Here is a 56466-nt window from a genome sequence, read left to right on the forward strand (position 1 = left end):
GCAGCACCGCCTCGGCCGCCGGTTCCAGCTGTCCCGCGGCCAGCAGGCGCGCGATTTCCGCATGCTCCTCCCGCGCCGTCTCCACGTCGCGCGCGCTGCGTTCCCAGCTCCCGGCATAGGGCCGCAGGCGGCTGCGCACGCGCTCCAGCATCTGGCCGAGCTCGCGGTTCGGGTTCCGGCTGACGAGGGTCTCGTGCCAGCGCCGGTCCAGGTCGGCACGCTGCATCGGGGTGAGATGGGCTGAGCCGAGGCGCTCGTTGAGGCTGCCGAGCTGGCCGGCCAGGTGCGCCGCCTGGGCGCCGCTCAGGCGTAGCGCCAGCCCTTCCAGCGCTCCCACGACCGGGTGGAGATTGCGCACCCGCTCGGCCGACAGCTTGGGCACCCGGAAGCCGCGCCGCGGCACGGCTTCCACCAGGCCGTCGCTGGCGAGGCTGGTGAGCGCTTCGCGCAGGGGCGTGCGGCTGACCCCCATGGCCCGGCTGATGCGCTCCTCTTCCAGCCGCTGGCCCGGTGGGAGGCGGCCGTCGGACAGCCAGTTGAGCAGCTCCTCGCGCACCTGGTCACGCAGGTTGGCGTGCTGGATCGCCATATCCGGACACCTCGCAGGCAGGAAATACTGTGGATTGTATACGGTATTTCAGGACCTGTCCTGGGTCAGGCTGGCGGCGACGCCGGCGGCAAGCGAGTCGTAACGCGGGATGAAGCCCAGCTCCGTGCGCATGCGCGTGGTGTCGACGCGCCGGCTTTCGACCAGGAACCCGCGCATGGCAGGCGAGACCCGGGCCAGCAAGTCCTGCAGCGGCAACTCGGGTGGGGGCGCCAGGCCGGCCGCGTCAGCCACGGCGCGGAAGTATTCGGTCGTGCTGGCATGATCGCCGTCGCCGACGTTGAATATGCGCTGCGCACCCGGGTAATCGACGGCGGCAAGGCAGGCCGCCGCGAGGTCGTCGACGTGGATCCGGTTCCCCGGGCCCGCGTCCTCGGCCCGCACCACGGGCGCCCCCTGCCGGATGCGGTCGGTGGGCAGGCGCCCGGGGCCGTAGATCCCGGGCACACGCAGGATGCGCACCGGCACTCCCGTGGCCTCGCCCCACTGCAGCGCGGCGCGCTCCGCGTCCAGGCGCCGTGCGCCGCGTTCCGAGGCGGGCGCCGCAGGCGTCTCCTCGGTCACCAGCGCGCCGCCGGTATCGCCGTAGACCGCGGTGGTGCTGAGGTAGACTAGGCTCGCGGGTAAAGCCGGCAGGGCCGAGAGGAAGTTGCGCAGGCGCGGGTCGTCAGCCCCCGCCTGCGGCGGCGGCGTCATGTACACCAGGGCACGCCCGGCGCAACAGTCGCGCGGCAGCCGCGCGGCAGGCAGGTCGAGGTCAAGCCGCAGCGCGCGGCCGCCGAGGGCGCGGATTTGCGCCAGGCTGTCGTCGCCACGGGCTGTGCCGACGACGTCGCGGCCGGGTTCGCGGCAAAGTTTCAGCAGGCGGCGGCCGGTATAGCCGCAGCCCACCACGGTCAGGCCGGCTTGAACGGCCGCGGGATGTTCCGGATGAGTCATTGCGTCAGATTACATCCAGGCGGCGAGACCTTCGAGGTCGTCGACGACGAGCCGGTGCTGGCGGCCGGCCTGCGCGCCGGACTGCACCTGCCCCACAGTTGCCGCGGCGGGAGTTGCGGCGCCTGCGAGGCACGCATCGTCCGCGGCGAGGTCACCTACCCGAACGGCCTGCCGCCCGGCATCACCGCGGCGGAAGCCGCCGGCGGGCGTGCCCTGCTGTGCCAGGCGCGCGCTGTCACCGATCTCGAGCTGGAGGCGCGGGCGCTCGCCGTGCCCGAAGAGGTGCGCATCCGCCGCCTGCCCTGCCGGGTCGAGACCCACGAGCTCCTGTGTCACGACGTGGTGCGCCTGGTGGTGAAACTGCCGGCGCTGGAGCCGTTCGTGTTCCTGGCCGGGCAGTACGTCGACTTCCTGCTCCCGGGCGGGCAGCGGCGCAGCTATTCCATCGCCAGCCCGCCGCACCAGCCCGATCGCCTCGAGCTGCACGTGCGCAAGGTGGCCGGCGGGGTGTTCACGACGCAGGTGTTCGAGCAGCTCGGCGAGCGGGCCCTGTTGCGCATCGAGGGGCCGCTGGGCGGCTTCTGGTTGCGCGAGGAGGCCACGCGTCCGGTCGTCATGGTGGCCGGGGGCACCGGCTTTGCCCCGATCAAGTCCATGCTGCAGCACTTGCTGCACACCGGGGCGAGCCGGCCGGTGCATTTCTACTGGGGCGTGCGCCGTCCCCGCGACCTGTACGAAGGGGAACTGGTAACGCACTGGGCGGCCGCACATGACTGGCTCACCTTCACGCCCGTCATGTCGGCGCCCCAGCCCGAGGACGCGTGGAGCGGGCGGCGCGGCTGGGTGCACGAGGCGGTGCTGGCCGACCACCCGTCGCTGGCGGCAGTGGATGTGTACGCGGCCGGGCCGCCCCCCATGATCGGCGTCATCCAGGAACTGTTCCCGGCACACGGCTTGCCGCAGGGTCGCCTGTACTTCGATTCCTTCGAGTTTTCTGCGCCGTCGGCCTGAACGGCCTGGACGACGCGCGGGCCGCTCAGCTCCGGCCGGGCTGGGCCGGTGGGGCCAGCGCCGGCGTGCCGTCCGCCGCCGCGGTCAGGCCCTGCCGGAATGCTTCGGACGCGGCGCCGGACTCGCCCAGCTTCACCAGCAGCTCGCCGTAGATGCGCCAGGTCTCGGGGCGCGGGCGTATCGCCAGGCTGGTCTCGAGATAGCTGCGCGCCTTGCCCCAGAGCTCGCTGCGCAAACACAGGCGGCCGCAGGCGAGCAGCAGTTCGGCGTCTTCCGGACGTTCGTTGAGCCATTTTTCCAGCGTCGCGAGCTGCGTCGAGGGGTCCGGGGTCTCCAGCCGCCCGTACAGCGCGACCAGCGAGGCGGACCAGGACGACTTGAGCGCCTTGCGCAGCACGGATTCCACTTGCTCCGACGCGCCGAGACGCACGCCGTTGCGGGCATAGCTCTCCACCACCTCCACACGCTGGCGCAACTTGCGCGCCAGGGCCTTCCAGGCTTGCTCCAGCGCAGCCGTGTCGGGCGTGCGGTCCAGCGAGGCCTGCGCAACACGCACTTCGAGCGTCGCCAGCGCGTCGCCATCCAGGACCTTGGCGCTGCGCAAGCGCGGCAGCAGCGCCTCCAGCGCCGGCCAGTCGCCGAGCCGCTCCAGCACGCGGGCCTGCAACACCAGCCCCCTGGGATGCGTGGCGTTGCGCTGCTCGAGCTGGCGCAGGGTCGCCAATGCTTCCTCGAGCTGGCCGTAGTCGAGCTGGAGTTCCGCCTGCGTCAGCAGCACCGCCGGGGTGGCGGCGGGGTCGGCCTCGTAGGCGAGGCGCAGCCACTCGTCGCGCCGGTCCACCGCCTGTTGTTCCTGCGCCGCGCGCGCCGCGGAGAGGTACCCCGCCAGCGAGGCCGGGCCGCGCGCGGCGCGCCCCAGCAGTTTCTCGCCGCGTCCCCATTGCCCCTCGGCAATGGCGGCAAAGGCATGGTCGAGGTGGCGCTGCGAGCGACGGGCGCGATACTCACCGACAGCCTGCCCCATGCGGCGCGGCGCGCGGAACAGCCAGCCCAGCAGCCGGACGAGGAGGTAGAGCAGCACCATTGCGATCACCAGTCCGGGCACCGAGGTCTCGAGCGTCCAGCCGCGGATGTCGACGAGCACGTAGCCCTGGTCGCCGAGCAGCCAGTGGGCCCCGACGGCGCCGAGCGCCAGGGCGAGCAGCAGGAGGAGTCCCCAGCGCATCGCTATTCGCCGTTCCCGAGGTCGCGCAGCAGCCCCACGGAACGGGATATGGCGGGCCAGCGCGGCGAGATGTCGCGCTGCTGCAGTTCGTCGATGGCGTCGATCACGGCCTCGACGGCGGGGTCGTCGTCCTGGAAATACTCTGCCAGCGCCGCACGCGCGGCACCCAGCCCGGCGGCATAGTTGGCGGCGTCGCCGGCCAGCGCCGCGAGGCGCGCGCTCTTCAGGTCGAGCTCGACGTTGCGATAAAGGAAGAAGGCCTCGTCCGGGGCCAGCAGCGGCGCGGCAGGCGCATCGCTGCGGCGCAGGCGGAACAGGCCGGTGGCGGCGTCCCGCACGCGGGAGAGGAAGCGATCCCAGCCGCTGGCCGGTTCTGCGCCGCCGCCGCCGGTTGCCGTAGGCACGGGGGTCAGGGCGCCGCGCAGGGGCAGGCCCTCGATGCGCCCGGCCAGGCTGTCCAGGCGCAGCGCGATCCCCGCGACGTCCACCTGCGTCACCGCCTCCACGGCCGCGATCTCGTCGTTCACCGCCGCCCGCACGCCGGCCAGCGCCGGGTCGTCGAGGCGCGCGATGCGGTCGTCGGCTTCCCGCAGGGCGGCCAGGGCCACGCGCGGATTGCCCGCCAGGCGCAGCTCGCGGTCGGCCAGCAGCAGCAGGAACTCGATTTCCGCCAGCGTGGGTGCGCGCTCCGCGGAAGCCTCTTCCTGCGCTGCCGCGGCGAGCCGGTTGCGCACCTGCCGCAGCTCGTCCTCGAGGGCGGACAGGGCCTGCCGCCGTTCACCCTGGGTGGCCTCGACCTCCCGGATGCGCTCCCGGGCGGCCTGCAGGTCCGCGCGCAGCTCGTCCAGGTTGCGCACCGCGGCCGCTTGCCGCAGGACTAGGTTTTCCTGTGCCGCACGATCCTGCTGCAGCAGCCAGTAGAGATAGCCCGTGCCGCCGGCAGCGGCCAGCGCCAGCAGCAGCGCCAGCAGGGCCACGGCGCCGCCGCGTTTCGGCGCGGGTGGCGGTGGCGACGGTTGCGACGATGGCCGTGTTGGTGGAGGCGGCGGTGGCGGCGGGGGAGTGTCTGCCGCAGCCGTTTCGGGCGGCATTTCGGCAGCTTCCGCCCTGGCGTCCACCTCGGTGCCTGCCGTCGCGGTGTCCGGCGTCGTTTCCGGCGTCGTTTCCGGCGTCGTTTCCGGCGTCGTTTCCGTCGTGGATTCCGTCGCGGCGTCTGCGGGGGGCGCGCCGTCGGTGGCGCCGTCCCTGGTCCGGTCAGTCCGGGAATCGTTCATTCCGTCGCTCCCGTCCGGGCTTACGCCCCGGTTGCGTGCCAGCGGGCGATCGCCTCAGCAAGGCTCTGGTCGTCGGGCCCGTCTGCCAGTATACGCTCCGCGGCATGGCCCCAGTCCTCGGCAATTTGTAACACACGCTCGCTGACCGTCACCAGCGGCGTGCGGCGGAGGAGTATCTCGCCTTCGGCGCCGAGCATGCCGCACAGGTTGCGGAAGATGTCGCCGCTGGTGGCCGTGAAGATGTGAATCTCGCCCGCCGCCCACCGTTCCAGGATGAACTGGCGCCGGTCGGGGTCGAGAGGCGCCTGCACGCGCCGGTAAACGTCGAGGTAGCGGACCCGTGCGCCGCGCTCCTTCAAGCCCGCCGCCAACGCCGCGCGCCCGCCTTCGCCCCTGATGATGAACACGCGCACGCCCGACAGGTTCTCGAACTCGGGCTGCGCCAGCATGTCTTCCGTGGTGAAGCCCGCGGGCCGCACGTCCGGCGTCAGGCCGAGCTCGGCCAGGGCCTTGGCAGTGGAGGGGCCGATGGCTGCCACGCGCGGGCGCGGCTGCGGCAGGTAGCGGGCGCCCCAGGCGACGGCGTTGCGGCTGGCGAAGATCACCAGGCCGCCGGCGGGCAGGGTGGCCAGCTCGGCGAGTTCCGAGGTGTCCGGCTGCACCGGCTCGATGCTGATGCTGGGCATGAGGATGGCTTCGCCGCCGCGGGACTCGATCGCCTGCACCAGGTCTTCCCCCAGCCCCTGGGGCCGGGTGACGAGCACGGTGACGCCACGCAGGCTGGTCTCAGCCATGTGCTCAGCCTTCCTGCAGCAGCGCTGCCGCTCCGCGCTCGAACAGGTCGCGCGCCAGCGCGGCGCCGATGGCCGCGGCGTCCGCTGCAGGTCCGCGTCGCTCGCCGTGGAGCACTGAGGCGCCGTCGCGCGTGGCCACCAGGCCGCGCAGGTAGAGTTCATCGCCGTCGATGACGGCGAAGCCGGCCACGGGCGATTCGCAGCTCGCGCCCAGCCCGCCGGCGAAGGCGCGCTCGGCGTCGACGCAGCGGCGGGTGTCCGCGTGCTCAAGCGGGGCCACCAGCTCGGCCACTGCGGCGTCGTCCTGCAGCGCCTCGATGCCGACCGCGCCCTGGCCCACGGCCGGGAGCGAAACTTCGTAGGGCAGGAAACCGGCAATGCGCTCGGCCAGGCCGAGCCGCTTGAGGCCGGCAGCTGCCAGCAGGATGGCGCTGAAATGACCGTGGTCGAGCTTGCGCAGGCGGGTCTCCACGTTGCCGCGTATGGGCTCGACTTCCAGGTCGGGCCGGGCATGCTGCAGCTGGGCCTGGCGGCGCAGGCTGGAAGTGCCGACCACGCTGCCGGCCGGGATGTCCTCGATGCGCATGTAGTCGGCGGAGACCAGCGCATCGCGCGGGTCCTCGCGCTCCAGCACGGCCACGATGCCGAAGCCTTCCGGCATCTCGGCAGGGACGTCTTTCATGGAATGCACGGCGATGTCCGCGCGGCCTTCCAGCATGGCGGTTTCCAGTTCCTTGATGAACAGGCCCTTGCCGCCGATCTTCGCCAGCGTGGTGTCGAGGATCTGGTCGCCCTTGGTGGTCATCGGCACCAGTTCCACCGTGAGGTCCGGGTGGTGGCGGCACAGCTCGGCGGCCACGTGCTCGGCCTGCCACATGGCGAGGCGACTCTCCCGGGTGGCGATCCTGATGGTCTTTTTCATGCTTCGTCGGTCCTCTGGCGCGCCCGTGAGTTCACTCGTCGGCGGAAGAAAACATATCTGATTTGAGCCGGAAAAGCGCAGAGATGTCTTCCTCGGCGCTGGTGTCCGCGATGCGCGCGTAGTGCACCAGCGTCATCTCCACCACCGGCAGCTTGACGCCGAGTTCCTCCGCCATGCGGCGGCAGATCTCGAGGTCCTTGGCGTGCAGGCCGACCTTGAAGCCGAGCGGGTACTCGCCGCGCACCATGGTCGGGCCCCGTCGCGACAGGAACCAGTTGCCCGCGGCGCCCTTCTCCAGGGCCGCGATCAGCCTGTCCATCGGCAGCCCCTGGGCGCGGCCGAAGGCCAGCGCCTCGGTCACCGCCTGGTTGATGCCCGCGACCATGATCTGGTTGGTCGCCTTCGCCGCCTGCCCGGCGCCGACCGGGCCCATGTGCACGATGGTGCTGCCCATGGCCTCCAGCGCCGGGCGCGCCCGTTCCAGGTGCGCCTCCTCGCCGCCGACCATGATCGACAGCGTGCCCGCCGCAGCACCCTCGGTCCCGCCGCTGACGGGGCAGTCAAGGAAGCCGGCGCCGCCCGCGGCCAGCCGTGCCGCCGCCTCACGCGCCGTGGCCGCGGCCACGGTGGAGCAGTCCACCACCACGGCATCCGGGCGCAGCGCCGGCGCCATGGCGTCGATGACATGGAGCAGGTCCGCGTCGGCCGAGACGCAGGTGACGACGACGTCGCATTGCGCCGCCAGGGCCGCCGGCGTCTCCGCCGCTACCGTGCCTGTCTCCGCGGCCAGCGCCTCGGCCTTGGCCGGCGTGCGGTTCCAGGCGCCGTGCAGCAGCCCGGCCCGATGCAGGTTGCGCGCCATGGGCAGGCCCATGGCGCCGAGGCCGATGAATCCAACCCGCAGCATCTCAGTCCTCCAGGTAGGTGTAGCCGGAGAGGCCGTCGCTGAGCGCGCGCAGGAAGTAGCTCTGGTCTTCCTCGTCCAGGCCGGCGGCCGCGATCTTGCGCGCGTAGGAGGCGCGCAGTTCGTCGGCCGCGAAGTGCACGTAGCCCAGCAGTTGCTCGGCGGTGTCGCCGCTGCGCGGCATGCCGAGCACCGGGTCGCCCGCCGGGGACAGGTAGACGTCGACGCTGTCGGTGTCGCCGAACAGGTTGTGCAGGTCGCCGAGGATCTCCTGGTACGCGCCCACCATGAGAATGGCCAGCAGGTATTCCTCGTCGGCGCTCACCGCGTGCACCGGCAGGCTGTGCTCGATGCCTTCACCGTCCACGTACAGGTCGACGCGCCCGTCGGAGTCGCAGGTCAGGTCGCGCAGTACGCCGCGGCGTGTCGGTGCCTCGTCGAGGCGCTGCGCCGGGATGATGGGGAACACCTGGTCGATGGCCCAGATGTCGGGCAGCGACTGGAACACCGACATGTTGATGAACAGCTTGTCGGCGGTGATCTGCTTGAGCTCGTCGAGGACGGCGCGCGGCGGGTTGCTCTGGCCCAGCAGGCGGTCGCGCACGGCGTGCATCAGGGCGCGCGCCAGGGCTTCGCCGCGGGCCCGCTCATGCAGGTCGATCTCGCCGCCGATGTAGCGCTGGTGCAGCTCCGCCATGAGGTGCTGCGTCTCGCGGTAGACCTCTTCCGGCGAGCTGTCCTCGAGACGCTGGAACTGGTCCCACAGGCCCTGCACCTCGGCGCCGCTGTCTTCGGGCGGCTCGACCGGGCGCGTGTTGGTCGGCACGTCGGTGTCGATGACGTTGGTGACCAGCACGGCATGCTGCGCGGCCATGGCGCGGCCCGACTCGGAGACGATTTCCGGTCGCTCCATGTCCGCGGCGTCGCACACTTCAGCGATGGTGTCGACCACCGTGCGGGCATAATCCTCGATGCTGTAGTTGACCGAGTTGGCGCTGCGCGAGCGCGTGCCCTCGTAGTCGACGCCGAGCCCGCCGCCGACGTCCATCAGCCCCAGGTCGAGCCCGGCGCGGCGCAGGTCGACATACACGCGTGCGGCTTCCGTGAGACCGCGGCGGATGTCACGCAGGTTGGGCACCTGCGAACCGACGTGGACGTGCAGCATACGGATGCAGTGGCCCATGCCGGCGCGGTTGGCGCGCTCGGCGGCGTCCAGCAGCTGGCCCGCGGTGAGTCCGAACTTGGACTTCTCGCCGCCGGTGTCCTGCCAGTTGCCGGCCCCCACGCTGGACAGCCGCAAACGCACGCCCAGCCGCGGCTCGAGCTCGAACTCCTGTGCCAGCTGGATGATGCGGTCCAGCTCGGAGAGCTTCTCCACCACGATGTAGACCTCGTGGCCGAGGCGCTGCGCGATCATCGCCAGCTCGAGGTACTCATGGTCCTTGTAGCCGTTGCACACGATCATGCCGCCGGGCGGTGAAACGCCCAGCACGGCCATGAGCTCCGGCTTGCTGCCCGTCTCGAGCCCGACGCGCGCGCCGCCGTGGCCGACCAGGGTGTCCACCACGCTGCGCTGCTGGTTGACCTTGATCGGGTAAACCACGCGGTAGCGCGCCTCGTAACCGCGCGCCGACATGGCGTTGCGGAAGGCGTTGTGCAGGCGGTCGAGCCGGTCGCGCAGGATGTCCGTGAAGCGGAACAGGATCGGCGGCGCCAGCCCGGCGAGGCGGGCGCGGCGCACCAGTTCCACCAGGTCGACCTGCGCGCCGTTGCGGAACGGCCGCACCACCAGGCGACCCTGGGTACCGATGTCGAAGTAGCCGTCGCTCCAGCGGGAAATTCCGTAGAGGCGGCGATTGGCTTCGATCTGTTCCTGGCTCATGCGCGGCGGCCTCCGGCGTTGTCAGGGAGGACTGGAAAAAAGGGCGCGCAGTATAGCGCATCGCCGTGAACGGAAAGCGCTGCGCCACCGGCGGCGCGCGGCGGATTACGGTCGGCTGGAGTGCGGCAGGCTAGTTGGGGCCGTCGGGCTCGCAGTAGTCCGCGACGGCCTGGCGCGCCGCCTGGCGCGCCTGCACAGTTTCCTCGTCGGTGAGGAAGCGGCGTCCGCCGTCGGGCAGCTGCTCGTAGAGTCGCGGCGAGTTCTCGTAGGTTGCCAGCGTCCTGCGCGCCTCTTCGCAAGCGGCGGCCCTGAGCCGGGCCTGTTCCTCGCGCGCCGCGGCGAGCGCCTCGTCGCCCCCGGCCGCACCGGGGCGGGCCCCGGAGGGGTTCGCGCCGCCGGCTTCCGCCGCCGTGCGCGCCTCGCTGGTGGGCCGCGACTGCACCTGCACCCGCACGGAGTCGGCCGAAATCGGCCGGTCGCTGTAGACCACCGTGCCGTCCGGCTTCACGGTGCGATAGACCTCCTCGGCGTCGGCATACGCCACAGAAGTCGCGAGGGCGAGCAGCAGCAATGCGGACAGCAGCGTTTTCATCGTCCGGGCCTCCTCAGAGCGCCTTGTCGTCAGTTTCGCCGGTGCGAATGCGGATGGCCTGTTCCAGGTCGTAGACGAAAATCTTGCCGTCCCCGATCTTGCCGGTGCGAGCCGTGTTGACGATGGCCTCGATCACGCGCTCCAGCGCATCGTCTGCCACTGCCAGTTCGAGTTTCACCTTGGGCAGGAAATCCACCACGTACTCAGCGCCACGGTAAAGCTCAGTGTGTCCCTTCTGGCGCCCGAAACCCTTGACCTCCGTCACAGTAATGCCCTGCACGCCGAGATCGGCGAGGGCTTCACGGACGTCGTCCAGCTTGAAGGGCTTGATGATGGCGCAGACCATTTTCATCGTCGTTCTCCGAATGCATACCGGGCCCGGGGAAGTCTAGCACCGCCCCTGCGCCGGTGTGGAGCGGGCAAAAAAAAGGCCGGGGGCGAGAACGCCCCCGGCCGGGAAGCGGCGCATCCTGCGCCTGCCATGCGAAAGACGATCAGTCGCCGGACTTGGTGAACTCCGGGTAGGCCTCGAGGCCGCACTCGTGCAGGTCGACACCCTCGTACTCTTCCTGCTCGGAGACGCGGATGCCCGCCACCTTCTTGATGACGAACCACACCAGGAGGCTGGCGAAGAACACCCAGGAGAAGATCACCGCCAGGCCGATGAGCTGGCCGGAGAGCGTGGCGTCACCGTTGGAGAGCAGCACGGCGAGCACGCCCCAGATGCCGGCGGTGCCGTGCACGGAGATGGCGCCGACCGGGTCGTCGATGCGCAGCTTGCGATCCAGGAACACGATCGAGCCCACCACCAGCAGGCCGCCGATGGCGCCGATGACCATGGCCAGCAGCGGCGACGGCGAGAGCGGGTCGGCGGTGATGGACACCAGGCCGGCGAGGGCGCCGTTCAGAGCCATGGTGAGATCGGCCTTGCCGAACCAGGCCTTGGCCAGCAGCAGCGCCGCCACCAGGCCGGCCGCGGCCGCCAGGTTGGTGTTGGTGAACACCAGCGCCACGTTGTTGGCCGACCCCACGTCCGACACTTTCAGCTCGGAGCCGCCGTTGAAGCCGAACCAGCCCATCCACAGGATGAACATGCCCAGCGTGGCCAGTGGCAGGTTGGAGCCGGGAATGGCATTGACCTGGCCCTTGGCGCCGTACTTCCCTTTGCGCGCACCGAGCAGGATGACGCCCGCCAGGGCCGCCGCAGCGCCGGCCAGGTGCACGATGCCCGAGCCCGCGTAGTCGGAGTAACCGAAGGTCTCGCCGAGGAAGCCACCGCCCCAGGTCCAGTAGCCCTGCACCGGGTAGATGACGGCCGTCATGACCACCGCGAAGGCGAAGAACGACCACAGCTTCATGCGCTCGGCCACCGCGCCCGAGACGATCGACATGGCGGTGGCGACGAACACCACCTGGAAGAAGAAGTCCGCCAGGTTCGAGTAGTAGGGCGCGTCGTCCCCGCCGGCCACCACGTCCGCCACGGCGTTGTCAGCCGTGCCGAGCATGCTGATGCCGGGGATGATGCCGTTGCCGTCGCCGTACATGATCCCGTAGCCGACCAGCATGTACATCAGGCAGGCGATGGAATACAGGCCGACGTTCTTGGTCAGGATCTCGGCGGTGTTCTTCGCCCGCACCAGGCCGGCTTCCAGCATGGTGAAGCCTGCGGCCATCCACATGACCAGGGCCCCGGACATGAGGAAGTAGAAGGTGTCGAGCGCGTAGCTCAGTTCAAGTATCTGTTCCACTGTCTTCCTCCCCTCAGACCGCTTCCGGACCGGTCTCGCCGGTACGGATGCGGATGACCTGTTCCAGTGGCATGACGAAGATCTTGCCGTCGCCGATCTTGCCGGTGCGCGCGGTGTTGCTGATGACCTCGATGACCTGCTCCAGCAGCTCGTCGTCGATGGCCACCTCCACCTTCATTTTCGGCAGGAAATCGACCACGTACTCGGCACCGCGATAGAGTTCGGTGTGGCCGCGCTGGCGACCGAAGCCCTTCACCTCGGTCACCGTGACGCCTTTCACGCCGACGTCCGCCAGGGCCTGGCGCACGTCGTCGAGCTTGAACGGCTTGATGATTGCTGTGACCAGTTTCATGCCGCTTACCTCAGGTCGAAGGTCTTGCCGATGGTGAACACCAGCGAGGTCTCGCTCGAGCCCGTAAACGACAGGTCGCTGTCACTCATCACCGCGGCGACGCCGATATCGAACCCGGACACCTCGGCGCCGTAGCCGACCTCGCCGTAGCTGCCGTCGAAGTCCTGCGTGAAGGTGCCGTATGTGGCGTAGAACCCTTCGTACTCGACGGTGCCGGCGACGAAGCCGTAGTCGAGCTCGGGACCGTCGAAGTTGTCGTAGGTGCCGAAGGAGTATTCGACGCTGAACAGCCCGTAGCCGGCCGTGAGGTTGATTTCCTGGTAGGTGTCGTCGAAGTCGTCGGTGTAGAAGTAACCGGTATAGCCGATGCCGTAGCTGAAGTCGCCGATGGCGCCGCCGAAGCCGGCATAGAGGTCGTACTCCATGCCCTGGCCGACGTCTGCGCCCCAGGTGCCGGCGTAGAAGCCGCTCTCGTGCTCGTAGTCGAGCCCGGCGTAGGCCGAGGCGTCGCTCTGCTTGATGCCGCGGAAGATGTAGTCGGACATCATGCCGACGTTCGCGCTAAAATCTCCGGCGACTGCCGCCTGGCTGGCCGCCAGCCCCAGGACCGCGAGCAGGTACTTGGATCGAGTCATGTTGTTTTCCTCCCAGTGGAAAGCATGGTCCGGGTCGTTGTGCCCCGGCTGATTGCTGCAAAGCACGATGCGTGCCAGCTCTGACGGTTCAATGACTTAGCCGCGATCCGCCGCAGGGACGGCAGCAGGGCGCACCGTCATGGTGCAGGGCAGCATCCCCCCATGCCCCATTGCGGGGCGCGAGGACCGAGCATGGAACCCAAGAGGCCGAACATCGACGAACTGGCCCGGCGCCTGGCCGACAGCCTGCCCGGGGGGCTCAAGGCCCTGCGCGAGGATGCGGAACAGAACTTCCGCGCCGTGCTGCAGGCGGGCTTGTCCCGTCTCGATCTCGTCACCCGCGAAGAGTTCGACGTGCAGGCCGCGGTACTGAAGCGCACGCGCGAGAAACTCGAGGCGCTCGAAGCGCGCCTGGCGAAGCTCGAGCAGCCACCGGAATAGCGCCCGCCGGACTGCCGCCCGGCAGCCGTTCCCCGCTGTCTGCGCACCTGCGTGGAAGTTTCCCGGCTTTCAGTCCATAGTTGGTGGATGGCTGCACGGCTTTGCAGCCGTGCCAGGAGGGCGGCATGCCACCGGATGGAGCGAGATTCCGCGGGACCGGCACGGACGGGGACCGAGCCCGTGCCGAGAGGGTGGTGGCGTCGCAGACCATGCGTTCACGTGCGCCGCCGGTGGTGCTGGCGTGGATCACGCCGATGGTCGTCGTCATCGCGGTGGCGATCACTTTCTGCACCGCGTTCTACGTCCTCGACTCGCTCCTGTTCGGCGCCGACCTGCATAGCGCCAGCAGCATCTTCCAGCACTACCTCTCTTTCGATCCCGTGCTCATCACCGACGCGCTGCCGACGCTCGGTATGACCATCGTGGCGGTGCTCGGCATCGTGCTCACGGTGGTGGCCATCATCGTGCAGCTGTCTTCAGAGCGTTACACCAGCGTCGCGATCATGTTCCTGCGCGAGCCGGTGCACATCGCGGTGATCAGCTTCTACATCGTCGCCAGCCTGTGCGCCGTGTGGCTGAGCGTGACCTTGCGGCCCGACTTCGTGCCGCGCAGCCTGCTGCTGCTGGTGATGATCCTGACCAGCCTCGGCCTGGCCGGGATGTTGCCTTATTTCGCCTACACCTTCTGGTTCCTGGAGCCGGGCAACATTATCGACCGCCTGCGGCGCAACACCGCGCGCCTCACCGCGCGCGGCCTGGCGGCGCAGGAACCGGAGGAGGCGAACCGGATGCAGCGGCGGGTGCTGGAGAAGATGGAGGAAATCACCGACATCGCCAACAACTCGATCGAGGGCCGGGACAAGATCATCGCCGGCGCGGCCGTGGACGCCCTGTGCGACTTCGCCGTCGATTACGTCGCCACCAAGCCCGAGAAAGACATCGCCTGGTACCGCCTCGGTCCCGAGCTGCGCTTCAACCCGGATTTCGTCGCCATGGACACGGAGTTGCTGGCGGAACTCGAGACGCGCCGGCTATGGGTGGAGTGGAAGACGCTGCACGAGTACCTGCGCGTGTACTACGAGGCGCTGGACTCGATGACCGATGTCGCGTCGCAGGTCGCGATCGACACCCGCTACATCGGCGAGGCGGCCGCAGACACGCAGCAGACCGACCTGATCCGCATGGTGTTCCGCTTTTTCAATTCCTACCTGCGGGCGGCGATCGACCGGGGCATCGAGCGGACCGCTGACGACGTGCTGCTGCAGTACCGCATGCTCCTCGAGCAACTCCTGCGCCAGGAGCTGTGCGAGGAGGCGTGCGAGGGCGTGCGCTTCATGAAGCACTATGGCTACCTCGCCTTCGAGGAGGAGCTGATCTGGATCACCGAGACCGTCGCCTACGACATCGCGAGCCTGTGCCGCTACGCCCACCAGGAACGGCTGGGCTGCGACGAGGCCATGCTGTTCGAGCTGCTGGCGCTGGACTCGGAAGGCCCCGGCGATACCCGTCGTCACTACCGCGGCCTGCGCGGCGTGCGCAAGGCGCAGACGCGCCTGGGGGTCTATTACTTGTCCGAGGGTGACGAGATGAAGGCCGGCCTGGTGGCGGACGACATGGCCGAGATGTCCCCGGTTTTCAAGGCCGAGGTGCGTAACGACCTGTGGCTGCAGGCTCCGCCCCACTTCTGGGAGATCGTCGACCGGGGACGGAACCTGCATTACCTGACCGACAAAGAGCGCGGCTACCTCGACCGGTTCCTCGACCAGGTCCGCACCAGCCACGCCTGACCGCCTGTGACCTCGTGGCGGCCGGCCGGCGCCGACACAGGCGCCCTTCGTTCGGAAGTCTTTATCTCGCTCAGTGCGCCTGTGACGTCGCCGGCCGCCCGGTAGTTGCGTCGGTGCAGGTATGTCCGGATTTCCCGGCCTGTTGCCCGGTTTTGGCGGCTTACCTCGAATGCCGTTGCGCCCGAACATGGCAGGGTGTGCGGGCTCGGGGGGGTGGGGATGGCGTTGGCGAAGGTGCTGAGCCGGGCGCAATGCGGCCTCGAGGCGCTGCCGGTGACAGTCGAAGTCCACGCCGGCGGCGGGCTGCCGGGGTTCAACATCGTGGGGCTCCCGGCGACGGCGGTGCGGGAAAGCCGCGACCGCGTGCGCGCGGCATTGTCGAACTGCAGCTTCCGCTTTCCTGCCGGCAAAGTGATCGTCAACCTGGCGCCGGCCGACCTGCCGAAAGAGGGCGGGCGCTTCGACCTGCCCATCGCGCTGGGGGTGCTGGTCGCCTCGGGGCAGCTTCCCGGGCGCTGTCTCAAGGTCACGGAGTTCCTCGGCGAGCTTTCCCTCAATGGAGACTTGCGGCCGGTGCAGGCTCCGCTGTGCGCGGCCATCGCCGCGGCAAGCAAGGGGCGGACGCTGGTCGTTCCCTCGGCTTCGGCTGCCGAGGCGGCTGTGGCCGGCGCCGGCGAGGTACGCGCGGCGCAACACCTGCTGGCGGTGGCGGCGCACTTGCAGGGCCGCAAGCCGCTGCCGGTCGTGACGGCGCCGCCGCGCTTGATGGCGGGGATACACCAGGGCCCGGACCTGTCCGAGGTGCGCGGGCAGCAGCGGGGACGGCGCCTGCTGGAACTCGCCGCGGCGGGCGGGCACAACCTGCTGTTCATCGGTCCGCCCGGCACCGGCAAGACCATGCTGGCGCGACGCCTCGGGGGGCTGTTGCCGCCCCTCGACCCGGCCACGGCCTTGCAGGTGGCGTCGATCGCCTCGGCGGCCGGCAAGCCTTTCGCGCCCGACGACTGGGGACGCCGCCCGTTTCGTGCCCCGCATCATTCCGCCTCTTCCGTAGCGCTGACCGGCGGCGGCGCCAACCCGCGGCCGGGCGAGGTGACGCTGGCCCACCACGGCGTCCTGTTTCTCGACGAGCTGCCGGAGTTCAGCCGCACGGCGCTGGAGGCATTGCGGCAACCACTGGAGGAGGGTGAACTGACCATCAGTCGCGCCGCTGTGCAGCGCACTTTCCCGGCCCGTTTCATGCTGGTAGCGGCGATGAACCCCTGTCCCTGCGGCTTCCTCGGCGACCCGCGCGGAAACTGCTGTTGCAGCGCCGATGCCGTGCAGCGCTACCGCTGGCGCATTTCCGGGCCGCTGCTGGACCGTATCGACCTGGTGGCAGAGATGCCGCGCCCCGCGCCGGAGGAGATGCTCGGGCCGCCCGGCGAATCCTCAGCGCGGGTGCGCGAGCGGGTGCGTGCGGTGCGCGACACGAGCGTGCGGCGGCAGGGCGGCCTGAACGCCCGCCTCGAAGGCAAGGCGCTGGACACGCATGCGGCGCTCGACCCGGCGGGGCGGGCCCTGCTGGTGCGCTCGGCGGAGAAGCTGGGCCTTTCGGCGCGCGCGCAGACGCGGGTACGGCGGGTGGCGCGCACCATCGCTGATGCGGCCGGGGCGGAGGCGATCGGGCTGCGACACCTGGCCGAGGCGCTGTCGTGCCGTGGCCTGGATCGAATGGACTAGCCGTCTCCGGGGCGGGTCGCCCAATGAAAAGGCCCGGGGCGGGTGCCCCGGGCCTGGTTTCTTGGGCCTGCGGTTCAGGCCATCAAGGGTTGTGGCTCAGGTCCGGGACGCGGCGAAAGATGTAGGACCACCCGGCGTCCAGCGCTTGCCTGAAGTCGCTGCGGAGCTTCTCCGTTTCGGCTTCGCCGTGCACCTTGGTGACGATCTCCCAGACGCCGTCGCGCTCCTGGTCCATGGCGGCGAAGTTCTCGAACGGCGTCACCACGAAATAGTCAGCGGCCTTCTCGGGCCCGCCCATCACGCTGTACCAGTAGCCGCGGGAGTCGCCTTCGACTTCCTTCATGGCGGCGCTGACCTTCCTGACGACGTTCATCATCAGGCGGCCGTCGTCGGCCCTGAAGTTGGAGACCCAGACGACGTCCCCGCCCGATCCGCTGCGGCTGATGTCGGGCATCAGGCGCGCATAGGAGTTCGTGTTGTTGTCTGCATGCGTGTAGGGCGTGATCTTTTCCAGCGCCACGTCACGGCAACCGCGCGCAGCCTCGTCCGGCGTGTCGAGGTCGGCCCAGTTGTCCATGCGGAAGGCGGCGACGTAGACGTTCCCCTGGCCCTGCTGGCGGCGCCAGATGTTCCATGTGCCGGCGCCCTTCTTCTCGACATAGCACTCTTTCCACGCCGCGATGCCGGCCCGGAAATCATCGTCGTGCCCAGCCTTTACGTGCAGCTCGAGCAACGAAAGCATGTGGCCGGAGGATTCTTCCTGCGCGCTGGCAGTGAAAGGCACAGCAAGCGCCGCCGCGCTGATCGCGATCAGCGCGAGTGTTTTCCGATGGTTCATTGAGCTCTCTCCAGTTGGTCTTTAGCTTGTTGTTTTGAGGCGCGCTGTCCTCCCTGCAGCAGGCACAGCACCCACAGACCCTAGGATCCGACGAGCATCCTGTCAAATTTATTTCACGAAATATTTTGCTGCAATGCGGCTACGTGCCCGACATGGGCGGTGCGACAGCGCCCGCCGGGTGCGGTTCATCGCGGGATGCCGCTCGCCATCGGGTATAGTGCCGCCCTCCCGCGACCCGACACCTGACCCCGCGATGTCACTCAATCCCGCCCAGCTCGAGGCCGTGAACTACACGGCCGGTCCCCTGCTCGTGCTTGCCGGCGCGGGCAGCGGCAAGACGCGCGTCATCACTCACAAGATCGGCGCCCTGGTCGCGGGTGGCGTCCCGGCCTACGCCATCGCGGCGGTGACTTTCACCAACAAGGCGGCGCGCGAGATGCGCCAGCGCGCGGCGACCCTGCTCGACAAGGACACCGCCAAGGCGCTGAAGATTTCGACCTTCCACACCCTCGGCCTGAACATCTTGCGGCGCGAGTACGGCAACCTGGGCTACAAGCGCGGCTTCACCATCTTCGATGCCCACGACAGCCGTGCGCTGGTGAAAGAGCTGCTGCGCAGCGACAACGCCGACACCGATGCGGCCGTGGACATGGCCTGCGCCGCGATCTCCAGCTGGAAGAGCGAGCTGGTCGACCCGCCCACCGCGCTGGCCACGGCGAGCGACGACATCGACGCGGCGCGCGCGCGCCAGTACGCCGCCTACCAACGGGCGTTGCAGGCCTACAACGCGCTCGATTTCGACGACCTGATCGCGCGCCCCGTGTTCCTGTTTCGCGAGCTGCCGCAGGTGCTGGCGGCGTGGCAGGACCGCATCCGCTACATGCTCGGCGACGAGTACCAGGACACCAACCAGGCGCAGTACCAGCTCATGAGCCAGCTGGTCGGCGCACGCGGCGCTTTCACCGTGGTGGGCGACGACGACCAGTCGATCTACGCCTGGCGTGGGGCGCGCCCGGACAACCTGAAGCGGCTGGCGCAGGACTTCCCGGCGCTCAGGGTGATCAAGCTGGAGCAGAACTACCGTTCCTCCAGCCGCATCCTGGAGGCCGCCAACGGCCTCATCGCCAACAACCCGCACCTGTTCGAGAAGCGGCTGTGGAGCGCGCACGGGCCCGGCGACCGCATTCGCGTCATGGCGGCGCGCGACGGCGCCGACGAGGCCGACCGCGTGGCCATGGAGATCATGCGCCAGCGCATGGAGCGCGGCGGCAGCTGGGGCGACTTTGCCGTGCTCTATCGCGGCAACCACCAGGCGCGGCCCTTCGAGCAGTCGCTGCGTACCCTGCAGATTCCCTACTCGGTCACCGGCGGCACGTCTTTCTTCGACCGCAGCGAGGTCAAGGACGTGCTGGCGTATCTCCGGCTCATAGCCAACCCGGACGACGACGCGGCCTTTCTCAGGATCGTCAACGTGCCGCGGCGCGAGATCGGCACCGCGACCCTGGAGAAGCTGGGCGGCTGGGCCTCCGAGCGCGGCCTGGGCCTGCTTGCCGCCTGCATGGAGACCGGCCTGCACGGCGTGCTGCCGGCGCGCGCGGTCGAGCGATTGTTCGCTTTCGGCCGGCGCATCATCGAGCTCGGCGACGAGGCCGAGGACGGCGCACCGGTGGACGAACTGGCGCGTGAGCTGATCGAAGACATCGGCTATCGCGACTGGTTGTTCGAAAACGCGCGCGACCCGCGCCAGGCCGAAACCGCGAACGAGAACCTCGGCGAGCTGCTCGACTGGCTGGCGAAGGCGGCGCGCGACGACGAGGCGCCCACCCTGTCCGATGCCCTGCGGCGGCTGTCGCTGATGGACATGCTGGACCGCGAGGCCGGCGAGGGGCAGGACGACCGCGTGCGCCTGATGACCCTGCACGCGGCCAAGGGGCTGGAGTTTCCGGTGGTGTTCCTCGCCGGTTGCGAGGAAGAGCTGCTGCCGCACCGCGCTAACCTGGAGGGGCCGGGGCTGGAGGAGGAGCGGCGCCTGGCCTACGTCGGCATCACGCGCGCCCAGCGGCGGCTGTTTTTGAGCTATGCCCGCCGCCGCAAGCGCTTCGGCGAGACCCTGGAATGCACGCCCAGCAGGTTCCTCGAGGAGTTGCCGGCCGACCTGCTGGAGTGGGAGGGGCGAACCGAGGTGAGCGCGGAAGAGAAAAAGGCCCGCGGGCAGAGCGCCATCGCGGGCCTTCGGTCGCTGCTCGGCGAGGACTAGTTCACTCCGGGAGCTGTTCCACCATGTACTGGACGGCGTCGCGCACCTGCTGGTCGGTCAGGTTGGAGTGTCCGCCGCGCGGCGGCATGTAGCCGGCCTGGCCCTGGAAGCCCTCGATGGCGTGCGTGTAGAGCGTGTCCATGCCCTGGGCCACCCGCGGTGCCCAGGCCTCGGCATCGCCGGTCTTCGGCGCGCCGGCGATGCCGGCGCCGTGGCAGGCGGTGCAGGCGCCCTTGTAAATGTCTTCCGGGCTGAGGTCTCGCGCGGGCTGGGCGGACGCGGCGGGCATGGCCGCAGCGGCGGGCCGCGGTCCGCCGGGATCGCGCAGCCCGCTGTTGTCCGCGCCCGCGATGGCGACCTGGCCGACCGGGCGGATGCGCTCCAAATTGCGTTGCTGGTAAGCCGGGTCTTCCTTGACGTGGACTTCCTGGGTGCGCCCGGCCATGGAATTCGCCAGGACGAAGATGGCGATGGTGATCAGCACCAGGCTGCCCAGTACCAGCATGAAGGTGTCGAAAAACTTGCGATCCTGCTCTGCGCTCAACGCCGTGTCCTCTCCGCTTGGGGGCTGCGGGACCGTAGGGCCGGCCCCGGCAAACCGCGGATTATATGGCTTTGCCGCAGGGGCGCCAAACGTTAATGGCCAGGCGCCTGCGCGCGGCTGTCACATGGACGCTACTGGGTGTTGCCGGTATGATTGCCAGCCTCCCCGCGCGTGCGCCCGTAGCTCAGCTGGATAGAGTGCTGCCCTCCGAAGGCAGAGGTCACAGGTTCGAATCCTGTCGGGCGCGCCAATAAAAACAGGGTGTATTCCGGACAGATGGTTAACAGCTTGTCCGGGACGAAAGGATTAGGGTCCCGTGCCGCCCCGGTGCCGCTACCCTCGCCCGAGCCACCTCGCCAGCACCGCATACAGTGCCGGCGGGTCCACCGGCTTGCTGATGAAGTCATTCATGCCGGCGCCCAGGCAGGCGCGACGGTCTTCATCGAAGGCGTTGGCGGTCATGGCAATGATGGGCCGCTGGTCCCAGCCGGGCAGGTCGCGGATGGCGCGCGTGGCGACGAGGCCGTCCATCACCGGCATCTGCACGTCCATCAGCACCAGGTCGTACGATTTCGCGCGGGCCTTCTCGACGGCCTCTTGTCCATCCTCGGCGAGCTCCACGTCGAGCGCTGCCTGGCGCAGGATCTCGCTGGCCACCTCCGAGTTGATGGGGTTGTCCTCCACCAGTAGAACTCGGGCCCCCGCATGATCGCGGCGCAGCCGCTCGGCGAGCACCTGGGCGGGCGCAGCCGCGTCGGAGGCAGTGTACGCTTGCGTTCGTTGGCCCGGCTGCAGCGTGGCCGTGAACCAGAACCGGCTGCCCACGCCGGGCGTGCTGTCCACGCCGGTCTCGCCGCCGAACAGCTGGGCGAGACGGTGAGTGATCGCCAGCCCCAGGCCGGTGCCCCCGTAGCGGCGTGTCGTCGAGGTGTCGGCCTGCTCGAACGCCTCGAAGATGTTCGCCAGCTTCCCGGGCGCGATGCCGATGCCCGTGTCCTCCACCTCGAAGCGCACGCGGATGCCGTTGTCGTCCTCGCCGAGGTGCAGGGCCCTGAGGGTGATGCGACCTTCTTCCGTGAACTTCACCGCATTGGCGGCGAAATTCAGCAACGCCTGTCGTAGCCGTGTCGGGTCGCCGCTCACCCACTCGGGCATGCCGTCCGGGTCCACATCGATCACCAGTCCCTTTCTGCTCGCCTGCTCCGAGATCATGGAGCGGACGTTGTCGAGCAATGTCTCGAGATGGAAGTGGGTGTTTTCCAGCTGCAGGCGGCCGGCCTCGATCTTGGAGAGGTCGAGGATGTCGTTGAGCAGCAGGAGCAGGTGCCGTCCGGCATCGTCGATTTTTTCGAGCCGCTGCAGTTCGTTGTCGTTCGCCGATGCGCGCAGTAGGTGCGTCAGGCCGAGGATCGCGTTCAGCGGCGTGCGGATCTCGTGCGACATGTTGGCGAGAAAAGCGCTCTTCGCAGTGTTCGCGGATTCCGCGCGCAAGCGGGCTTCCTGCAACTCCGCCGTGCGTTCTTCCACCATGCGCTCGAGGTGGCGCCGGTGCAGCTCGAGTTCGGCTTCGATCAGCTTGCGGTCCGTGATGTCCATCAGCGTGCCGCAGATCATGGTCACGGCCCCGTCTGCGTCGCGCTCCAGCCAGGTATGGTCGTCGACCCAGATCCAGCCGCCCTGGCCATGCTGCAAGCGGTATTGCTGGTTGTAGTCGTCCGGACCGTCGCGCAGGTGTTTGGCGACTTCGCGCTCGATTCGCGGCAGGTCTTCGGGATGGATCAGGTCCGCGTAGATGATCTTGCCGGAGACCAGGTCGTCGGGGGTGTAGCCCAGCGTGTCGATGCTGTCGCTGGCGAAATCCGCCGGCCAGCCGGGCTCGTTGCGCCAGCTGATGGCCACGACCGGCGAATGGTCGACGATGTCAGCGAGACGCTGCATGCGCATCGAAGCAGCCCGCAGGTCTTGCTCGGCGCGCTTCAACTCGCGCAGGTCGATGTCGATGCAATACAGCTCGATGGCGTCACCGTTCTGCTGCAGGAAATGGCTGGAGAATACCGGCACCTCGGCGCCGTCCCTGCAGCGCAGGACCAGTTCGCCCGCCGGGATCGCGGGCCCGCCGGCGACCCAGGCCTCGATTCCCGCCACCACCTCGGCGCGCGCCTCCTCCGGGATGATCAGGTCTTCCAGGCGTTGGCCCATGGCCTCTGCGCGCGAGTAGCCGTAAAGCTGTTCGCTGGCGTCGTTCCAGAAAATCACGCGGCGTTCACGGTCGTAGCCTTGCACGGCGATGCTGGGAGTGTGCGCAAACAGGCGCCGGAAGCGTGCCTCGCTGGCGCGCAGGGCCGCTTCCTGGGCCTCTCGCGCCTCCACCATACGGTTGAAGGCGCGTGCGAGCGTTGCCAGCTCGTCATTGCCACGCACCGGCACCGTGGCATCGGGCTCGCCGGCTGCCAGCCGTTGCACGCCTTTCTCCAGCGCCCGGATCGGGCCGCTGACGCGGCGGTGTATGACGATGAAGCCGAAAGTGGAGAGGACGGCAAAACCGAGCGCGGCCGCGGCGAAGCCGGCCATGATGGTGGCCATGTTGCGGAACAGCTGCCCGCGCTTGTCCGCCAGCAGGGCGTGGTGGGCTTCGTTCAGCCCATGCAGGTGGATACGCAATTGGCGGCCCGCGGCTGTCTCCAGCAGGCGCGTTTCAGGCAGGGGAGCGCGGGTCCCGGCATCGCGCAGCCGGCCCGCGACGAGCCGGCCCAGGTCGCGAATCTCTGCCAGGTGCGCGACGGCGCGCTCTGCGGGCGGGAGGCTGAAAGCCCGGAAGCGCTCGGCCAGCGACTCGGCCTCCAGCGCGACAGCCTCGTACGCCTCGGGCCCACCGTCCAGCAGGGTCGCGTAATCGATGGTTGTGCCGAAGCGAGCGCCATCCGACAGGAGCAGCTGGACCTCACCGATGATGCGGCGCTGCTCCAGCGCGTCGCTCCAGCTGTGCGTGGTGAGAAGCACCAGCAGCGCCAGGCCCACTGCGGTGCCGGACAGGCAGGTGACGACCAGGTGTCGCAATTTCATCGGTGTACAGGACCTCCACCAGCGCCGGGGTGCCGCAGCAAGTGGTCCGGCAACACCACGGCCTCGGGTGCGACGGCCTGCAGCGGCGCCGCCCAAAGGTAGCTGGCCGGTGCGGCCACGGGCCGTCCGCGTGCGCCATCGATGCGTCGCCACCAGTGCATCTGCTCTTCCAGGTTGGACAGCACGGCCCAGTTCAGCGTCAGGTTCCAGAACAGCCCGGCGCCGGCCAAATCGAGCTCAGTGGGCCCGGCAGGTGATTCAGTCGCCACGAGCTGCGCTGCCTGCGCTGGGTCAGCGTCGACCAGTTCGACAGCCTTTCGGTAGCCTTCCAGGACGCGCTCGGCGACTTGCGGCCGCGAGCGCATCTCCGCGAGACGGCTGACCAGCAGCCAGTTGGGCGAGGCCACCTCGCGGTTGGAGAACACCACGGCCTGCTCGCCGAGCGATTCTCGCAGCTGGCGGGCGTAAGGATCCCAAGACAGCACGGCGTCCACTTGGCCTGCCGCGAGTGCGGCGGCCTGTTCCTGCACCGGCAGGTTGACCAGGACGACGGATCCTTCTTCGAGACCGTACAGGCCCTCGAGCAGGCTCCAGCTGAAATGCGCCGAGCTCTGCTTGAGCAGGCCGAGCCGCTTGCCCGCCAGGTCCGTCGGCTGCTCTATGCCGCGGTCGCGCCGCGCAATGATGTAGTGGGATGCGCCAGAGATGCCGAGGGAGGCCAGCACGACGATAGCGGGATGCCGGTCGGGACGATCCAGGTGATCCAGCAGCGCCCGTGCGACGGGCGTCGGGGCAGATAAGGCGTAATCGACCTCGTCTCGCAGCAGTGCGGCCAGTGCGTCACGGCCCGAGGCATGATAGCTGGCCTCTATCCGAGGCCCGGCGTAGCCCGACGCATTGAAATATCCCCTGGCCGCAGCCACCTTGGTCGGCGCGTCCATGACCCAGTCCGAGCCCGCGATGCGCACCACGGATGACGCTGGGTCGGCGGGTGCAGCGGTGACTGCGATCGCAGCGGGCGAGTTGGCCAGGGCAGAGACGAGCGCGACTGCTGCAATCACGGCGGCGGCCATTGCCTGTCTGCACACTGGGTACGTCCTTGCATCCGGCATGGCGCGGGCGCTCCAGGGCGTGCGAATCCAACCGCCGAGCATACCTGCGGCATGCGCACATTAATATACGCGCCACACGCAGGGAACCGGCGCGAAATAATTCAATATTTCCCTGCTGCCGGCCGATACCCATGATGTCGTCCTCGAGGTGCGACGCCGGTCCGACGTGGGCGAAGGGTTCGCGGCAAGCGTGCTGCGCGCCGAAGGCACCGGCATGACGCCGCTTGCGCGCGGTGGGGGAGAGTCAATTGATCGACAAAAACCAGGCCTTCGAGCTGCTGGAAAAGCTTGCCCGGGAACTGACCGCCAAGGAGGTCGACCTGCCCGCGCTGCCGTCGGTGGTCTTGCGCCTGCGCGAAGAGCTGGGGAACGATGCCTTCGACGTGGATGCAATCGCCCGCGTCATCGCCGCCGAGCCGTCCCTGGCCGGCGCGGTCCTGTCGATGGGCAACTCTTACCTCCATCGACGGATCGGCAAGGAAACGCTGGATCTCAAGGTTGCGATCCCTCGCATAGGGCAGGTCAAGCTCCAAGCGCTTTCACTGCGGTTTGCGGTCCAGCAGATGAAGGAGGTGACGAGTCACCCGCTGGTCGGCGGATTTCTCGCGGCCGAATGGTCGATGGGTCGCGATGTTGCCGCAGCGGCCTTCCTGCTGGCCAGGCAGACGCGAGCCGCGCACCCCGATGAGGCCGTGGTCGTGGGTCTCCTGCACAACATCGGACGGATCTATCTCTACAGCCGGGCGGCGGATCATCCTGAGCTTTTTGCTGATCCGACTGGACTGCGCGAGCTGGTGGACGGCTGGCAGGCGAATGTCGGCTATGCCATCGCGGAGGCCTGGCAGCTGCCTAACGATGCGATCACGGCCTTTGCCGTGCAGGCCGGGGTCGAGCGCCCCGCTAACCATGCGTTGGCGCATATCCTGATGCTGGCCATCAACCTGGCTGATAAGACAGAAGACGATGCGCCGGAGCGCTTGATGAGTATGGCCAGGCATCCGTCGGCCATACAGCTGCAACTCAGCGTCGCAGACCTCGCGACCCTGCAGGGTGAGGTGGAAGAGACCCGCATCAGCCTCGGGCTGGTGGACTAGGCCCAGGCCGGCCCCTGGTGCAGGCGGCCATGGGCCGCATGTGAGCGGTCCGCCGCTGCCTCGGCGAGCACCTGCCATGGCTGGCCTGCCGGGGCCGAAAAGTGTTAACTGTTGGGCATGAGCAGGCTCCCCCACCGCATGTCGAGGCTCCTGGCTGTCGGCCTGCTCGCCATCGGGCTGGCGTTGCTGCTGTCGCAGCTTTTGCGGCTGCGTTATCCGCCCGATCCCTACGCCCATGCGCCCTGCGCCATCCCGGTGCACTACGCGCTCGGCGAGGTCGACCCGCGCTTCGGCTTCGACGCGTTCCTGGTCGATGCGGCGCTCGCGGAGGCGGCACAGCTCTGGCAGGCGGAGAGCTCCGCGCCTCTGTTCATCGAGTCGTCGCAACCGCGGGCCATGCAGGTCAACCTGTGGTTCGACGAGCGCCAGCAGGGCGCCGTGCAGCGCCAGTCCTTGCGCGGCCAGCTCGACCTGGCGCAACGCGACCTGGATGACGCACAGGCCGACCTGGAAGCGTGGAATGGTCGCATCGAGCTGGCACGCGAGTCGCGGGAGCGCCGCGCGGCAGAATTGACGGCGCGGCTGGCGCAGCACGAGGCCGCGGTAGCCGCATGGAACGCTGACCCGGGGGCGCGCTCGGAAGCCCGTCAGCGCGCGCTGGAAGGCGAGGGCGCCATGCTGCGCGCCGAGCTGGCCGAGCTGGAGCGCATGACCGCCGCCCTCAACGACGATGTCGCGGCCTACAACCGGCGTGTCGAGGACGCGCGGCAGCGTGCCGCCGAGATGCGGGCGCAGGTGCAGGAATACAATGCGTCCTCGGCGCCGGACCCGGTCGAGTCGGGTCGCTACAGTTACGATCCGGCGCAGGGCCGGCGCATCGACGTGTTCCGGGCCGCGAGCTTCGACGCGCTGGTGTGGGTGCTGGCGCACGAGTTCGGGCATGCACTGGGCCTGGGTCATGTCGAGCAGCCCGGCGCCGTCATGCACGCCCTGCTGCACGAGGGCGGCGAGCTCCAGCCCGGGCGCAGGGGACCGGTGGCGCTGGCCGCCGCCGATCGGGCGGCGCTGGCAGACGTATGCGGCGATCGCCTAGTGGCCGGAGCGAGTCCCGAGTAGCGCGCGCAGCTCCGCCATCTCCGCCCGCAGTGAGCGCATCTCTGCGTGCAGCTCGCCTTCGATGTGCTCCTGGGTCTCGTGCAGGGCCTGCACCGTCTCCTGGTGCTCTGCTTCCTGGAAGGTCTGCATGGCGTTGACGATGATGGCGATGAACAGGTTCAGCATGGTGAAAGTCGCCACCAGGATGAAGGTGATGAAGAACAGCCAGGCGTAGGGATGCGCTTCCATCACCGGGCGCGAGATGCCCATCGACCAGCTCTCCAGGGTCATCACCTGGAACAGGGTATAGAGCGAGCGGCCCAGGGTGCCGAACCACTGCGGGTGGGTCTCGGCGAACAGGTTGGTGCCGATGACACCGAAGACATAGAAGATGATCGCCAGCACCAGCGCAATCGAGCCGAGCCCCGGGATCGCGGCGAGCAGCGCGCCGACGACGCGGCGCATCGACGGCACCATGGTGAGCAGGCGCAGCACCCGCAGCACGCGCAAGGCGCGCAGCACGGAGAAGGGCCCGGACGCCGGCACCAGGGCGATGGCCACCACGGCGAAGTCGAACAGGCTCCAGGGATCGCGCCAGAACGCGGCCCGGTGCGCGTAGATACGCAAGGCGATCTCCACCACGAACACCGCCAGGATGGCGCGGTCCACCGCCTTCAACAGCCCGCCGGCCGCGTCCATGGCGGCGGGCCAGGTCTCGAGGCCGAGGATCGCGGCGTTGAGCAGGATCAGGCCGATGATGGTCGACTGGAACCTCGGCTGCTGGATCCAGTTCGCGACGCGCTCGCGCATGGGCTATGGGCTCAGGTGGTGGTGCTGGACTCTACAGCGGAGTGAAGTTCCCGCACCAGTCCGGGCTCGAGTTGCAGCGCCCGGGACAGCGTGTCGAGGTAGATCTTCTCCGCGGGCGAGGCGGGATGCGCCACCAGCACCGAGGCGGCGTACACCTCGGCAGCGTGCTCGGGCGAGTCCACGGCGGCCACCAGGCCCTCGATGTCCAGCGGCTTCGAGTACTCGGCGAACAGGAAGGCCTTGTCTTCCTCGTCAAGCTGCGAGCTGTTGACCTGCTGCAGGATCATCTGGCTTTCGCGGGTGTCGATCTGGCCATCGGCCTTGGCCGCCGAGATCATGGCGCGCACGATCAGCTGGCTGAGCTCTTCCGCGCCGCGGGTATCGCCCGGGGATGGCAGGAAGCCGGTGCCCTGCGGCACGGCCGGCACCGGCTCGGGTCCGGCGGCCCGGGCCGCTGTGCCGGCCGCGGTGACCGTGCCCGCAGCCGTGGACTGCTTGTGGTTCTGCCAGGCCTTGTAGGCCAGCCCGCCGACCAGGGCCAGGCCCCCGATCTTCACTGCCGACTTCGTCAGCTTGCGGCCTTTCTTGCCCATGAAGGCGCTGGCGAGCGCACCGCCGGCGAGCCCGCCGGCGAAGCCGCCCGCGGCACCGCTGCCGATGAACTGGTCGAGCAGTTTCTTTGCATCCATCGTCGCTCTCTCCCTGGCTGGCGAACCGCATTCGACCGCGAACGAGCGGCCGGGTTCCCGTTGCGTCCGGGTTTCCGCTGCGTCCGGTTCAGGGCGCGGCGCCGGGCAAGCACACGTGCCGCCCGCTCGGCGTGCGCTCCACCAGCACCGGCACGCCGTAGACCTCGCTCAACGTTGCCGCCGTGAGCGCCTCCTCCGGGCGGCCGCGCCGATAGATCCCGCCGTCGTGCATCAGCACCACCTCGGCGCCGAGCGCGAAGGCATGATCCGGGTTGTGCGTGGACAGGATCACGCCCTGGCCGTCCAGGCTGGCCGCGCGTGCCAGTTTCTCGATCTCGCCCAGCACCAGCGACTGGTTGCCGAAATCCAGGCTGGCGGTGGGCTCGTCCATCACGACCAGCGGCGCACGCTGCGCCAGGGCGCGGGCGATGAGCACGAGTTGCCTCTGGCCGCCGGACAGCCGGCTGTAGTCGCGCTGCGCCAGGTCGGCGATGCCGAGACGCTCCATTTCCGAGTAGGCGGCCGCGCGGTCTGACGCGCCCGGCTGCGCGAAGCGCCCGAGCCGCGCGGTGCGTCCCATCATCACGATCTCGATGGCCTCGTAAGGGAAGGGCGGCGCGTGGGCCTGGGGCACGTAGCTGATGCGCCGCGCCATCTCCGCCCGCGACAGGCGCGAGATCGGCTCGCCGCCGAGCGTGACCTCGCCGCCCAGCCTGGGGATCAGCCCGAGCAGGGTGCGGAACAGCGTGGTCTTGCCGCAGCCATTGGGGCCGAGCAGGCAGAAGATGCGGCCCGGCGCCACGGCCAGGTCGATGTCGCGGCCGACGACGGTGCGGCCGTAACCGATTTCCAGCCCGCGCGCCTCGAGCTTCACGACCAGCCCCTGCGCCCGGAAGCCAGCAGCCAGATGAAGAACGGCGCGCCGATGACCGCCGTGAGTATGCCCAGCGGGACTTCGACCTCGGCGATGGTGCGCGCCAGGGTGTCGACCACCAGCAGGTAGCCCGCACCCACGACGGCAGAGACCGGCAGCAGGCGGGCGAAGCTCGGGCCCACCAGCATGCGCGCGATGTGCGGGATCACCAGCCCGACCCAGCCCACCACGCCGGCGACGGCGGTGACGCTGGCCGTGATGAGCGTCGCGGCGGCAATGACGATGAAACGGATGCGACCGGCCTCGACGCCCAGCGCACGCGCCTCGTCGTCGCCCAGCGCGAGCACGTTGATGCGCCAGCGCAGCAGCAGCAGCGGCACCAGCCCGAGCAGCACCGCCGGCAGCGCCGGCCAGATGTCTTCCGGAGTGGTGGAGGCCAGCGAGCCGAGCAGCCAGAAAGTGATGGCCGGGAGCTGGTCGTAGGGATCGGCCAGTACCTTGAGCAGCGAAGTGGCGGCGCCGGCCAGCGCGCCGATCACCACGCCGGTCAACACCAGCGCCAGCACCCGGTCGGTGTTGCGCACCGCCGCGGCCACCACCGTCACCAGGAGCACCGCGCCAAGGCCGCCGGCAAAGGCGAACAGCTGGATCGCCACCACCGGCATGGAGAGGAAGATGCCGATCACCGCGCCCAGCCCGGCGCCGGCGGACACGCCGAGGATGTCGGGAGAGACGAGGGGGTTGCGAAACAGGGTCTGGTAGCTGGCGCCCGCGGCCGCCAGCGCGGCGCCGACCAACAGCGCAGCCACCACGCGCGGCAGGCGGATGCCCTGCACCACCAGCTGCGCCTGCGCATCGCCGGCGCCGAACAGCGCAGCGAGCGCCTGACCGGGCGAGAGCGGAAATGGCCCGATGGTGAGCGCGCCCAGGGCGAGGAACAGCACCAGCACGCCGAGCACGAGACCGAGCGTGAGCTGCGGTCCCGTCGTGCGGGCGCTCATTGCGGCGGTGTCCCCTCGCTCCATTCCAGCAGCCGGTCCAGGTCTTCCTCGGTGGGATCGACATGGTAGTACAGGCGGTAGAAGGCCCGGGCTTCTTCTCTCAGGTCCGCGTCCCACTGCTCGGGATAAAACAGGCCCGCCAGCCACTTCAGGCCCATCAGCCGGTTCAGCGAGGGCGGCCGGTCGATCCAGCCGAAGGGCGCGGTGGGCGAGAGATAGACGCGGCCTGCGCGCACCGCCTCGATGCCCCTCCACATCGGGTTGTGGAACACCTGGGCATGGAAATTGCGATCCCAGGTCACGATCACTTCCGGGTCCGAGAACATCACCTGTTCGATGGAGGCTTGCACCAGTCCGCGTCGCCCGTCGCCGGGATCCGCCACGTTGCGCCCGCCGGCGCGCTCGATGATCTCCGTGTTGATGGAGCCCTTCAGGCCGGTCTCCAACCCGTCCGGGCCGCGCGCCATGTAGACCCGCGGCCGCTCCTCTTCCGGCGTGTCCGCGAGGATGGCGTCGAGGCGCGCGAAGGTCTGTTCCACGTCGCGCGCCAGCAGCTCGCCGCGCTCGGGCACGCCGAGCGCCGCGCCCACCAGCCGCAGCGCCGCCGGCGTCGCCTCGAAGCGACCGTCGACGAGGATGTAGGGAATCCCGGTCTGGCGCTGCACGCGGTCGGCGAGGTCGATGTAGGTGTCGCGCACCGAGCCGAAGTCGATGACCAGGTCCGGCTTGATCTCGAGCACGCGCTCCAGGTTGGCGTCCCCGCCGCGGCCCGTGAGGCGGCCGGTCTCGGGCAGGTCGCGATAGGGCGCGGCGATATAAGGCGCTTCCTCGGGCCGGATGGCGCGCGGCCAGCCGCTCAGCACGTCCGGCCGCAGCACGTAGACCAGGATCGACGCCGGCGGGCCGGAGGCGAACACCGTGTTGATCTCGTCGGGGATCTCGACCACGCGGCCGGCGCTGTCCGTGATCGTCCTGGCCTGGGCCGAAGAGGTCGCGGCGAACGCGCCGAGCAGCAGGGCGCCGAGCAGCAGCGTTCCCGTGAGTGCGCGGCGTGCGGAAACGCTCATGTCCCCGTGCGCCCGACGGGGAGGCCGTCGACTTCCCGGGCGCGTGCACGGGCCAGTTCCCGGCCGAGGAAGCGCGCCACCTCGCGCATGGCGTCGCGCCCGCCGCCGGCCGCGCGCTCCGCCTGCTGGTTGTAGTTGGTGTTCATGTTGATGTCGTAGACGAAACACTCCCCGTGCTCGTTCTCCACGAACTCGGCCGCCGCGATCTCGGCGTCGTTGGCGCCGAGGAATTCTTCCAGCCGGGCCAAGAGTTCCGCATCGGGCTCGCGCTCCGAGAGGCGGAACTTCTGCTTCGGCTGCTCGCCGGGCGCCGGGCAGAACGCCTCGCCGACCTCGCAGGCATCGGCCGGGCACAGCTCGAAGCCGCCCGAGGTGTCGACTTCGACCGCGTAGTAATAGCGCCCGCCGATGAACTCCATGCGGGTGATGAACCCGGCGGCCGGGCGGATGTATTCCTGCAGCAGCGCGATGCCGTCGAGCGAGATCTCGCCCACGTCGCGCAGGCCCGCGAGCGCGCGTTCCAGCGCGTCGACGTCGTTGAACAGCTGCACGCCGAGGCCCTTGCCGCCGCGGTTGGGCTTGAGGATGAAGGGCGCCTGGCCGAGGGCGCGCGCCGCGGAGAGGATCTCGTCACGCCCGCTGGCGGCGACGGTCGCGGGGGTGCGCACGCCGTGCGCCCGCAAGGACAGGTACTGCTCGAACTTGGAGACTTCCAGCTGCAGGGCGCGCCGGCCGTTCACCACGCGGCGGCCGTGGTGCTGCAGCCAGGCGACCAGCTGCGCCGTGAGTTCCACCGCGTAGCGGTGGTCGCGGGTGTGCGAGGAGGCGCTCATGCGGTTGTAGAACACGCCCTCGGGCGGGGCTGCGCCCAGGTCCACGCGACCCTCGTGCACGAACCAGTCGACCCAGGGCACGCCCTCGGCCTCCAGCGTCGCGCGCAGCGGCACCAGCCACTCCGGGTTCTCGTGGATGACGTGGACCGCCGGCGCGGTCATCGGGGTGGCACGCTCGTCGGGTAGGCTTTCAGGCTGCCGGCCGCGCCGGACAGCCGCAGGGCGCCGGTGGCGTCGATGTCGAAGCGGTTGACGCCCTCGAGGATGCGGAAGAACTTCTGTTCCTGGTTCATGAGCGCCGGCGCGCAGGCCATCCTGGTCGCTGCGGCGCCGCTGAAGCTGATGCCTTCGCCGCTCAAGGCGTAACCGGCGTTGTAGCGGTTGCATGAACCGAGGCCGTGCACGCGCCCGCTCTGGGGGTCGAACTCGAGGGTGATGCGCGAGCGGTCGATGATGCCGCCGCCGTCGAGATCCTCCACCACCCACTCGCGGCCGGCGAGCAGGTCGATCGGCTCGCCGCCGCAACCGGTGAGCACGCGATCGTCGACCTCCAGCGCCACGACGTAGGGATACGGCATGCCGCTCATGCTGTCGTTGCACTGGCGTCGGGCCACGTCCATGGCCATGCGGTGGGTGCCGTCGGCGGCGCGGAAACGCGTCACGCGGGCCTCGCTGCTGGTGGCGAACAGCGGCAGCGAGACGCGCTGTTGTCCGTAGTCGAGGACGAGCTCGGCGCGGCCGTCAGCCAGCGTCACGTTCCAGCCCGGCTCCTGGCCGCGGGCGCGGAAGGGCTGTGCCGGCGGCTCGGCCTGGCGGCAGGTCGGCAGCCGGCGGCCCTCGATCTCCACCAGCGCCTCCTTGCCCTTGCCGTGGAAGAAGGTGGTCTCGTCGCCGAGTGCACGGTACAGCGCGCCCGAAGCGGCCCGCGCCGGCGCCATGTCGAACACCTGGCCGTTCACCACCATGCGCGCGTTCTCGCCCTCGGCGCCGAACAGCAGGTCGACGGGGCCGCACAGGTAATGGGTACCGATGGCGACCTGGTCCACCGGCAGCAGGCGCAGCAGGCCGAGATCGATCTCGCCGCCGGCGGGGTCGATCATCAACGGCCGCGTGACGCGATACGCGCGCCCGGCCAGCGTCACGCCGCCACGGACTTCGTACACGGCCGCTGCGCCAGCCTCGATGCCGGTTTCGAGCAGGAAGGGGATCGGCACCTGGCGGCCCTGCAGCGTGATTTCCAGCACGGCGGCGACGTGTTCGCCGCTGGCGTCGAAGCGCCGCAACTCGACCGTCGCCACGCTGTCGGACGGCAGCGCGATGCGCTCCGGATAGGTGAGGGTGCCCTGCACCAGCAGCGTCTCAGCGGGCATGGCGCCTCCCGGTGCCTGGCAACCGGCCAGCGCGGCCAGGCCGAGCGCCAGCATCGCGGTGCGGACAGTGTTCATGCTGCGTTCCCTCCAGTCGGGGCCCCTAGTCTTCATCCGGCGCCGGCGTGCGTTCTACCAGGCTGCCGAAAAACAGTGCATTGGCAAAGAGTCTTTCGGTGCCCTGCCAGTAACCCCGGAAAAGATAATCGTCCGCCATGCGCACCACCAGCCCGGCGCCGTGACGGGTGGCCACCAGCGCCGGGCCGCCCGCGAGGCGCTCGCGGTTGCGCTCCGACAGGTAGCCGGCGACCAGGGGATCGTCGGCATAGGTGCCGGGCTGCACGTAAGGGTTGTCGACCGCGCGCAGCACCTGGTCGCCGCGCCGCATCACGCTGAGTTCCTCCTCGGCGTAGCCGAAGCCCAGCGGGTGCGTGTTGTCGAGCTGCATGCGCAGCACGCTGCCGCCGATCTGCTCGCGGCCGCGGTCGTCGCGGGCTGCGCCGTAAGGGCGCCGCTCGGGTGCCGCTGCGGCCTGTGACTCGTTCGGCTCGCCCGCGGGCGCCGCGTCTCCGGCCGTGTCGGCAGTGTCCTCGCCGTCCACGAAGTTCCATTCGAGCTCGAGGTCCTCCACCCAGCGCGCCGCGCGTCGCACCGCGAGCAACTGGCCGCCGCCGCGCACGAACTCCACCAGGGTCTCGGCGACGGACTCAGGCATGTCGGCATAGTCGCCGTCCGGCAGCACCAGGTGAGTGAAGCCCTTGAGGCGTCGCGGCAGGCGATGCCAGTCCACCTGCGTGAGCGGCTGGTCCAGGCGGGTGTCGAACCAGTGCCAGGTGTAGCCGGCACTGTAGGGGTTGAGCCGATGTCCGGTGAGCATGGCGACGCGGGGCGCCTCCAGCACCGCGGCGCCCGGCGCACCCAGGTCGATGCCGGCCTGGCTCAGGCCGCTGGTCGCTGCGCCGACCTGCACGCCGTAGCGGGTCGCCAGCGCCGCGAGGCGCCCGGACACGGGCGGCAGCTGCTCCGGCTGGATGCCGCCGTGAATCACCAGGCCGCCGCGCACCAGGGCGAGCGGTCCCGCGGTCGTCTGTGCCACCAGCGGTTCGGTGACCGCCTGTACCCGGTAACCCTCGGCGAGCAACGCGGCCAGCAACGCGGGCGCGCGGTGCTGGTCCCAGGGCACCAGCCAGGCCACGGCGTTTTCCGGCAGCGTCACGGGCGGGAGCTCCGGCAGCGCCTGCAGCGGTGCACCCGTGTCCGGCGCCCGGCGCACGGGCGTGACCGGCAGGTTCCAGGCGCGCTGCAGCGGCCAGGCCGAGACGTCGTAGAAGATGTCGGCGCCGGGCTCGGCGGAGACGTCGAACATGGCGCGCAGCAGCAGGTACTGGTCCTGCTGCGCCGGGATGAACCAGCGTTGCTCGGGCCGGTCCTGGCGGCTGTCCGCCGCCACGGGCCGCACCTCGATGCCGTGCCCCAGCAGTACCTCGAGGAGCGCGCGGGCGCGCATCGGGTCGCCGCCATCGGCGAGCAGCCAGCCGGCATTGCGATCGCGCCGTGCCTGGTCGCGGCCAGCCGCGAAGAACTCGGCCTGGTAGGCGATCAGTTCGTCCGCCATGGCGCGGCTCGCACGCAGCGTCGAGATGGAGGTGCGCACCTGGTTGGCGATGGCGTCGGCGAAGCTGCGCTGGCCGTAGGACGTATCCATGAGATGCCCGCGCGCCGACCCCTGCTCGAACAGGATGCCGACGCCGCCGGTGACGTCCGGGTAGGTCGAGCCCTTGCCGACGTAGTAGTCGTCGAACTGCTCGCGGGTGTAATAGGGCTCGCCGGCGCCGTCCAGGATCTCGCCGTGGAAGCGGCCGATGCGGGTGGTGAGTTCCTGGTTTCGCGCCGGGATCAGCGGGTTGGCGCGTTCCGGCACGCCGGGCTGGAAAAAGTAAGTGGCGTCCGAGCCCATCTCGTGGGTGTCGGTGATCACGTGCGGCCGCCAGGCATGGTAGTGCCGGAGGCGCGCCCGCGACTCCGGATGCACCAGCGGCAGCCAGTCGCGGTTGAGATCGAACCAGTAGTAGTTGGTGCGGCCGTTGGGCCAGGTCTCGTGGTGTTCGCGGTCCAGCGGGTCGGCGGACGGATGGCGGCCGCGATGCATGTTGGCCCAGTGGGCGAAACGGTCCAGGCCGTCCGGGTTCAGCACCGGCTCCATGACGATGATCATGTTGTCGAGCCAGTCGAGCACTTCCGGGTCACGCGAGGCCGCCAGGTGCCAGGCCGTCACGATCGCGGCCGAGGCGCCCGAGGCCTCGTTGCCGTGCACCGAGTAGCCGAGCCAGGCCACCGGCGGGCCTTCGCCCTTGCGGCTCGCATCCTGGCGCGCAGCCCGCAGGGCGTCGAGGTCGGCCAGCCGTTCGGGCTGAGCGAAGTAGGCCAGCATGAGCGGGCGACCGCCGTGCGTCTCGCCGGTGAACTCGATGCGCACGCGGTCGGACGCGGCGGCCAGGGCCTCGAAATACGCCACCACCTGGTCATGCCGCGGGTGACGCTCGCCCGGCTCGAAACCGAGCACCTCGGCCGGCGCCGGCACCGTGGTGTCCATGGCCTGGCCCTCGGGCAGGCCCGGGGCGGCGGAGACGCGCAAGGCGAGCACGAGGCCGGCCAGGAAGAATGTGAGTCTTGTCGGGCTCATCGGCAGCGGGACTCCGGCAGCTTGCAAAGCGGGACATGATAGCGGCCCCGGCGCGGGCGTGCGCCGGGGCCGCAGTTCAGCTGCAGCCGGCAGCGGTCAGTACTTCACGCTGCAGCCGTAAGGCTGGGTCAGCGGCCGGCTGACCGGCTTGCCCTCCGCCAGCTCCGCCAGCGCGATCTCCACGTACTGCTCGGCCTTCTCGATGTCGGCGACGTTGGCGCTCGGGATCGAGTCGATGGCGCCGTTGTAGCGCAGCACGCCCGCGGGATCGATGATGTACATATGCGGCGTGGTCTTGGCGCCGTAGGCCGTGCCGACGGTGCCGTCGGTGTCGAACAGGTAGGCGGTCTGCTGCGCCTTCCATTCGGCCTGGATCTGGTCGGCCTGCGCCGGGCTCACGTGGCCCTGCTTGCCCTCGGCCGAAGAGTTCACCACCAGCCACACCACGCCGTCGGCGGTGGCCTCAGCCTGCTGGCGCTGCATGTTCTCGCCGTTGTAATGCTTTTTCACGAACGGGCAGTCGTGGTTGGTCCACTCCAGCACCACGGTCTTGCCGGCGAAGTCGGACAGGTTGTGCGTGACGCCCGCCGTGTCGGTGAGGGTGAAGGCGGGTGCGGGCTCGCCGATTTTCGCGTCCGCGGCCAAAGCTGGTGAAGCGGCCGGCGACGCCGCCAGGGTGAGTGCGAGGGCGACGCCCAGGGTCTTGTACATGGTTCTCTCCTTGCTGGTCGAATGTCAGTGATTGCGTGTCAGATGTCGTCGAGCGCCTGTAGCACGATGTCCACGGTCAGCAGCTGCGGCAGCACCACCGGTTCGCGCCCGGGACCGGGATACAGCACATACAGCGGCACGCCGCTCCTGCCGAAGGATTCGAGGTAGGCGGTGATGTCGGAGTCACGCCGCGTCCAGTCGCCCTTGAGGTAGCGCACGCCGCGCTCCTCCAGCGCTGCGGCCACCCGCGGCGAGGACAGGGCGACGCGCTCGTTGGCCAGGCAGGTGATGCACCACGCCGCCGTCATGTTCACCAGCACCGGTTCACCGGCCGCACGGGCGGAAGCGAGCCGGTCGGGCGTCCAGGCCTCGTGTGCGGCTGCGGCCGCGGGTGCAGGTCCGGTGCTCGGCGCGGGTGACTGCAACAGCGGCAGGACCAGGCTCGCGAGCAGCACGCCCCAGGCCGGGATGCGCCAGGCGCCGCCGGCGCGCAGCAGCCACAGGCCGAAGGCGATGCCGACCAACGCGGCGAGCAGCCAGCTCATGGCCAGCACCGAGGTCTGTTCGCCGTAGACCCACAGCAGCCAGGTCACGGTGAGCAGCAGCGGGAAGGCCAGCAGCCGACGGAAGGTGTCCATCCACGGGCCGGGGCGCGGCAACGCCCGCGCCAGTCCCGGCACCCAGCCCAACGCCAAAATCGGCAGCGCCAGGCCGAGGCCGAGGGCGGCGAAGATCGCCAGCGCGGCGCCCGCGGGCAGGGCCAGCGCCACGCCGAGCGCGACGCCCATGAACGGGGCGGTGCAGGGGCTCGCCACCAGGCAGGCGAGCACCCCGGTGAAGAACGCGGCGCGGTCGCCGTGGCCTGCAGCGAGGCCCTGGCCGAGCCCGGCGAGCCGGCCGCGGAACTCGAACAGGCCGGCGAAGTTCATCGCCAGCACGAAAAACAGCAGCGCCAGGCCGGCGACGAATGCGGGCGCCTGCAGCTGGAAGCCCCAGCCCAGTGCCTCGCCCGAGGCCCGCAGCGCCAGCAAGGCGCCGGCCACGACGAGGAAGCTGGACACCACGCCGGCGGTGTAAAGCAGGCCGTGGCGACGCAGCAGCGCGCGGTCGCCGGCCGCTTCCATGGCCCCTGCAGCCTTGAGGAACAGCACCGGGAACACGCAGGGCATGAGGTTGAGGATCAGCCCGCCCAGCAGTGCGAGGCCGATCGCGGCCAGCACGCCCGGCGTGCCGCCCGGGCCCGGCGCTGTCGTGCCCTGCGCTGCGCCCGGTGCGGCGTCCGCGCGCGGGACGGCGCTGAACAGCAGGCCCGTATCGCCGCGCGCAAGGAGGAACTCGAAGCGCTGCGGCGCGGCGGTGAAATAGTCGCTCTTCGGCAGCACCAGCGCCGTGCCGTCGCCGGTCTCGAGCCAGCGCGGCTCTATCGCGTTCGAGGTCACCTGCGGGGTGACGGGAAAGTAGGTCCACGCGGCATCGGGCGCCGGATTCAGGCCAGCGGGCAACTGGAGCTCGACCGTTTCGGCCGTGAAGCTGACGGTCGCCGCGCTGGCAGCCGCTTGCGGCTGGCGGCGCAGGGCGGCGGCAAAGACCTCGCCCCAGCGCGGGTCGTTTTCCGCTGCGTCGGCTTCGGTGGCGACGGGGAGGCGCAGGGTGTAGCTGCCTTCTCCGGGCAAGCACTCGACCCGGCAGATCAGCCAGTCCGCCGTGGCCTCGATGACCAGTTCGTCGCCGGCGAAATCCGCCGGGACAGGCACCTCGATCGGCAGCACCATGGTGCCGCCGTAACCGAAGTTCACCAGTGGTCCGGCCGGCAGGCGCTCGGGAATCGGCCACGCGATGGCGCCGGCCGAGAACCCCGGCGGCAGTTCCAGGTTCACCCGCGTGGGCAGCCCCGAATCGCCCGGGTTGCGCCAGTAGGTGTGCCATTCCGGGTCGTGCTGCAGCCACAGCCCGAGGCGGAGTATTTCCCCGGGCACCGCGGTTGCCTGCTGCGCCACCAGGCGCGAGTAGAGGTGGTCCGTGCGCAGCGGCGCCTCTGCCGCAGCCGCGGCATGCGACGAGGCGGTGGTCAGCAGGAGCACCAGCAGCAGCGATCTCAGGCGCATCGGCGGGACTCGGTCCTCGGTTCGGGCATGGGATTGTACGACCGGGCGGGGTCGGAGGGGTTCCGGGGACGGCTCGCGCGCCTGTCCTATACTGCCCCTTCCTTGAGCATGCCGGAGGGCGCATGGAAGTGGTGGAGGGCGGACTGCTCTCGGCGCTGCTGCTCGGCGGCCATATGCTGCTGGTGGCCGGCCTGGCGGTGCGCATCCTTTCCCGGCACCTGCCGGTGGGCAGCACGCTGGCCTGGCTGGTGATCCTGTTCGTGCTGCCCCTGTTCGGACCGGCGCTGTACCTATTCATCGGCGAGAACCGTCTCGGCAACAAGCGCGCGCGGCGCTGGACAGAAATCCACGACCTCTACCGCGGCTGGCAGGGGCGGCTGAAGACGCGCTCGGAAATCGACTGGAACCGGCTGCACCCGCGCGCCCGCTCGCTGGCCAGTCACGGCGAGTCCATCACCGGCTTCGTCGCGCTGCAGGGGCATGCGCTCGAACTGCTGGAAGGCTGGGACGATTTCGTCGCCACGCTGGTGGCGGACATCGACGCCGCCCGCAGCACCTGCCACCTCGAGTTCTACATCTGGGAATCCGCCGGGCGCGCCGCGGAGGTCGAGGCGGCCCTGGTGCGCGCGGCCGAGCGAGGCGTCGTCTGCCGCGTGCTGGTCGACGACGTCGGCGCCAGCCGTTTCCTGCGCAGCCGCGCCGCGCGCGCCCTGCGCGCCGCCGGGGTGCAGGTCGTGAGCCAGCTGCCGGTCGGGTTGCTGCGCATGCTGTTCGTGCGCATGGACCTGCGCAACCACCGCAAGATCGTGGTGATCGACGGCGAGATCGGCTACACGGGCAGCATGAACCTGGTGGACCCGGCCTATTTCAAGAGCAACGCCGGCGTGGGTCGCTGGGTGGACGCCATGGTGCGGCTGCGCGGCCCGGCCGTCGAGGTGCTCAACGGCGCCTTCCTCGAGGACTGGGAGCTGGAGACGGACGAGGGGATGGAGGTTCTCGAGACGGCCGACCTGAAGGCCGTGCACGAGGAAGGCGACACGGTGGTGCAGGTGGTGCCCTCCGGCCCGGGGCTGAACCGCGCCTCGATCCACCAGCTGCTGCTGTCGTTGCTGTATTCGGCCGAGCGCGAGCTGATCCTCACCACGCCGTACTTCGTGCCCGACGAGTCGATCATGACGGCGCTGGTCTCGGCGGCGCGGCGCGGCGTGGCGGTGACGCTCAACGTGCCGCAGAAGCTGGACTCGGTGCTGGCGCGCTACGCGGGGGCGGCGTGCTTCGAGGAGCTGCTGGCGGCGGGGGTGCAGATCGCGCGCTACGAGCCGGACCTGCTGCACACCAAGGCGATCACGGTGGACGGCCGCATCGCCGTGCTGGGCTCGGTGAACATCGACATGCGCAGCCTGTGGCTGAACTTCGAGATCTCGCTGTTCATCTACGACCGCGACTGTGTCAGCCGCGTGCGTGAGCTGCAGGCGCGTTACCTGCACGACTCGGTGCTGCTGCACCCGCGCGCCTGGCGCGAGCGTTCGCTGGGCGCCCGGGTGGCCGAGGGCGTGCTGCGACTGATGGGGCCGCTGCTGTGAGCCGCTGCGCTGCCTGCCGCGCCCGGGCCGGCAGAATACTGCGCCATCCTCCCTGCTAGAATCGCCCGCCATGGACAAGGCTGAACTCCTGCAGCAGCTGAAGATCGAGCGCGACGAGCCGGCGCAGGCAGGGGCGCGCACGGGCCGCTGGGTGGCGGCTATCCTGGTGCTGCTCGCGGTGGCTGCTGCCGCCACCTACTTCCTCGTCTTCGCCCCTGATGAAGCTGTCGCGGTGCGCGTCGCGGCAGTCCAGGCGCCGCAGTCGAACGCGACACGCTCGGTGCTCGACGCCACCGGCTACGTGACCGCGCGCCGCATCGCCACCGTCTCGGCCCAGGTCACCGGGCAGGTCGAAACCGTGCTGATCGAAGAGGGCATGGAAGTCGAGGAAGGGCAGGTCCTGGCCACCCTCGACGACACCGAATGGCGCGCCCAGGTGGCGCTGGCGGAGGCGCAACTCGATTCGGCGCGCTCGCAGCTCGCGGAAATCCGTGCCCAGCTCCAGCAGGCGGAAAAGGACCTCGCGCGCCAGCAGGAGCTGGTCGGGCGTGGGCTCACATCCCAGGCGGCCTTGGATGCGGCCGCGACGCAGGTCGAGGCGCTGGCGGCGCGACTGGAGAGCGCGGCCACGGGTGTGGAGGTGGGGCAGCGTTCGCTGGAGCTGTCCCGCGTGCGCCTCGGGAACACGGTGATCCGCGCGCCCTTCGCCGGGATCGTGACCGTGAAGGCGGCACAGCCGGGCGAAATGATCTCGCCGGTGTCCGCAGGCGGCGGGTTCACCCGCACCGGCATCGGCACCATCGTCGACATGGATTCGCTGGAGGTCCAGGTGGACGTCAACGAGTCTTTCATCCAGCGCGTATATCCGGGCCAGCCCGTGGAAGCCGTGCTCAACGCGTACCCGAACTGGCGCATCCCGGCCGAGGTCATCGCCATCATCCCGACCGCGGACCGCAGCCGCGCAACCGTGCGCGTGCGCGTGGCCATCCTCGAGCGGGACGCGCGCATCGTGCCGGACATGGGCGTGCGCGTGGCCTTTCTCTCGGCCGACGAACCTGCAGCGCCGAACGCGCCGTCGCGGCTGCTGGTGCCGGCCGCGGCGCTGGTCGATGCGGACGGCGACAGCCATGTCTTCGTGCTCCAGGGCGAGAACGTCGTGCGGCGGCAGGTCGAGGTCGGGGAGGCGCGGGGCGAGTTTCGCCAGGTCCTCGAGGGCCTGCGCAGCGGCGAACGCGTGGTGCTCGATCCGCCCGCGGGGCTCGAGGACGGCAGCATGGTCAGGGTCGAGTAGGCAGGCAGGAGGAACGATGAGCGCAGTGATCGAGATACGCGGCCTCAGCAAGGTCTACACCCGCGGCAAGCAGAAGGTGGAAGCGCTGCACTCCGTCGACCTGGACATCGAGCGCGGCGACTTCGTTGCCCTGATGGGCCCGTCCGGTTCGGGGAAGACGACCCTGCTGAACCTGATCGGCGGGCTCGATTCGCCCACGGCCGGCAGCATCAAGGTGGACGGCCAGTCGCTGGAGCGCATGAGCTCGGGCGCCCTGGCGCGCTGGCGCGCCGCCCACGTCGGCTTCGTGTTCCAGTTCTACAATCTCCTGCCGGTGCTGACCGCGCAGCGCAACGTCGAGCTGCCGCTGTTGCTGACGAAACTGTCGGCGGCGCAGCGGCGCAAGAATGCCGCGGTCGCGCTGCAGCTGGTCGGCCTGGCGGACCGCGCCAACCACAAGCCGCGCGAGTTGTCCGGCGGACAGGAGCAGCGCGTCGCGATCGCCCGGGCCATCGTGTCCGACCCCTCGCTGCTGGTGTGCGACGAGCCGACCGGCGACCTCGATCGCGAGACCGCGGACGAGATCCTCGAGCTGTTGCAGATGCTCAACCGCGAGCACGGCAAGACCATCGTCATGGTGACCCACGATCCGAAGGCCGCCGACCATGCGCGCCGGCTGGTGCGGCTCGACAAGGGCGCGCTGTTGCCTGACACGGAGTCGGCCTGAGGGCCCGGGCATGAAATACCTGCACCTGGTCTGGGCGGGCCTGTTTCGCAAGAAAGTGCGCACGGTGCTGACGGTGCTGTCCGTGATCGTGGCCTTCCTGCTGTTCGGCCTGCTGCAGGCCGTGAACGAGGCGTTCCAGGCGGGCGCCGAGCAGGCGCGCGCGGATCGCCTCATCACCAACTCCCGTTACTCGATCATAGAGATGCTTCCGATCAGCTACCTGCCGCAGATCGAGTCGGTGCCCGGCGTCAAGGAAGTCGCTTTCGCCAGCTGGTTCGGCGGTTCCTACCAGGATCGTCCCGCGCAGTTCGCCGTGTTTCCGGTCGATCCCGAACGCTACCTGCGCGCGGCGCCGGAGATCGAGCTGGACGATGCGGCGCGTGAACGCTGGCAAGCCACCCGGGACGGCGCCGTCGTGGGGCAGTCGCTGGCGGAGCGCTATGGCTGGCAGGTCGGCGACCGCGTCACGCTGGTGGCCGACATCTGGCCGCAACGCGGCGGCAACAACGAGTGGAACTTCGAGATCTCGGGCATCTATACCAGCCCGGGATCAGAGCAGAACGAAGGCGCGCTGCTGTTCCAGTGGGAATTTTTCGACGAGGCGCGGCAATATGCGCGCGGCACGGTCGGCTGGTTCATCCTGCAGGTCGAGGATCCGGACCGTGCCGAGGACGTGGCGCAGGCCGTGGATGCCCTGTTCGAGAACTCCAGCAACGAGACCAAGACCCAGACGGAGAAAGCCTTCGCACAGGGCTTCGCGCGACAGTTCGGCGACATCGGCTTGATCGTCACCGCGATCCTGGGCGCGGTGTTCTTCACCATCCTGGTGCTGACCGGGAACACCATGGCGCAGGCGGTGCGGGAGCGGGTGCCGGAGCTGGCGATCCTGAAGACATTGGGATTCAGCGACCGCGCCGTGCTCGGGCTGGTGGTGGCGGAGTCCCTGGTGCTGGTGCTGCTCGGCGGACTCATCGGCCTCGGCCTGGCGGCCGCGGCCCTGGGCGGGCTGGGCGCAATGCTGGCGGGTTTCGGTATCCAGGGCATCAGCCTGTCGGTGGTGGGGATGGGCGTGCTGCTCATGGTGGCGCTGAGCCTGGTCGTGGGATTGCCGCCCGCCTGGCGGGCGATGCGGCTGCGGGTCGTCGACGCCCTCGGCGGGCACCAGTAGGAGGCGGCGGAGCATGAATGTCATCAGGCAAGTGCTGGCGGTATCGCTCATGAACCTGCGTAGCGTGCCGCAGCGCTGGAGTACCTCGCTGGTCATCGTCGTGGGCATTGCCGGCGTGGTGGGTGTGCTGACAGCGATCCTCGCCATGGGCGAAGGATTCCGCGCCACGCTGGGCGCCGCGGGGAAGGCCGACCAGGCCATCGTGCTGCGCAGCGGCGCCACCTCGGAGCTGACCAGCGGCCTCGGTCGCGAGACGGTCGACCTGATCAAGCGCCTGCCGGGCGTGGCGCGCGGGGCGGACGGCGAGCCGGTGGCATCCGCGGAAATACTGGTCATCGCCGACCTGCCGAAGGCGGGCACCGGCACGCTGGCGAACGCGCCGATACGCGGCGTGCAGCCCGGCGCGTTCGCACTGCGGCCCGAAGTGCAGATCATCGCCGGCCGCGCGCTCGAGCCGGGGCCGCGCGAGCTCATCGTCGGCCGCGGTGCGGCGAGCCAGTTCGCCGGCCTCGAGGTGGGCGCGCGTGTGGCTTTCAGGGATGCCGACTGGACGGTGGTGGGGATCTTCTCGGCCGGCGGCGGGGCGCACGAGTCAGAGCTCTGGGGCGATGCTGAAACCGTCATGTCCGCCTACCGCCGTGGCGGCCTCCAGTCGGTGACGGTGCAGTTGGAGAGCCCCGACGCGATGGACGGCTTTCGCGCCGCGCTGGCCGACGACCCCCGCCTGAACGTCGAGGCGCAGACGCTGCAGGCCTATTTCAGCGCCCAGTCACAACAGATGAGCACGCTCATCAATGTGCTCGGCTACACGGTCGGCTACATCATGGCGATCGGTGCCCTGTTCGGCGCCCTCAACACCATGTATGCGGCGATCTCCACCCGTGCGCGCGAGATCGCCACGCTACGGGCGCTCGGTTTCGGCGGCGCGGCCATCGTGATGTCGGTGTTGATCGAGGCCCTGCTGCTGGCCCTGGTCGGCGGCCTGGTCGGCGGCGGCCTGGCGTGGGCCCTGTTCAACGGCTACACCGTATCGACCCTCGGGGCGAACTTCAGCCAGGTGGCGTTCGATTTCAAGGTCTCCGGCGCACTGCTCGCCCAGGGCATCGCCTGGGCGCTGGTCATCGGCCTCGTTGGCGGCCTGCTCCCGGCCTGGCGTGCCGCGCGGCAGGAAGTGACGACCGCGCTCAGGGCGCTTTAGAAACCGGGCTGACGATGCCGCCGTGCAGGCGCCTCATTCGTTGCTGCCGGCCTCCAGGCTGACGAGATAGTTGATCACCTCGGGTACCGCCGCCGGGCCGCCCGGCAGGTCAGCGCTGACCACGTATTTCCCGTTCACCACCACCGCCGGGACGAAGGTCAGGCGGTAGCGTCCGGCACGCACCTTGGCGGCGCGCAGCTCGGAGTCGACGCTGAAGCTGGTAAGCGCTTCGCGCGCCTTGTCGGCGGGCACGTCATAGCGGCCGAGAAACTCCACCATCTGGTCGATGGTGTTCAGCGGGTTACGCTCGACGTGGTACTCGTTGAAGATCGCCGCGTGAGTCTGGTCTTCGATGCCCAGGGCCTTGGTGGCGAAATACAGGCGCGCCTGCGGCTCCCAGCCAGGGTTCAGCGGCGCGGGCATGCGCACGTACTCGGCGACGTCGGGCTTGGACTTCGCCCAGGCCTCCAGGTACGGCGCGAGCATGTAGCAACCACCGCAGCCGTACCAGAACACGTCGACCACTTCGACCTTGCCCGGTGCGACGCTGGTCGGCTGCGCCGGGTTCAGCACGCGGTAGTGTTCGCCGGCGACGAAGCGCGCATCGGAGGCCGGCGCCGTGTTCGCCTGCGCCACCCGGGTCGGGGCAGGGGCCTGCTGTTCTGCAGCGCGCGGCTGCGCCGGGGCCTGGGTGGTCGGCCGGGAAACCGGTTGCGACGACTGCGCCGCCGGGGCAGCGTCGGTGCTGCCGGTGCTGGCCGGCGGCTCGGGGCTGCATGCGGCCAGCAGGACTGCGGCGAGCAGGGCAAGGGCGGTTCGGGTCATGTCCGGTCTCCTCGGGAATGCTTGATTTTCTTAAGGCAGCCCAGGTGCGGCGGAGTTCCTTCTCAGCGCAGGCCCTGGATGTAGGTGCTGACCGCGGCGATGTCTTCATCGGACATCCTGGCGGCGATTTCCTGCATCATGGCGTTGACGCGCTCGCCGGAAGCGTAGGCACGCAGCGCGCTGGCGATGTAGGTTGCGTGCTGGCCCGAGATCACGGGATACAGTGCCATGGGGTTGCCGCGGCCGGTGGGGCCGTGACAGGCGATGCAGGCCGCAACGCCCCTTTCCTGGTTGCCGCCGATATAGAGTTTGCGCCCGGCTTCCACCAGCGCCGGGTCCGCCTCGAGCGCCGCCGGGGCCTGGGCCTCGTAGAAGGCGGCGAGGTCGAGCATGTCCTGCTCGGTCAGGCCGACGGCCATGGGCGACATGAGCGGGTTCTGGCGCTCGCCGGACTTGAAAGCCTGGAGCTGGGCGACGATGTAACTGGCATGCTGGCCGGCCAGGCTCGGCCACTCGGGGTTGAGGCTGTTGCCGTCCGGGCCGTGGCAGGCCATGCAGACCGCGGATTTCTGCTGGCCGGCTTCCACGGAACCCTCGGCCAGCGCGGTGTCGTTCATCCCCAGGGCCGCAGCCGCGGCGGCGACGGCGAGAAGCATCCTCATGGCTCATAATCTCCGGTGGTTGTCCTGCCGACTTGCCAGCGTGGCGTCCGGCGGGTAGAACCCGAAATTCTACACCACCTCACCGAGTTGCAGTCCACCGCCATGAGCGCCTATCCGGACGCCGAGTTCCTCACCAGCGCCAACAAGCGCAGCCAGTTCGTGCCTGATGACGGCCGCGAAGTGGCGTTCGCCGGGCGCTCCAACGCCGGCAAGTCCAGCGCCATCAACGCCATCCTCGGCCGGCGCGGGTTGGCGCGCACCAGCAAGACGCCCGGGCGCACCCAGCTGGTCAATTTCTTCAGCCTCGGCGAGGGGTTGCGGGTCACGGACCTGCCCGGCTATGGCTTTGCGCGGGTCCCGGAGGCGGTGCGCCGTCACTGGGGCGAACTGATGGACGACTATTTCCATCACCGCCAGTCGCTGGCCGGGCTGTTCATCGTCATGGACGCGCGGCGACCGCTGACCGAGTTCGACCAGGGGATGCTGGGCTGGGCCCGCGCCGCAGGGTGCCCGGTGCACCTGCTGCTGACCAAGGCGGACAAGCTGTCGCGCGGGGCCGGTGCGGCAACGCTGCTGGCGGTGCGCCGGGAGGTGGGCGACGCGGCCTCCGCCCAGCTGTTCTCGGCGCTCAAGAACACCGGGCTGGATGAGGCGCGGCTGGTCCTGGACCGCTTTCTCGGCCTCCGCAACGGGGTCTGACCCCCGTAAGTTTTTGAAAAAAAAGGCCCCGAGGCGAATACGCCCCGGGGCAATACATGGTCCGGCTTGGGGGAACCGGACAGCTGGCCCGCCCAGGGAGGGTGGCGGGCGAGCGTCAGATTGGCGCTCACCGATACAGACTCCCGCAATGCCGCAAAAGTTCCGGGGGGCAGCCGCCGTCAGTGCGCCTCGTCCCAGTTCAGCCCGGCGGCGGCGTCCACCTTGAGCGGCACGGACAACTCCACCGCATCCCCCATCAGGTGATCGAGCGCCTCGACCAGGGCCTGCACGTCACGCTCGGCCACTTCGAACACCAGCTCGTCGTGCACCTGCATGATCAGGCGGGCGTCGACCTTGCCCGCGGCCAGCCAGTCGGCCACGCGGATCATGGCCAGCTTGATGATGTCTGCCGCCGTGCCCTGCATGGGCGCGTTGATGGCGCTGCGCTCGGCGTACTGGCGGCGCTGGCTGTTGCGCGAGCGGATCTCCGGCAGGTGCAGGCGCCGCCCGAGCACGGTCGTGACGTAGCCGTCCTCGCGCGCCCTCCGGCGCGTCTCGTCCATGTAGCGCTTCACGCCGGGGTAGCGCTCGAAGTAGAGCTGCACGTATTCCTGCGCCGCGGCGCGCTCGATGCCGAGCTGGCGTGCGAGGCCGAAGGCCGACATGCCGTAGATGAGGCCGAAGTTGATGGCCTTCGCCGAGCGGCGCTGCTCGGGCGTGACCTCGTCCAGCGGCGTCTCGAACACCTCCGCGGCGGTGGCGCGGTGAATGTCCTGGTCCTCGCGGAAGGCGGCCTGCAGTCCTTCGTCGCCGGACAGGTGCGCCATGATGCGCAACTCGATCTGCGAGTAGTCGGCGGCCACGAGGCGGTAGCCGTCGGGTGCGATGAAGGCCTGGCGAATGCGCCGGCCCTCGGCAGTGCGCACCGGGATGTTCTGCAGGTTGGGGTCGGAGGAGGACAGGCGCCCGGTGGCCGCCACCGCCTGGTGGTAGGAGGTGTGCACGCGGTGGCCGGCGTCGCACAGCTCCGGCAGCTTGTCGGTGTAGGTCGACTTCAGCTTCGCCAAGCCGCGGTATTCCAGCACCCGCCGCGGCAGCTCGTGTTCCGCGCTGAGCTCCTCCAGCACGTCCTCGGCCGTCGAGGGCTGGCCGCCTGGCGTCTTGCGCAGCGGTGTCAGCCCCAGGCGCTCGAACAGGATTTCCTGCAGCTGCTTGGCCGAGCCGATGTTGAACTTGCCGCCCGCCGCGGCGAACGCCGCGGCCTCGGCCGCCGCCATGCCCTGTTCCAGCTCGCGGCTCTGGCGCTTCAGCAGCGCCGTGTCCAGCAGCACGCCGTGGCGTTCCATGGCGCCGAGGATGGGCACCAGCGGCAGCTCGATGTCCGCGTAGACGGACTGCAGCCCGGGAGTCTCGACCAGCCGCGGCCACAGCTCGCGATGCAGGCGCAGGGTCACGTCCGCGTCCTCGGCGGCGTAGGGCGCCGCCGTCGCCACCGGCACCTGGTCGAAAGTGATCTGCTTGGCGCCCTTGCCGGCCACGTCCTCGTAGCGGATCGTCTCGTAGCCGAGGTACTTCAGCGCCACCGAGTCCATGTCATGGCGCGTCGCCGTCGAGTCCAGCACGTAGGACTCGAGCATGGTGTCGTAGCGGATGCCCTGCAGGGCGACACCATGATTGGCCAGCACGTGCATGTCGTACTTGAGGTGATGGCCGATCTTGCCCCGCGCCGGGTCTTCCAGCAGGGGCTTGAGTTTAGCCAGCGTTGCCTCGAGATCGAGCTGCTGCGGGGCGTCCGGATCGTGATGCGCCAGCGGCACATAAGCGGCGCACCCCGGCTCGACGGCGAAGGACACGCCGACGATGCGGGCCTGCATGTAGTCGAGGCTGTCGGTCTCGGTGTCGAAGGCGAAGTCTTCCGCGGCCGCCAGCCGCGCCAGCCAGTCGTCGAGCTGCGCGGCGGTGAACACGGTCTCGTAGTCGGCGACGATCGTCGCCGGCGTGTCCTCCGCGGCGCCCGCAGCCTGCGGCGCGTCCCCTTCGGGCAGCTTGCGCAGCAGGGTGTTGAACTCCAGTCGCGTGTACAGCTCGCGCAGGCGCGGAACGTCGGGCGCGTCGGGCTTGAGGTCGGCAGGGCCCTGCTCGAGCTCGACGTCGCAGCGGATGGTGGCCAGCTCGCGCGACAGCTCGAGCTGCTCGAGATGCGCGCGCAGGCTCTCGCCGATCTTGCCGCCGACCTCGTCGGCGCGCGCCTTCAGCGTGTCCAGGTCGCCGAACTCCGTGAGCCACTTGGTCGCGGTCTTGGGGCCGCATTTCGGCACGCCGGGGATGTTGTCGGAGCTGTCGCCCACCAGCGCCAGCCAGTCGACGATGCGCTCGGGCGGGACGCCGAACTTCTCTTCCACGCCGGCGCGGTCGAGCACTTTGCCGGTCATGGTGTTGACCAGCGTGACGTCCCCGTTGACCAGCTGCGCCATGTCCTTGTCGCCGGTGGAGACCAGCGTCCGCATGCCGGCCGCGCGCGCCTGCTGCGTCAGCGTGCCGATGACGTCGTCGGCCTCGACGCCGGACACCTGCAGGATGGGCAGGCCCAGCGCCTGGACGATTTCCAGCAGCGGCCCGACCTGTGCCGAGAGCTCGTCGGGCATGGGCGGGCGGTTGGCCTTGTACTCGGCGAAGAGCTCGTCGCGGAAGGTCTTGCCCCTGGCGTCGAACACCACCGCGAAATGTTCCGGCCGGTGTTCTTCGATCAGCTTCAGCAGCATGTTCACCACGCCGAGCACCGCGCCCACGGGCTCGTCGCGGCTGTTGGTCAGGGGCGGCAGGGCGTGGAAGGCGCGGTACAGGTAAGAGGAGCCGTCCACCAGCACCAGCTGCGGCTTGCTCATTCCTCTGCCTCGCCGAAGGTGGTCTCGCCGTGCCACAGTGACGCCACCGTCTCGCGACGCCGCACCAGGCGCGTCTGCGTGCCCGCCACCATCACCTCGCTGGCCCGCGGCCGGGCGTTGTAGTTGGAGCTCATGACGAAACCGTAGGCGCCGCCGTCAGCCACCGCCAGCAGGTCGCCCGGCCGCACCGCGAGGCTGCGGTCGCGGCCGAGGAAGTCGCCGGTCTCGCACACCGGCCCGACCACGTCGATCGGTTCGGCGTCGGGCGCGGCGCCGGCGCGCACCGGGAGGATGTCGTGCCAGGCCTCGTACAGGGCGGGGCGCAGCAGGTCGTTCATGGCCGCGTCGACCAGCGCGAACTTGCGGCCGTGCCCCTGCTTCACGTAGGCCACGCGCGTCAGCAGCAGCCCGGCCGGTCCGGCGATGGCGCGACCGGGTTCGAGCACGATCTCGATACCGAGCCCGCCGAGCGCGTCGAGCACCACCCGGGCGTATTCCGCCGGCGTCGGCGCGACCTGGCCGTGGTGATCGATGCCCAGCCCGCCGCCGGCATCGACATGGCGCAACGGCACGTTGTCGGACTGCAGCGTGCGCACGAAATCCGCGAGCTGGTCCAGCGCCGCGGCCAGCGGCTCCAGGCCCATCATCTGCGAGCCGATGTGGCAGGCGACGCCGTCGAGCCTGAGCCCGGGCAGGGTCATGGCCCGTACCACCAGCGTGCCGGCGTCTTCCAGCGCAATGCCGAACTTGTGCTCGCGCCGGCCGGTGGAGATGTGACGATGGCCGCCCGCTTCCACGTCCGGATTCACGCGGATGGCGATGCGCGCCTCGCACCCGGTCTCTACGGCCAGCTCCGAGAGGCGGGCCAGCTCGGGCTCGGATTCCACGTTGAAGCAGGCGATGTCCTGCGCCAGGGCGTAGCGGATCTCCTCGTCCAGCTTGCAGGCGCCGGAGAACACCACCTTGCGCGGGTCACCGCCGGCGGCGAGCACGCGCGCCAGCTCCCCGCCCGAGACAATGTCGAAGCCCGCGCCGCGGCGCGCCAGCACGTCGAGCACGGCGAGGTTGCCGTTCGCCTTGACCGCGTAGCACACGCGGACCGGCTGCCCGGCGAAGGCCGCGCTGAAGGCGTCGTAGCGCGCTTCCAGGGCGCTGCGGGAATAGACATAGCAAGGCGTCCCGTAGCGCGCCGCGATGTCGTCCAGCGGCACGTCCTCGGCATGCAGCCGTTCTTTGCGGTAGGCGAAGGCCGGGTTCACGGGCGCCCCGTCGCCTGCTCGCCGCCCTCCGGCGGCGCCTGCTTCGGCTTCTCGGCCTGGTCCTCCGCGGCCGGCTCCACTGCCGGCGCCGCGTCCTCGAGGATCGGCTCGCGCTCCTCGACCTCGGGCGCGGGCTGCGGTGCGGGTGGCGGTGCGGGTGCCTCGAGATACAGGTCGCCGTACATGCCGCAGCCGCCCGCCAGCAGCAAGGCCGCCAGCGACGCGACGGCACGCGTGGTGGCGGCCCGGGAGCGCGGATGGTCCATGTTCATCTCTCCTGTCGCGGCACGACGGCCATGGTCAGGCGCGAGATTGCGGTGAGCCTGCCGCTCTCGTCTTCCGTGCGGATCTCCCACACCTGGGTGCTGCGGCCGATGTGGATCGGGCGCGCAGTGGCTTTCACCCTGCCGCTGCGCACCGAGCGCAGGTGATTGGTGTTGATTTCCAGGCCCACCGCGTAATGCGTGGACATGTCGAGACAGCAATTGGCCGCCGAGCTGCCGAGCGTTTCTGCCAGCACCACCGTCGCGCCGCCGTGCAGCAGGCCGAAGGGCTGCGTGGTGCGGTTGTCCACCGGCATGGTGCCGGCAATGTAGTCGTCGCCGACCTCGGTGAAGCGGATGTCGACGTGCTCCACCAGCGTGTCCTTCGACATCGCGTTGAGCGACTCCACCGTCGGCGCCTGGTGCCAGATGCTCACGACTCGTCTTTTCCCGTGGCCTTGTCGCGCAGCTGGCGCAGCGTTTCCCCGACGCGGCGATAGGCTTCCCGGAACGGCAGCCCTTCGTCGGTCACCAGCTTGTACGCGTCCTGCGTGGCATAGAGCTGCTGCTCCATGCGGATGTTCTCCTCGATGAAGTCCACCTCCGGCAGGGCGTGCGCCATGATGCCCAGCGTCGCCTCAGCAAGGTCGATGGCGCGGAACAACGGCGCCTTCAGGAGCTGCAGGTCGCGGTGGTAACCGGAGGTCAGCTTGGCGGGCACCGCGAGGGCCTCGTTGAGGCAGCCCAGCGTGGTCGCCGCGCGCCCGCGCACCAGCTCGAAGACGTCGGGGTTGCGCTTTTGCGGCATGATCGAGGAGCCGGTGGTCATGGAGTTCGGCAGCGCCACGTAGCTGAACTCCTGGCTGCAGAACAGGATCAGGTCCGAGGCGAGGCGGCCGAGGTCCTGCATCAGCAGGTGGATCTCGAACACCAGCTGCGCCTCCGCCTTGCCGCGCGACAGCTGCACTGCCGTCACCGGCTCGTGCACCGACTCGAAGCCCAGCGCCTCGCGCGTGTGCTCGCGGTCCAGCGGCAGGCCGGGTGCGCCGTAGCCGGCCGCCGAGCCGAGCGGGTTGCGATCGGCGCGCCGCGCGGCGCCGAGCAGGCCCGTGGCGTCGTCGCGCAGCTCGGCGGCGAAGCCCTCGGCCCACAACCGCACCGAGCTCGGCATGGCCGGCTGCAGGTGGGTGTAGCCCGGCAGCGGCGTCTCGGCCTCGCGCTCCGCCAGGGCGTCGAGTTCCGCCGCCACGTTGAGTGCGCCGTCGTGCAGTGCGCGGGCGGTATCCTTCAGGTACAGCCGCAGCGCGGCCAGCACCTGGTCGTTGCGCGAGCGCCCCAGGTGCATGCGCGCGGCGGCCTCCGGCGCCTGCAGCGACAGGCGGTGCTCGAGCGCGTTGTGCACGTCCTCTTCCTCGAGACCGATGCGCCACTCGCCGCGGGCGTGCGCCGCAGCGATCTCTTCCAGGCCCTGCGCGATGGCGGCGACGTGCTCCTCCGCCAGCAGCCCGCGCGCGTTGAGCATGCGCGCATGGGCGATGGTGGCGCGCACGTCGTAGGGCACCATGCGGTTGTCGAGCTCGTGGTCCTCGCCGGCGGTATAGGCCAGCACCTGCGTGTCGAGCGGATCGCCCTTGTCCCACATGCGGCTCATCAGTCCTCGTCCTCCGCCGCGGCCTGCTCGGCCGGCGTCAGGGTGCCGGTGTCCTCGACCACCAGCGTGCCGGTGCCCTCGTTGGTGAACACTTCCAGCAGCAGGCTGTCCGGCACCTGGTAAGAGATCACGTGCACGCGCGGCACGCCGCCCTGCACCGCCGAGCGGATGGCGTCGGCCTTCGGCTTCATGCCCGCGTCCAGCCGGCCCTCGGCGCGCATGCGCTCGAGGTCGGCCAGGTCGAGGTAGGAGACCAGCGAGCCGGGGTCGTCGACGTCGTCGAGGATGCCGGGCGCGCCGGTCACCAGGATCAGCTTCTCCGCCTTCAGCGCCACGGCGATGGCCGCGGCGACGGTGTCCGCGTTGATGTTCAGCAGCACGCCGTCCTCGTCGGCCGACAGCGGGCTGATGATGGGCAGGAAGCCGGCGTCGAGCTGGCGCTGCAGCACACCGCTGTCCACGCTGTCGATGTCGCCGACGAAGCCGTAGTCCACGGTGCCGCCTTCGGCCCCTGCCAGCTTCACCGGCGGGCGGCGATGGGCGTGGATCAGCCCGGCGTCGACGCCGCTGATGCCGATGGCGGGCAGGCCGATGTCGCGGCAGATGGCGAGCACGCGGGTGTTGATGATGCCGTTCAGCACCATGGTCGCGATCCGCAGCGAGCCCTCGTCGGTAATGCGCCGCCCTTCGACGAACTGCGCCGGCACGTCGAGCGCATTGGCCAGAGCGGTCGACTGCGGGCCGCCGCCGTGCACCAGCACCACGTGGATGCCGACCTCGTGCAGGATGCCGATCTGCTCGATCAGCTCGCGCGTGCTGTCCTCGTCGCCGAATACCGCGCCGCCGGCCTTCACCACGAAGACCTTGCGCTTGAACATGCGGATGTAGGGGACGGCCGCCTTCAGGGCCGTGACCGCGATGGAACGCTCGCCGCGTGCGTGCATCATGAAGCTCACTCCGTCCGGCCGGCCAGCAGCCGGTGCAGGATCGCCATTTGTACCGTCATCCTGTTGCGCGCCTGCGGCAGCACCCGGCTGCGCGGCCCGTCCAGGACCTCGTCCGCCACCACCACGTTGCGCCGCACCGGCAGGCAGTGCATGAAGACGGCTTCGGGCTTTGCGGGCGCGAACCACGACTCGTCCACCATCCAGTGCTCCAGCCCGGCGCGCTGCGCGCGGTCGTCGGCCGGACGTCCATAATAACGCGTCGACTGCCAGCTCTTGGCATACACCACGTGCGCGCCCTGCATGGCCTCGGCGCGGTCGTCGGTCTCGCGCACCGAGCCACCCGATGCCGCGGCGGCGGCGTGCGCGCGCGCCATGATGGCCTCTGGCAGCTCATACCCCTCGGGCCGCAACACCGTGACATCCATGCCGCGCATCGCCGCCATGTGGACTGCGGCCGAGGGCACCGCCAGCGGCAGCGGGTTGGGATGGTTGGCCCAGGAAAGCACGAAGCGCCCGCCTTCCCGCGGCACGCCGATGTCGTCCATGGTCTTCCAGTCCGCCAGTGCCTGGCAGGGATGGTTCACCGCGGACTCCATGTTCACCAGCGGCGTCGGGCAGTAGCCCGCCATCTCCATGAACTTGCGTTCCTCGATGTCGGCCTGCAGGTCGATGCCGCCGGCGAAGGCGCGGATGCCGAGCACGTCGGCGTAGCTCGCCAGCACCGGCACGGCCTCGCGGATGTGCTCGGCTGCGTCCCCGTCCATGACGATGCCGTCGCGGGTTTCGAGCTTCCAGGTGCCTTGCCCGGGGGTGATGACGAAGGAGCCGCCGCCGAGGCGCGTCATGGCGGCCTGGAAAGAGGCCACGGTGCGCAGCGAGGGGTTGAAGAACAGCATCCCCATCACCTTGCCGCGCAGGGCGGTAGGCTCGGGATGCCGGTCGAGCCGGGTGGCGAGCTCGAGCAGCTCGGCAACTTCACCGGGACTGTGTTCGGCCAGGTCGATAAAGCGTTTCATGGCGCAATCTCCGCTAGTGCGGCCGCCAGCATGGCGACGTGTTCGGTTTCTAGGGTGAGCGGCGGCAGCAGGCGCAGCACGCGCGGGTCGCCGCTGGTGCCGGCGAGGATGCCGTGCTCGAGCAATTCGGCCTGGATTTCCCGCGCCGGCCGGCTGCACACCAGGCCGAGCAGGAAGCCGGCGCCCTGGATGGACTGCACCGGCCCGACCAGGCAGGTCTCGCGCACCTGCTGCGAGACCGTGCGCACGTTGTCCAGCAGGTGCTCGTCCTGGATCACGCTGATCACGGTCTCGATCGCGGCACAGGCCATGGGCCCGCCACCGAAGGTGGTGCCGAGCTCGCCGATCTTCAGGCCGGCGGCGATCTCCGGCGTGGTGATGACGGCGCCGGCCGGGAAGCCGCCGGCCAGGCCCTTGGCGGTGGTGAGAATGTCGGGCGTGATGCCGTAGTAGTCCGCGGCGAAGGGCCGCCCCGTGCGGCCCATGCCGCACTGGACCTCGTCGAAGATCAGCAGCGCGCCCGTGGCGCGCGTGATCTCGCGCGCCACGGCGAGAAACTCCGTCGGCAGGTCCACCGCGCCGGCCACGCCCTGCACCGGCTCGACGATCACCGCTGCGGTGTCTTCGCCCACGGTCTGCTGCAATGCGGCCGGGTTGCGCGGTGAGATGAAGCTGACGTCGAAGGGCTTGTGCGGGAAGCCGTACCACTTCTCGCTGCCCCAGGTGACCGCGGCCGCCGCCGCGGTGCGGCCGTGGAAAGCGCCTTCCACCGCCACCACCCGGGTGCGCCCGGGACTGCGGAAAGCAAGCTTGAGCGCGTTTTCATTGGCCTCGGCGCCGCTGTTGACCAGGAACACGCGGTCCAGCCCCGGCGGCGCGAAACGCGCCAGGGCTTCGCAGGCGCGGGCGCGCAGGGCCAGCGGCAGCAGGTTGCTCTGGAACGTCAGGCGCTTGACCTGGTCCTGCAGTGCCGCCACCAGGCGCGGGTGGCCGTAGCCCAGCGCTGCTACTGCATGGCCGCCGTACATGTCGAGGATACGGCGGCCGTCGGCCAGCTCCAGCCAGGCGCCGTCGCCGCCCACCGGCTCCAGCGCCAGCTGGGCGTACACCGGCAGGGTCCAGGCCAGCTCGTCGGGCTTGGGTGTGCTCATTGCGTTCATGTCCAGGCCGGCCCCGGCAGGCGGAGCCCGGCGTCCTCGGGAAATTCCAGTAAGCGGTTGAGCCACTGCATGGCGCCGCCGGCCGCGCCCTTGACCAGGTTGTCGATGGCCGACATCACCACGAAGGCTTCGCCCGCGACCGCGACCGAGAGCCGCGCGCGGTTGGAGCCGGCGA

51 protein-coding genes and 1 tRNA gene (2 of these 52 running past the window's edge) are annotated in these 56466 nt (G+C 69.8%); 14 read left to right on the forward strand and 38 right to left on the reverse strand.

Translation table 11 applies throughout. The features are described 5' to 3' along the window. A protein-coding gene (locus G8346_RS02110) for a GntR family transcriptional regulator (RefSeq protein WP_166047731.1) crosses the window boundary here: on the reverse strand, positions 1-589 show its 5' portion. Its footprint begins 68 nt before the window's first position; the window shows 589 of its 657 coding nt (coding positions 1-589); its start codon is at positions 587-589; its stop codon lies off the left edge, out of view. Between the two features lie 48 nt (positions 590-637). After that, positions 638-1546, reverse strand: coding sequence for an NAD-dependent epimerase/dehydratase family protein (locus G8346_RS02115; RefSeq protein WP_166047733.1), 909 nt, complete (start codon positions 1544-1546; stop codon positions 638-640). On the opposite strand from G8346_RS02115, the gene G8346_RS02120 reads away from it, so the two are divergent. Then, complete coding sequence (locus G8346_RS02120; protein ID WP_166047735.1) at positions 1538-2557, forward strand: CDP-6-deoxy-delta-3,4-glucoseen reductase; 1020 nt, start codon at positions 1538-1540, stop codon at positions 2555-2557. The two genes, G8346_RS02115 and G8346_RS02120, sit on opposite strands and share 9 nt — an antisense overlap. Before the next feature lie 25 nt (positions 2558-2582). On the opposite strand, the gene G8346_RS02125 is transcribed toward G8346_RS02120, so the two are convergent. The 11 genes from G8346_RS02125 to G8346_RS02175 all read right to left on the reverse strand — a co-directional run bounded on the left by G8346_RS02125 (position 2583) and on the right by G8346_RS02175 (position 12885). Next, the gene (locus G8346_RS02125; RefSeq protein ID WP_166047736.1) at positions 2583-3782 is read right to left on the reverse strand and encodes a heme biosynthesis HemY N-terminal domain-containing protein; all 1200 of its coding nucleotides are present in this window, start codon (positions 3780-3782) and stop codon (positions 2583-2585) included. 2 nt (positions 3783-3784) lie between these two features. After that, the gene (locus G8346_RS02130) at positions 3785-5056 is read right to left on the reverse strand and encodes a uroporphyrinogen-III C-methyltransferase (RefSeq protein WP_166047738.1); all 1272 of its coding nucleotides are present in this window, start codon (positions 5054-5056) and stop codon (positions 3785-3787) included. A gap of 20 nt (positions 5057-5076) precedes the next feature. After that, entirely contained in the window at positions 5077-5850 is a 774-nt protein-coding gene (locus G8346_RS02135) for a uroporphyrinogen-III synthase (RefSeq protein WP_166047740.1), read from the reverse strand. A gap of 4 nt (positions 5851-5854) precedes the next feature. Further along, complete coding sequence (gene hemC / locus G8346_RS02140; RefSeq protein ID WP_166047742.1) at positions 5855-6772, reverse strand: hydroxymethylbilane synthase; 918 nt, start codon at positions 6770-6772, stop codon at positions 5855-5857. Between the two features lie 31 nt (positions 6773-6803). Continuing rightward, positions 6804-7679 carry an NAD(P)-dependent oxidoreductase gene (locus tag G8346_RS02145; RefSeq protein WP_166047744.1) on the reverse strand — a complete coding sequence of 292 codons (876 nt, stop codon included), beginning with the start codon at positions 7677-7679 and terminating at the stop codon, positions 6804-6806. A 1-nt stretch (position 7680) separates the two neighbouring features. Further along, the gene (gene speA / locus G8346_RS02150) at positions 7681-9558 is read right to left on the reverse strand and encodes a biosynthetic arginine decarboxylase (protein ID WP_166047746.1); all 1878 of its coding nucleotides are present in this window, start codon (positions 9556-9558) and stop codon (positions 7681-7683) included. A 130-nt stretch (positions 9559-9688) separates the two neighbouring features. Further along, on the reverse strand, positions 9689-10150 hold the full coding sequence (locus tag G8346_RS02155; protein WP_166047748.1) for a DUF4124 domain-containing protein: 462 nt from the start codon (positions 10148-10150) through the stop codon (positions 9689-9691). Positions 10151-10163: 13 nt separating this feature from the next. Then, entirely contained in the window at positions 10164-10502 is a 339-nt protein-coding gene (gene glnK / locus G8346_RS02160) for a P-II family nitrogen regulator (protein ID WP_166047749.1), read from the reverse strand. 142 nt (positions 10503-10644) lie between these two features. Further along, entirely contained in the window at positions 10645-11898 is a 1254-nt protein-coding gene (locus tag G8346_RS02165) for an ammonium transporter (protein WP_166047751.1), read from the reverse strand. 13 nt (positions 11899-11911) lie between these two features. Further along, positions 11912-12250, reverse strand: coding sequence for a P-II family nitrogen regulator (gene glnK / locus G8346_RS02170; protein WP_166047753.1), 339 nt, complete (start codon positions 12248-12250; stop codon positions 11912-11914). 5 nt (positions 12251-12255) lie between these two features. Next, positions 12256-12885 (reverse strand): TorF family putative porin, encoded by a 630-nt coding sequence (locus G8346_RS02175; protein WP_166047755.1) that lies wholly within the window; start codon positions 12883-12885, stop codon positions 12256-12258. 192 nt (positions 12886-13077) lie between these two features. On the opposite strand from G8346_RS02175, the gene G8346_RS02180 reads away from it, so the two are divergent. The 3 genes from G8346_RS02180 (at position 13078) to G8346_RS02190 (ending at position 16835) form a co-directional block, all read left to right on the forward strand. Beyond that, positions 13078-13326, forward strand: a complete 249-nt coding sequence (locus G8346_RS02180) for an accessory factor UbiK family protein (RefSeq protein ID WP_166047757.1) — start codon at positions 13078-13080, stop codon at positions 13324-13326. Positions 13327-13535: 209 nt separating this feature from the next. After that, positions 13536-15113: a DUF2254 family protein gene (locus G8346_RS02185; RefSeq protein WP_166047759.1), complete on the forward strand. Its 1578-nt coding sequence runs from the start codon at positions 13536-13538 to the stop codon at positions 15111-15113. 219 nt (positions 15114-15332) lie between these two features. Continuing rightward, positions 15333-16835, forward strand: a complete 1503-nt coding sequence (locus tag G8346_RS02190; protein WP_166047761.1) for a YifB family Mg chelatase-like AAA ATPase — start codon at positions 15333-15335, stop codon at positions 16833-16835. A gap of 82 nt (positions 16836-16917) precedes the next feature. On the opposite strand, the gene G8346_RS02195 is transcribed toward G8346_RS02190, so the two are convergent. After that, complete coding sequence (locus G8346_RS02195) at positions 16918-17673, reverse strand: hypothetical protein (RefSeq protein ID WP_166047763.1); 756 nt, start codon at positions 17671-17673, stop codon at positions 16918-16920. Between the two features lie 253 nt (positions 17674-17926). Between G8346_RS02195 and G8346_RS02200 the strand changes: the two genes are divergently transcribed. Further along, a complete protein-coding gene (locus tag G8346_RS02200) occupies positions 17927-19930 on the forward strand; it encodes a UvrD-helicase domain-containing protein (protein WP_166047765.1) in 2004 nt (667 codons plus the stop codon). 1 nt (position 19931) lies between these two features. On the opposite strand, the gene G8346_RS14610 is transcribed toward G8346_RS02200, so the two are convergent. Then, on the reverse strand, positions 19932-20474 hold the full coding sequence (locus G8346_RS14610) for a cytochrome c5 family protein (protein WP_206202539.1): 543 nt from the start codon (positions 20472-20474) through the stop codon (positions 19932-19934). A 173-nt stretch (positions 20475-20647) separates the two neighbouring features. On the opposite strand from G8346_RS14610, the gene G8346_RS02210 reads away from it, so the two are divergent. Continuing rightward, positions 20648-20724, forward strand: a tRNA-Arg gene (locus G8346_RS02210). Between the two features lie 83 nt (positions 20725-20807). Here G8346_RS02210 and G8346_RS02215 read toward each other — a convergent pair. Then, positions 20808-23537 carry a response regulator gene (locus tag G8346_RS02215; RefSeq protein WP_166047767.1) on the reverse strand — a complete coding sequence of 910 codons (2730 nt, stop codon included), beginning with the start codon at positions 23535-23537 and terminating at the stop codon, positions 20808-20810. Next, positions 23534-24625, reverse strand: coding sequence for an ABC transporter substrate-binding protein (locus G8346_RS02220; protein WP_166047769.1), 1092 nt, complete (start codon positions 24623-24625; stop codon positions 23534-23536). The genes G8346_RS02215 and G8346_RS02220 overlap by 4 nt, the downstream gene beginning before the upstream one ends. Positions 24626-24897: 272 nt before the next feature. Here G8346_RS02220 and G8346_RS02225 point away from each other — a divergent pair, with 272 nt between their 5' ends. Together G8346_RS02225 and G8346_RS02230 are read left to right on the forward strand one after the other, a co-directional pair. Further along, entirely contained in the window at positions 24898-25743 is an 846-nt protein-coding gene (locus G8346_RS02225; protein ID WP_166047771.1) for an HDOD domain-containing protein, read from the forward strand. Positions 25744-25881: 138 nt separating this feature from the next. Continuing rightward, positions 25882-26859, forward strand: coding sequence for a matrixin family metalloprotease (locus G8346_RS02230; RefSeq protein ID WP_166047773.1), 978 nt, complete (start codon positions 25882-25884; stop codon positions 26857-26859). Here G8346_RS02230 and G8346_RS02235 read toward each other — a convergent pair. The 10 genes from G8346_RS02235 to G8346_RS02280 all read right to left on the reverse strand — a co-directional run bounded on the left by G8346_RS02235 (position 26833) and on the right by G8346_RS02280 (position 38978). After that, entirely contained in the window at positions 26833-27648 is an 816-nt protein-coding gene (locus tag G8346_RS02235; protein WP_166047775.1) for an ion transporter, read from the reverse strand. The genes G8346_RS02230 and G8346_RS02235 overlap by 27 nt on opposite strands. An 11-nt stretch (positions 27649-27659) precedes the next feature. After that, on the reverse strand, positions 27660-28337 hold the full coding sequence (locus G8346_RS02240) for a tellurite resistance TerB family protein (RefSeq protein ID WP_166047777.1): 678 nt from the start codon (positions 28335-28337) through the stop codon (positions 27660-27662). A gap of 88 nt (positions 28338-28425) precedes the next feature. Then, positions 28426-29211, reverse strand: coding sequence for an ABC transporter ATP-binding protein (locus G8346_RS02245; RefSeq protein ID WP_166047779.1), 786 nt, complete (start codon positions 29209-29211; stop codon positions 28426-28428). After that, on the reverse strand, positions 29208-30212 hold the full coding sequence (locus tag G8346_RS02250) for an iron ABC transporter permease (RefSeq protein ID WP_206202540.1): 1005 nt from the start codon (positions 30210-30212) through the stop codon (positions 29208-29210). Before G8346_RS02250 ends, G8346_RS02245 begins: the two co-directional genes overlap by 4 nt. Next, positions 30209-31279, reverse strand: coding sequence for an iron ABC transporter substrate-binding protein (locus tag G8346_RS02255; RefSeq protein ID WP_166047783.1), 1071 nt, complete (start codon positions 31277-31279; stop codon positions 30209-30211). The genes G8346_RS02250 and G8346_RS02255 overlap by 4 nt, the downstream gene beginning before the upstream one ends. Further along, a complete protein-coding gene (locus G8346_RS02260) occupies positions 31276-32274 on the reverse strand; it encodes a RimK family alpha-L-glutamate ligase (protein ID WP_166047785.1) in 999 nt (332 codons plus the stop codon). Before G8346_RS02260 ends, G8346_RS02255 begins: the two co-directional genes overlap by 4 nt. Beyond that, the gene (locus G8346_RS02265) at positions 32271-33557 is read right to left on the reverse strand and encodes an META domain-containing protein (protein WP_166047787.1); all 1287 of its coding nucleotides are present in this window, start codon (positions 33555-33557) and stop codon (positions 32271-32273) included. The genes G8346_RS02260 and G8346_RS02265 overlap by 4 nt, the downstream gene beginning before the upstream one ends. Positions 33558-33582: 25 nt before the next feature. Beyond that, positions 33583-36162, reverse strand: a complete 2580-nt coding sequence (locus G8346_RS02270) for a M14 family zinc carboxypeptidase (protein WP_166047789.1) — start codon at positions 36160-36162, stop codon at positions 33583-33585. Positions 36163-36258: 96 nt separating this feature from the next. Further along, positions 36259-36873 (reverse strand): thioredoxin family protein, encoded by a 615-nt coding sequence (locus G8346_RS02275; RefSeq protein WP_166047791.1) that lies wholly within the window; start codon positions 36871-36873, stop codon positions 36259-36261. Positions 36874-36911: 38 nt separating this feature from the next. Next, the gene (locus G8346_RS02280) at positions 36912-38978 is read right to left on the reverse strand and encodes a protein-disulfide reductase DsbD (protein ID WP_166047793.1); all 2067 of its coding nucleotides are present in this window, start codon (positions 38976-38978) and stop codon (positions 36912-36914) included. A gap of 122 nt (positions 38979-39100) precedes the next feature. Here G8346_RS02280 and cls point away from each other — a divergent pair, with 122 nt between their 5' ends. The 5 genes from cls to G8346_RS02305 all read left to right on the forward strand — a co-directional run bounded on the left by cls (position 39101) and on the right by G8346_RS02305 (position 44924). Beyond that, a complete protein-coding gene (gene cls / locus G8346_RS02285; protein ID WP_166047795.1) occupies positions 39101-40561 on the forward strand; it encodes a cardiolipin synthase in 1461 nt (486 codons plus the stop codon). A gap of 70 nt (positions 40562-40631) precedes the next feature. Beyond that, positions 40632-41852, forward strand: a complete 1221-nt coding sequence (locus tag G8346_RS02290) for an efflux RND transporter periplasmic adaptor subunit (RefSeq protein WP_166047797.1) — start codon at positions 40632-40634, stop codon at positions 41850-41852. A gap of 16 nt (positions 41853-41868) precedes the next feature. Continuing rightward, positions 41869-42558 carry an ABC transporter ATP-binding protein gene (locus G8346_RS02295; RefSeq protein WP_166047799.1) on the forward strand — a complete coding sequence of 230 codons (690 nt, stop codon included), beginning with the start codon at positions 41869-41871 and terminating at the stop codon, positions 42556-42558. Between the two features lie 10 nt (positions 42559-42568). After that, complete coding sequence (locus G8346_RS02300; RefSeq protein ID WP_166047801.1) at positions 42569-43726, forward strand: ABC transporter permease; 1158 nt, start codon at positions 42569-42571, stop codon at positions 43724-43726. 13 nt (positions 43727-43739) lie between these two features. Further along, positions 43740-44924 carry an ABC transporter permease gene (locus G8346_RS02305; protein ID WP_166047803.1) on the forward strand — a complete coding sequence of 395 codons (1185 nt, stop codon included), beginning with the start codon at positions 43740-43742 and terminating at the stop codon, positions 44922-44924. Between the two features lie 33 nt (positions 44925-44957). On the opposite strand, the gene G8346_RS02310 is transcribed toward G8346_RS02305, so the two are convergent. Beyond that, positions 44958-45749, reverse strand: coding sequence for a thiol:disulfide interchange protein DsbA/DsbL (locus G8346_RS02310; protein WP_166047805.1), 792 nt, complete (start codon positions 45747-45749; stop codon positions 44958-44960). Positions 45750-45811: 62 nt separating this feature from the next. Further along, complete coding sequence (locus tag G8346_RS02315; RefSeq protein WP_166047808.1) at positions 45812-46411, reverse strand: cytochrome c; 600 nt, start codon at positions 46409-46411, stop codon at positions 45812-45814. Positions 46412-46513: 102 nt separating this feature from the next. Here G8346_RS02315 and yihA point away from each other — a divergent pair, with 102 nt between their 5' ends. Next, entirely contained in the window at positions 46514-47110 is a 597-nt protein-coding gene (yihA, locus tag G8346_RS02320) for a ribosome biogenesis GTP-binding protein YihA/YsxC (RefSeq protein ID WP_166047809.1), read from the forward strand. Positions 47111-47289: 179 nt separating this feature from the next. Here yihA and polA read toward each other — a convergent pair whose 3' ends face one another. The 9 genes in view from polA to argC are tightly spaced (at most 5 nt apart) and all read right to left on the reverse strand, a layout consistent with a single transcriptional unit that may run on beyond the window. Continuing rightward, positions 47290-49995, reverse strand: a complete 2706-nt coding sequence (gene polA / locus G8346_RS02325) for a DNA polymerase I (protein ID WP_166047811.1) — start codon at positions 49993-49995, stop codon at positions 47290-47292. Next, positions 49992-51254, reverse strand: coding sequence for a diaminopimelate decarboxylase (lysA, locus tag G8346_RS02330; RefSeq protein ID WP_166047813.1), 1263 nt, complete (start codon positions 51252-51254; stop codon positions 49992-49994). The genes polA and lysA overlap by 4 nt, the downstream gene beginning before the upstream one ends. Continuing rightward, on the reverse strand, positions 51251-51520 hold the full coding sequence (locus G8346_RS02335) for a hypothetical protein (RefSeq protein ID WP_166047814.1): 270 nt from the start codon (positions 51518-51520) through the stop codon (positions 51251-51253). The genes lysA and G8346_RS02335 overlap by 4 nt, the downstream gene beginning before the upstream one ends. A 2-nt stretch (positions 51521-51522) precedes the next feature. Beyond that, positions 51523-51954: a hotdog fold thioesterase gene (locus tag G8346_RS02340; protein WP_370520520.1), complete on the reverse strand. Its 432-nt coding sequence runs from the start codon at positions 51952-51954 to the stop codon at positions 51523-51525. Beyond that, positions 51951-53168, reverse strand: coding sequence for an argininosuccinate lyase (gene argH, locus G8346_RS02345; protein WP_166047816.1), 1218 nt, complete (start codon positions 53166-53168; stop codon positions 51951-51953). Before argH ends, G8346_RS02340 begins: the two co-directional genes overlap by 4 nt. Beyond that, the gene (argB, locus tag G8346_RS02350) at positions 53168-54115 is read right to left on the reverse strand and encodes an acetylglutamate kinase (protein WP_206202541.1); all 948 of its coding nucleotides are present in this window, start codon (positions 54113-54115) and stop codon (positions 53168-53170) included. Before argB ends, argH begins: the two co-directional genes overlap by 1 nt. A 5-nt stretch (positions 54116-54120) precedes the next feature. After that, the gene (locus G8346_RS02355; RefSeq protein WP_166047818.1) at positions 54121-55131 is read right to left on the reverse strand and encodes an N-acetylornithine carbamoyltransferase; all 1011 of its coding nucleotides are present in this window, start codon (positions 55129-55131) and stop codon (positions 54121-54123) included. Further along, the gene (locus G8346_RS02360) at positions 55128-56282 is read right to left on the reverse strand and encodes an aspartate aminotransferase family protein (protein ID WP_166047820.1); all 1155 of its coding nucleotides are present in this window, start codon (positions 56280-56282) and stop codon (positions 55128-55130) included. The genes G8346_RS02355 and G8346_RS02360 overlap by 4 nt, the downstream gene beginning before the upstream one ends. A gap of 5 nt (positions 56283-56287) precedes the next feature. Next, positions 56288-56466 carry the 3' end of an N-acetyl-gamma-glutamyl-phosphate reductase gene (argC, locus tag G8346_RS02365; protein WP_166047822.1) on the reverse strand. Its footprint extends 880 nt past the window's final position, so the window shows 179 of its 1059 coding nt (coding positions 881-1059); its start codon lies beyond the right edge, outside the window — the gene reads right to left on this strand; the stop codon is at positions 56288-56290.

The sequence above is a fragment of the Thioalkalivibrio sp. XN279 genome, from assembly GCF_011089885.1.
GTDB lineage: Bacteria > Pseudomonadota > Gammaproteobacteria > Steroidobacterales > XN24 > XN24.

Excerpts from the sequence above, each read along its gene's own strand:
- G8346_RS02295 (WP_166047799.1), top strand. The coding sequence starts at position 41,869 with ATGAGCGCAGTGATCGAGATACGCGGCCTCAGCAAGGTCTACACCCGC.
- G8346_RS02180 (WP_166047757.1), top strand. The coding sequence starts at position 13,078 with ATGGAACCCAAGAGGCCGAACATCGACGAACTGGCCCGGCGCCTGGCC.
- G8346_RS02255 (WP_166047783.1), bottom strand. The coding sequence starts at position 31,279 with ATGAGCGTTTCCGCACGCCGCGCACTCACGGGAACGCTGCTGCTCGGC.
- G8346_RS02120 (WP_166047735.1), top strand. The coding sequence starts at position 1,538 with ATGAGTCATTGCGTCAGATTACATCCAGGCGGCGAGACCTTCGAGGTC.
- G8346_RS02280 (WP_166047793.1), bottom strand. The coding sequence starts at position 38,978 with ATGCGCCTGAGATCGCTGCTGCTGGTGCTCCTGCTGACCACCGCCTCG.
- G8346_RS02360 (WP_166047820.1), bottom strand. The coding sequence starts at position 56,282 with ATGAGCACACCCAAGCCCGACGAGCTGGCCTGGACCCTGCCGGTGTAC.
- G8346_RS02315 (WP_166047808.1), bottom strand. The coding sequence starts at position 46,411 with ATGAGGATGCTTCTCGCCGTCGCCGCCGCGGCTGCGGCCCTGGGGATG.
- yihA (WP_166047809.1), top strand. The coding sequence starts at position 46,514 with ATGAGCGCCTATCCGGACGCCGAGTTCCTCACCAGCGCCAACAAGCGC.
- argB (WP_206202541.1), bottom strand. The coding sequence starts at position 54,115 with ATGATGCACGCACGCGGCGAGCGTTCCATCGCGGTCACGGCCCTGAAG.
- G8346_RS02250 (WP_206202540.1), bottom strand. The coding sequence starts at position 30,212 with ATGAGCGCCCGCACGACGGGACCGCAGCTCACGCTCGGTCTCGTGCTC.
- G8346_RS02135 (WP_166047740.1), bottom strand. The coding sequence starts at position 5,850 with ATGGCTGAGACCAGCCTGCGTGGCGTCACCGTGCTCGTCACCCGGCCC.
- speA (WP_166047746.1), bottom strand. The coding sequence starts at position 9,558 with ATGAGCCAGGAACAGATCGAAGCCAATCGCCGCCTCTACGGAATTTCC.
- G8346_RS02240 (WP_166047777.1), bottom strand. The coding sequence starts at position 28,337 with ATGGATGCAAAGAAACTGCTCGACCAGTTCATCGGCAGCGGTGCCGCG.
- G8346_RS02270 (WP_166047789.1), bottom strand. The coding sequence starts at position 36,162 with ATGAGCCCGACAAGACTCACATTCTTCCTGGCCGGCCTCGTGCTCGCC.
- G8346_RS02265 (WP_166047787.1), bottom strand. The coding sequence starts at position 33,557 with ATGAACACTGTCCGCACCGCGATGCTGGCGCTCGGCCTGGCCGCGCTG.
- G8346_RS02290 (WP_166047797.1), top strand. The coding sequence starts at position 40,632 with ATGGACAAGGCTGAACTCCTGCAGCAGCTGAAGATCGAGCGCGACGAG.
- G8346_RS02185 (WP_166047759.1), top strand. The coding sequence starts at position 13,536 with ATGCGTTCACGTGCGCCGCCGGTGGTGCTGGCGTGGATCACGCCGATG.
- G8346_RS02155 (WP_166047748.1), bottom strand. The coding sequence starts at position 10,150 with ATGAAAACGCTGCTGTCCGCATTGCTGCTGCTCGCCCTCGCGACTTCT.
- G8346_RS02335 (WP_166047814.1), bottom strand. The coding sequence starts at position 51,520 with ATGGACCATCCGCGCTCCCGGGCCGCCACCACGCGTGCCGTCGCGTCG.
- G8346_RS02260 (WP_166047785.1), bottom strand. The coding sequence starts at position 32,274 with ATGACCGCGCCGGCGGTCCACGTCATCCACGAGAACCCGGAGTGGCTG.
- G8346_RS02195 (WP_166047763.1), bottom strand. The coding sequence starts at position 17,673 with ATGAACCATCGGAAAACACTCGCGCTGATCGCGATCAGCGCGGCGGCG.
- cls (WP_166047795.1), top strand. The coding sequence starts at position 39,101 with ATGGAAGTGGTGGAGGGCGGACTGCTCTCGGCGCTGCTGCTCGGCGGC.
- G8346_RS02115 (WP_166047733.1), bottom strand. The coding sequence starts at position 1,546 with ATGACTCATCCGGAACATCCCGCGGCCGTTCAAGCCGGCCTGACCGTG.
- G8346_RS02300 (WP_166047801.1), top strand. The coding sequence starts at position 42,569 with ATGAAATACCTGCACCTGGTCTGGGCGGGCCTGTTTCGCAAGAAAGTG.
- G8346_RS02275 (WP_166047791.1), bottom strand. The coding sequence starts at position 36,873 with ATGTACAAGACCCTGGGCGTCGCCCTCGCACTCACCCTGGCGGCGTCG.
- G8346_RS02305 (WP_166047803.1), top strand. The coding sequence starts at position 43,740 with ATGAATGTCATCAGGCAAGTGCTGGCGGTATCGCTCATGAACCTGCGT.
- argH (WP_166047816.1), bottom strand. The coding sequence starts at position 53,168 with ATGAGCCGCATGTGGGACAAGGGCGATCCGCTCGACACGCAGGTGCTG.
- hemC (WP_166047742.1), bottom strand. The coding sequence starts at position 6,772 with ATGAAAAAGACCATCAGGATCGCCACCCGGGAGAGTCGCCTCGCCATG.
- G8346_RS02235 (WP_166047775.1), bottom strand. The coding sequence starts at position 27,648 with ATGCGCGAGCGCGTCGCGAACTGGATCCAGCAGCCGAGGTTCCAGTCG.
- glnK (WP_166047753.1), bottom strand. The coding sequence starts at position 12,250 with ATGAAACTGGTCACAGCAATCATCAAGCCGTTCAAGCTCGACGACGTG.
- G8346_RS02145 (WP_166047744.1), bottom strand. The coding sequence starts at position 7,679 with ATGCTGCGGGTTGGATTCATCGGCCTCGGCGCCATGGGCCTGCCCATG.
- G8346_RS02355 (WP_166047818.1), bottom strand. The coding sequence starts at position 55,131 with ATGAAACGCTTTATCGACCTGGCCGAACACAGTCCCGGTGAAGTTGCC.
- G8346_RS02130 (WP_166047738.1), bottom strand. The coding sequence starts at position 5,056 with ATGAACGATTCCCGGACTGACCGGACCAGGGACGGCGCCACCGACGGC.
- G8346_RS02175 (WP_166047755.1), bottom strand. The coding sequence starts at position 12,885 with ATGACTCGATCCAAGTACCTGCTCGCGGTCCTGGGGCTGGCGGCCAGC.
- G8346_RS02200 (WP_166047765.1), top strand. The coding sequence starts at position 17,927 with ATGTCACTCAATCCCGCCCAGCTCGAGGCCGTGAACTACACGGCCGGT.
- G8346_RS02215 (WP_166047767.1), bottom strand. The coding sequence starts at position 23,537 with ATGAAATTGCGACACCTGGTCGTCACCTGCCTGTCCGGCACCGCAGTG.
- polA (WP_166047811.1), bottom strand. The coding sequence starts at position 49,995 with ATGAGCAAGCCGCAGCTGGTGCTGGTGGACGGCTCCTCTTACCTGTAC.
- G8346_RS02310 (WP_166047805.1), bottom strand. The coding sequence starts at position 45,749 with ATGACCCGAACCGCCCTTGCCCTGCTCGCCGCAGTCCTGCTGGCCGCA.
- glnK (WP_166047749.1), bottom strand. The coding sequence starts at position 10,502 with ATGAAAATGGTCTGCGCCATCATCAAGCCCTTCAAGCTGGACGACGTC.
- G8346_RS02190 (WP_166047761.1), top strand. The coding sequence starts at position 15,333 with ATGGCGTTGGCGAAGGTGCTGAGCCGGGCGCAATGCGGCCTCGAGGCG.
- G8346_RS02125 (WP_166047736.1), bottom strand. The coding sequence starts at position 3,782 with ATGCGCTGGGGACTCCTCCTGCTGCTCGCCCTGGCGCTCGGCGCCGTC.
- G8346_RS02230 (WP_166047773.1), top strand. The coding sequence starts at position 25,882 with ATGTCGAGGCTCCTGGCTGTCGGCCTGCTCGCCATCGGGCTGGCGTTG.